Consider the following 57,671-nt stretch of genomic DNA (forward strand, 5'->3'; position numbering starts at 1 on the left):
AAATTACCAATTCACCCATTTTTACAATCAAGAACAGGTCATCTATTTGAATGAAACAAATGAGTCTCTGGAATACGCTGTATACATATTAAAATATGCACTTCACGTCACTATAAAAAAGATGTTAATCACGAATCCTCAAAAACACCAATTTCTTTCTATGGATGATGTATTTATAAACTCTTTGATGAAAAAAATTAAACCTTTATTGAATAAAGAGGAGTTGTGGAGCGAGCCATTGAACGAGATAGGTTTTGCAGTTGCGATGGATTTTTGTCCCCAAGAAAAAATGGGTGAAGCAGCAGTACAAGCTCTTTTAGCCAATTTTCATTAACTTCTATCCGTTTAGGTAAAAAAACTAGTCAATACACATATCTTGTCCACAAAAGAAACATTTTTATAAATTCATGATAAACTTCGCATCCCTTTATTTTGGATAGAATTCTATGTTTGAACTATATAAAAACAATCATTATGTTATGTACTATGAAAACCAAAACAATAGTTCTGGACCCACGCATTTACTCACAGTTAAATGCTTAGCTACAAACAAGACCACTGGAATGTGGGTGGATCCAACTAACACCAGTACTGATGCAAAACTTCTGGACAAAATTCTACGCCTTGAAGAGTTGAAAAAAACCCTTAATCAAGATTCCTATGAACATGAAGTTGCTTGTTTTATAGAAAAACTTATAGAAAATGGTGGTTATACGTGTCTTGAGATTTCAAGTTTAATGAAAGATGCATTAAAACATCATAAAGACCCACAGCATTTGTTTGAAACAATTAAAAACATAGATGTTTCATACATTCGTAATGAAGATCATCACCGGTTTCATAATATTCAAGAAATGAGAAACGCAGTAGCTGGATTTATTAGAACACTTACCGAATTCATTTGTACTGTTTTGTCTATCCCTTCGGAAAATTCCGTCACAGAAACCTTGGTAAAATTTAATATTTATCAAAATCCTGTTACCAATAAAACACTAAAAAAAGAACGAGATGAAGAACACGAACAAGAGCTAGACGAAGAATCAACTATTAAACCTTAAACGGTTTAGGAAAGGGTTAGGGTAATTAAAAGCAATATCGCTCCATTAGGTCTGATTATCAAAATAATCAGACCTAACATGGTAAGCGTAGTGGCGGATTCAATTGACGTTTAGGGCTACCATAGCGCTTACGATACTTCTTTTGTTGGTGTCTTAGGTGGTTAAACAGGTTTCCGCCGTGTTTCTTGTTTGCTAAAGTAAACTGATAAATCCATTCACCACTTAAAGGAAATAATCCCTTTCGCTTAGCATAGCCGCTGATTTGTTCAGGACTCCACTCCTGTTTTAGCTTCTCGATAATAAATGCCTTAACCTAATCATTGGCTTAACATACTTTGGTTTATCGCGCTGTCGGTCATCAGCATACTTTTGAGCATAGTTTGCTTTATAGGTCCAATAACCTAAACGCGTTCGGACAAACGTTAGATTGCGATTAAGCTCTCCACTAATCGTCGATTTATGCACGCCTATTTCATCTGCTATTTGTTGCTGTGTATAGCCTGCATGCACAAAAGCTTGAATTTTACAGCGCTTAAGATAGTCCAAATGCTTGTAACCCATTTTACAACTCCTGTGGTAAATCAGCAGAAAGTTTACTCACTTCTTTCTGCCTCTTTTATATACAAAAGTTGCACTAGTCAGTTGAATTCAAGGAGAGGTCGTTATGACCTTTCCCAAATTTTAACCTTCTAAATTGCTCTTACAAGAACAATAATTTTTAACCCAATCCATATAAGTAATAAACCCAGGAATATGAACTTGCGTCTCATTAAACCTACTACTTATATGGAAATATAAATTAAAATTAGGGGGCTGCCGAATTTATTTGCACTTGATCTTCAGTTTCTCGTACAAAAGGTTTCTTTGTAAAAAAACCAATTTTTTCTTTTGCTATTAAAAAAAACTTACGGTTTTCTAGCTCTGAAAAACCAGTGATAAAGGATAAAATACGCTCAAGTATTTCTGCTGGAATTCCTTGTTCTACTAACTGATCACCCGCCTGTTCCCACGCAAAAGCTTTGATAATATCATTAGAATTTATCTTAGACATAACTGAATAATAAGTTTCAGCCTGGTTAAAGTTTAAATCATATTTTTGCATTAATTGACTAATTTTTTCTACTATTTTCTCCACTTTTTCAAGCAATAGAGTTACATCCAAGTCTTCATTAAACGTGGCAGCATATTCTGCAAGTTTTTTGCGAAATTCTTTGTTAGAGGTTAAGCAGAGAGTTCGGGTAAGGTTTGGGCCATCTAAGTAACCAGCAAGAGCGTAATAGAATTCTAATCCTGTATAGACTTTCATTGTTGTAGGAAAAGGATTAAAAACTATACCCGAAGCCTCAATTGAAGTCATCTTTTGTAAGATATTGTCGGCTTCAGATAAACAACCTATTTCAATATAACCACTTACAATGGTAAATAATGCCAACACATTATCATTATTTACAGTGGTAAATTCATCTACCTTATCTTGGAAATGCCCTCCTTGAATAAAACCTTTTATAGCGTTATATTTTAATAAAGGATTACCAAAAGATAACTTTATATATTCTTCTGAAAATATAGTTTGATTTTTTTCCAACAATGTCTTAGATTTTCTAATACATTCTTCATAGGTATATCCTTGTCGTGAAAACCCTACAGTTAGTGAATAAAGGGTTCTCATTAATTGAAGTTCAGATAGTTTTTTCTCTGCAAAAATAGTAGCTAAAAGAGTATCAAGATGAATGGCATGATTACCATAGGTATACCCTTCAACAGCGTCAACGAAACCAATCGAAAAGGACATAAAATCTAAATTTCCAATATGATCTAATAACGAATTAACAGCAACAACATTGCCCTCTTCAGCAAGCAATTTTATTGCCTTCTTCGCAGCAATAACATTCGGTGTTAGTGACTCTTTCAAGTGTGGTGATAATAATTTATGTAGCTCTTCCTGATTGTTTTCTACAGCACATTGATAAATTCTTCGATATAAATAAGAAATATTTTCTTTTGTAACGGGGGAGCATGAATAAAACCCTTCAATTGATTTAAATAAAAACTGAGCAGAATGAAAAATGAATGGATGATATACAATACTGCAAATAGAATAGCAATCCTTTATAGCTAGAATTTGCTACTCTGATTTAAATAATTCTTTAACTTGTTTCTTCTGTTTTTAAGGTTTTTTGGCCGACTATGACTCTTCCCTATTTTTCTAAATAGAGCAATTTCCACTTTTACTCACTTCTCTTAAATACAGAAAAATAAGGTTTAGTGGAAGGGTTTTAAGTCAGATTCCATTATTTGTTAAAGGTTTTAAAGACTTAGGAGGATTCAACCCACTAATGCAACCATACTTTCTTCGTCATCTGTTTGCGGTAAAAATAACATAGTTGGTGTTTTAAAGCCTGATGTTTGTCTTGTTCTGTGATTAAGTTTATTCATAATAATTTTTAAGTATTCGTCAGTTATTGATTCAAAGCTTGCACCTTTTTTTAAATATTGGCGCACCAGTCCATTGGTATTTTCATTTAGTCCACGTTCCCAAGATGAATAAGGATGAGCGAAGAAAAAATTTGAGTTTAATTGCTCAGCTATTTTCTCATGATAAGCAAATTCGGAGCCGTTATCGGCTGTGATTGATAACACTAAATTACAATATGATTTTAGTGCCTCTATGGTGGCTTTACTCACATTATCAGCAGTCTTTTGGTTAACCTTTTTAAGGATAGTAAACTTAGTCTTTCGTTCAACGATTGAAACCACGGCATGCTTACGATTCTTGCAAATAATGGTATCGATCTCCCAATCACCAATTCGAGCCTTTTCATCCACAATTTTTGGCCTTTCGTCAATGAAGCGCCTGTTTCTAATCGGCCCTTGACGTTTAGGGCTACCATAGCGCTTACGATACTTCTTTTGTTGGTGTCTTAGGTGGTTAAACAGGTTTCTGCCGTGTTTCTTGTTTGCTAAAGTAAACTGATAAATCCATTCACCACTTAAAGGAAATATCCCTTTCGCTTAGCATAGCCGCTGATTTGTTCAGGACTCCACTCCTGTTTTAGCTTCTCGATAATAAATGCCTTAACCTAATCATTGGCTTAACATACTTTGGTTTATCGCGCTGTCGGTCATCAGCATACTTTTGAGCATAGTTTGCTTTATAGGTCCAATAACCTAAACGCGTTCGGACAAACGTTAGATTGCGATTAAGCTCTCCACTAATCGTCGATTTATGCACGCCTATTTCATCTGCTATTTGTTGCTGTGTATAGCCTGCATGCACAAAAGCTTGAATTTTACAGCGCTTAAGATAGTCCAAATGCTTGTAACCCATTTTACAACTCCTGTGGTAAATCAGCAGAAAGTTTACTCACTTCTTTCTGCCTCTTTTATATACAAAAGTTGCACTAGTCAGTTGAATTCAAGAGTTAATGTAGTCAACGTTAGATAACTGCTTTAATATCGCGCATCTAACGGGAGCTGTATTAACGATCATCTAAGCGCACGTTGGTTAAAGCAAAACATCCTGACTCAAGCCTTCCCTAATCGATTGTGCTTACCTCTAACTCTGGAGCAATGTCCTCATGCTAATGCATGTTTAACATGCACACATTTCGGAACCTCAATGAAACACCTGGAACAACATAAATGTAGAAGAAATTGAAGACACAATTAAATACTATGCACCCTATGATTATTAATATTCTGAGAATACTCGTTTAATTGAGTCTGCCTATGGCGCGATTTAAAAATGACTCCAATTTTTTAACAGTTGTTAGAGGCTTTCATTCATTAAATATTTTTCAATGATCTTAACCTGTAGTTTAGTTGAAAGCATTCCATCTACGAGTATATCCGCTTCAGCTTTAAATTTCGTATCATCAAATAGAGGTCTTGAGTGATTTAAATAAAAATCTATTTCAGAAACAAGCTCAGTTTTTGTTCTATTCGTTTCTTTGTAATTTCTAAGTAACCATCTACATAATGAAACATCGAGTGGAACGTCAAGGTGAACCCATGTATCAATATACACTCCAGTCTGCGTATGAAATCGTCCTAAAGGAGCATCAAAAATAATATATTTTGTAGGATTAAGAGTGACTTGTAATGTTGGATGAGCTATGGATTGTTTAACTTTAAGAGATTCAAGAATTTCTGCCAATTTCTGATAATTCCACTCGACATAGTTTTCTCCACGTTTATACCAGTCAACATAATCCTCCGGTCCTGTGGAAATCTCATCAAAATCATCCCAATTAATAAAAGTACTATGTAACTCTTTCGCAAGCTCCATGGTAAGTGTGGATTTTCCAGAACCCATGTTTCCACTAATACCAATAATATGAGATGCCATAGAATTTATTTTCCCTTGTTATAAAAAAGCCTTAAATTCATGATATAAAGTAAGGCATTATTTAGATCTCTCTGGTAATTTCATTACCATTAAATGCGTTTGCTCTCCTTTAAAAACACCAATATCCATTTCGAAATCACCAACCATTTTAAAGCCAGCTTTTTCATAAACATGCTTTGCTCGTGGATTATGTTCAGCTGGGTCAATGAAAAATGTATCTGCAGAAGGATCTATTTCTTTTTGAAAAAATTCTGTAAACAATTTTAATGTTGGCGCTGCTAATTTTTTACCCAAATAAGTTGGGTTACCAATCCCAAAATCAATACTGTATGTTGCCCCTGATATTGAAATATTATCTTGCCATATTGGTGGAAGACCATCGTCGTTATTAACGATGGCAGTTAGGATAAAGCAAAAAGGATTATTGTCGACCAGGCCAATCCAATAGGTAAAAATTCCATTGAAATAGTTGGATGGGTTAACACGCCCATCCATAAAGTTGATAATATCATCCTTATGTTCTTGGCTATTATCCCAAAATTCTTGCATATGCGGCTCCGCAAGCCATTGAAATATTATCTCTTGATGTGAATAATTAACTTTTTCAAAATGAATTAAATTAATAAGGTTTGTCGGTGTCATCTAAACTCTTTGATTTATTTCAGTATATTTTTGTATATCATAAATGACAAAAGGCTTCCGAAGAAGCCTTGAACGTGGCATCATCAAGGATTATCATCTCCATTTTTGTTGTGCCAGCTACAATGGGCGGACCTTTGTGTAGCCTCGAATGCCTGATGCTAAAGCAGAGCAGGAACAATGAAATTATATTAATTTCTGTAATAAATCACAAATTATTTGTTAATTTGGATAAAATTAGCACATGAAATACCCATTTATAAATTTCTCTAATTTACTCTCTTCCTCGCCTATTTTTAAAATAATCTCTTTAATCCAATAGTCCCTTTAATCTATTAATCAGACCTAATGGCAATAAGGGCTTAATTCAATTCGCCCACAACGGTATTATTTACTGTTTTTAATGCGATAAAATTTACATTCTATACCATGCCCAATTCCATCTTTATAGTAATGCATTCCACATTTTTCCATTACACGATGAGAGGCTTTGTGATCTATGGGAGCAAAAGCAATAATAAAATCGGTTTTGATATTTTTTTTACTCCAATTAAGAAGGCCTTTTAAAACCTCTGTGGCATAATTCATGCCCCAAAATTTTTTTGCTATTAAATATCCAACCTCAATTTCTCCAGTCTCTATGGGACCAAAACCACAGCGTCCGATAAATTCATTAGATTCTTTATTAAATATAACAAAACAAGGAAGCCCATATTCTTTATGAAAGCCTATAAACTGTTGAATTCTTAGCTTGGTTTGCTCCTTCGATTGCACTCCCTCAGGAAAATACTTTCTAACTTCTGGGTCTAAATTTAATTCAGCCACTAGATGTAAATCTTTTTCATCTATAAGGCGTAATTTGGTGCGTTCAGTTTCGATTTCTAGCAGCATAGTGTTTTCCTATCATTTTATTGATCACCACAACGGCTTTTTTAGTGATGTAATCCCTTGAGTTAAACTAAATGAATGATTTGTATCCAAAAATTGAGATTAACGAATTGACTACAAACTAAGGTGTTTCTTTAGGGAAGTATCTAGGAATACACATTAATTTTGTTTGCCCCCCATACTCGGAGATTCCTTCATTACCTCTGCCTCTTTTATGGATACTAACTGCTTTTTGAAAGTATCACTTTTTTGCAAAACATATCCAGCTTTTGTTTGTAGTGTTTCATAAATATCTTGAAAAACTGCGTTTTGACTTTGCGCTGAATTAATTTCTTTTGCAAATTCCAAAGGAGATTTACCGATACTTTTATCAGTCTGCTCAGGATCCACACCTGCTTCTAATAATATTTTTACAATCTCCAGATTTCCGCATCCTATCGCCTTAGTAAGAGATCCAGGATTCAAGTCAGTCTTTGCCATTTTTTCTAGAAATAATTTCACAATATCAGAATGACCATAAGCTATGGCTGTTTCTAAATAATCCAGACCATAGTTATGAATTTCAGCAATGTCAAAGCCAATATCTAAAAACTTCTTTACTGCATCAACATCTCCGTTATATAGAGCAATCTTAAGCCAATTGCTATTGAGATCCTTAGGGTTATGCATCCTCATCCAATTTTCACTATCCTCTCGTGAAAGTGTCTTGGCATGAAACTTCTCTTTATCTTCATATGAAGCAAAGCTAATCCAAGTAGCAAATTCAATAGTTGATTTAATCTCAAGCTCGCCACAAAATCCACGCTCAATGTCATCCCCAGTTTCTTCTCCACCTGGCTGGTCCATATTATTCATCTTATTTGGATTAAATAGGAGCCAACAATATTCTTCATCCTTTTCAGGGTCATATATTAAACAAATGGCATGATTTTCTGATACTAAGCGTAAAGAAACAGGATTTTTGCAATCTTTCAATTTTTGTTGCAGTAGCCCCAGATAAGTATATAGATCCCAGGTATCATAAGACCCACTAAAAACAGGAACAGAAGGCACCCCCTCCTCTATTTCAGGAGGAAGTAACAAAGAAGCCGCAGCATCAGAAATTTGGTGTTTCATTTGACCTTGAAACAATATGGAGTGAGCGTGGGGTTGCATATATAATTCAACCCCATCTAAAAACATATCAATAGTTAATCGAGCTCGATCTTCCAGAGGTAATGCATGCATTAATTTCGTGAATTTTTCATTAGCTAGATTATTAATTGCATGTTCATCTATGGGATTGAAATCACTACCTGTATTTCTCTCCTCAAGTTCATCTTTAACTTGATTTTTTGCATTTTGAAATAGAGCCCTTCTCTCCTCTTTTACTTTTTCCATTTCTTGTGGAAAGTTTTCTGTGAGAATCGCAGCCATTTGTTTAAGTCGTTCTTTAAATAGATTGTACTCACCTAATAGAACTGCTTGAGTTGCCATTTGGCAAAGTCCAAAGCACATGCCGTTGGGATTTCCTTTGTACCCTAAACTTTGCGCTCTTTCGATAAACCACTCTTGTCCCACAGGCAGTTCGTTCATAGTTTCAAAATTGTTATATCTAATATATAAAATTATAGACATGCTGTATATTTTTACCCCAGCCCAGCCCAATGAAATAAGGATTTGAGGTCTGCCAGCATGAGGGTTCAAGCACAGATGAAGTCTATGATTCAGGCAAAATTGATTTAAAGTTTGATGGCTGCTTTTATTGCATCCAAGCATTCTTCATTCACTTGGTCAGTTGGTAACTCACTACCGCCAGGAACTTTGTTTTTTACTGCAAATGCAGTTAAATATTTCAAACTTTGGGGTGTATAAGTAATTTGTTGCTTGATTTTATTAGGAAGTTTGCTGATGGCAGCTTCGTCTAAGTGCATTGATTTAACGAGTGTGGCAGTTAGTTCCGCTAAACTTGATAATCGTGGTTTGGCAAAATCTGTTCGACGTCTTAATTCCCATTCAGGATGACCTGCATGTTCTAATAAAGAATCCAATTGTTTAATACGTTCATTGGCTTCATCAATTGAGTTAGCTTCTTTTATTTTGATAACAAAAAGATCATATTTCTTCTTTAGTAACAAAAGAGTCTTGTTACCAAAAGGAACTTTAGCTTCAAATAAAAGGTATTGGAAAACAGCGGCAGACGGTCTTCGGCTATCAAGGGCTACATCTAAGACAGAATTCTTCTCTTTGTCCTCTTTCAATAAATCATTTGAGTTCCCAAATTGCAGCAAACATTTTAAAGCTTCTATGTGTCCGCAATAAGCTGCTAAATGAAAAGGTGTTGCTTGATTGTTAGGTTCGGTGCTATATAAGTCTTCAGGATGCTCTCCTAGATGCTTTCGAATGGCTTCAGCATTACCGCGTAGTGCAAGTTGGATAATGCGAGGTAGCTCAATAGTTTTTAGGTAACTTTCTTGCATGCATAACCTCCAAAATGAGGCCGCAATTCTACCATAAATTATGGTCAAAGATCGAATTTCACTCAATTCGCACTATTTTTATTTTACGGAGTATCCTTAGGTTGTACTACTGATTCAGCCCTCTGATCAGAATCCACCGCCTCTTTTTCTAAAGTCTTAAAGACCCCTTTTTTCATGGAGCGTGCTAAGGGACTCGAGCTTTTTGTTAGTGGAACTTTTTCCTCCTCGGGTAGATCACTGGAAGTTTTTGATGCAGTAGGTTCCCTATTCATTTCGTCGGAAATATCTTCTTTTTCAGCATCAGAGTCATTCCTTTTTTGGGGTTTTTTCTCTGATTTATGCTCTGATTCTTCATTTTGAGTTAAATCAGTGCCCTCAGATTCTTCAGCTAAAAATTCATAATATTCTGTACTTTTAAGCTCATCTACTTTTTCCCGTTCATCCCTTCTTTGATGAGATTCCTCTTCGTCATTAGACAGCTCAAGCTCAGCGACCTCTTCTTCAATCATTTTTAAATTAGAATTAACCAGTTGCGTAACGTCTTCTACCCGGCTTTGCTCAGCAGTTCTTGGAAAGAATTTATTATAGTCTTTTTTACTTACAGCTTCTGGAAAATCAATTTCTATTAAATTACTTCCATCAGAACCTATCACTAAATTTTCAGGCTGTCCTTCATATAAACGTATAAATCTAAAATTCCTTGCAGTAACTTCAGGTCTGCCTGCTAAAATACCGTAAGATTTTCCTTGATTCGCAAGAAAATTGTCTAGCTCCTCATCAAAAACTGGTAGTGTGTTTTCAGTAATTAGGCAAACTATTTGATTGGGTGCCTTATAAAAAGAGGATTGAGTATACGCTTCTAAACTCGGATACATTTCTTGAAATTTTATTGCTTCGGTATGGCTATGGAACAAAACACCCCGGGTTATTTCTGGCCCTTTAACTTCCTCGTCGTCTGTTACCAGCCATAATTTAACAAAAGGTGATGCTAAATCAGAAGCGGCATCTCTCTGAAACCTTTGTGTAGTTAGGTCAATTGGTTCATAAAATTCGCATTCATTATATTTGCCACTATAACCTATTCCGTTATGAACCTCTTTTAAAATATGCAAGCTAAGGTGCGTTAAGCCAATAGAATGTTCCTGTAAACCTTTACTAAATCCCGCCCCTGCTATAGTAAGTATAGGAACTGCTTTCAGCACTTTTTTTGTGCTGTCAATAAAATCGTTCTTTGTCATTTCTCTGAATTTTTGCCGTCTGGTATTATCAGTTAACCATTCATTAGTGCGATAAATTTCTAAAATTTTCATTATAACCAGCCTGCATGAAACTGCTTCTCTTCAACTTGAATGAAATTATAGCACAATTATTAAACAGATTGATCAATTGATATCAAATTAACAGAGGATATAGATTGGATAACTTTAAAAAAACAATTATTGAAAGATAATTGAAAAATTACCCTTTATTGGAATAACATAAAAGAACCGCAAGACTTTGTAGATACTCGAGTTATTCTTGATTTATAGAGACAGTACCTTGAATAACCCTATGAATAAATAGACTATGTTCAAGCAACAATTTCAAGAGCAACAAATCATTGAGCTTTTAAATGTTCATTTTGGAATTTTCATTCATTCGGCACAACTTATCCAGGGTGGGGCGGATATGAATTCCTTTGGATATAAAGCGGATTCAGAAACCAATTCTTATTTTGTGAAGCTGAAATACGGGCATTACGATGAAATTAATCTGTCGATCATCCGTCTCTTGCAGGATTCAGGAATACAAGAAATTATAGGGCCTCTGCCAACACTCGAAGCAAAACTATTTCAACAAATAGAGCATGTTAAAATAATTGTGTATCCATTTATACAAGCACCGAATGGATTTGATCAAAAGTTAACCAAAAAACAGTGGTATCAGCTGGGGAAAGTTTTAAAACAAATCCATGAAACCCCTTTGCCCCCATCTATTAAACAACATTTAAGAAAAGAAATGTATTCATCCCAATGGCGCGATATCGTCAAATCCTTTTATACTAAAATGAGCTTGGATAGTTCAGATGATACGATTACTGCTGACTTCAAATCTTTTTTTAATCTATATATTGACGCAATTAATCAATTAGTGGATTCCTCAGAAGCACTTTCTAAAAAAATTCAACGCGATATAGATGAATACGTATTGTGCCATTCTGATATCCATGCGGGTAATGTATTGGTGGTTAATGAGGAGGCAATTTATATTATTGATTGGGATGAACCTATTCTAGCTCCTAAGGAACGTGATTTAATGTTTATTGGTGGTGGCGTGGGTAATGTATGGAATGCATCTCAGGAAATTTCATATTTTTATGAAGGATATGGTCGAACTACCGTTGATAAAACAATTTTATCTTATTACAGACATGAACGCATTGTCGAAGATATAGCAGTGTATGGACTAGACTTGCTTTCACGGAATCGAAGCGATCCGTGTAGACTTGAAAGTTTTAAACATTTTAAAGAGATGTTTAATCCTGACAACGTTGTTGAAATAGCTTTTGCTACAGAGCAATAATAAGTCAATGCACAGAATAATCTACCAATCTACTCATTTTATTATTATTAAATTCAAGAGTGGATGCTCTTTTTAAATTTAAGATGTCCCATTTTCAAATGGTTGTGGGATCTTTATTTAAAAATCTTTGTATATAGAATCTCTACAACAATATGCTGTGATTTCCTTATGTGCTTAATATCAAAGCCTCTATATTATTTATATTGATCTCATTGAACAATGTACTAGCGTTTTATCATTAGAAGATAAACAGTTCTTAGTTTTTAATGCATTTAAATTTTTCTACATAAAGATGGAACTGAGTGCTTGAAAAACAAAGAGTTTAATATAAGATACAATATAACATTTTTTTTAGCTACTTGATTTTCAATCAAGTTTTTTGATTATTTAAGAGTACAGGATGTAAATAAAAAAGGTATAAAAAAGGTATGATTCAAGTAAATGTTTGGCTCTCTACAACACAGATTTTGGGCAAACGAATTAAAAATCGTTTTTTTGGCCCTTTATTAGCCTCTGAGGATAAAGGGGAGCATATTGGACATGCTAATTTTGTTATGGAACTTAATGAACACTCTCCAGGATTTGCAAAATTAGAGGATAAATCATCTATCTTATGCGCCAAGAAAAGTCTATGTTATGTTCCTGAGGCCATTGTCGGTCAATCTGGTAGGTATTATAAACGTAAAGCGCTTCGTAGCGTTCAAGTAACACATAGTTTCTGGCCAGAAGAAAGACCCTCTTCAGGAGAGTTATTTCGGGATTTTTTCAATCTCTTACATCTTGCTCCGAAAGCTAAAGGCACAAAACCAGAGATATCAGATCATGATTCGGATATGAAAAGAGAAGAAAGTAATAGCCGTACTCTTGCTATTGAACATCCTGCCTATAGAAAGAAACAAAAAAAGATCGATGATGCCAAGAGAATTAATCTTGATGCAACCGTTAAAGTTTGGAATATTGATGGGGATATAGATAATAGAAGAACTGCCCTACAAAAACTCAATCAATTAATAATCAAACAACAAACTTTGATTCTTTCATATAATCAACTTGTCGAACACTCTCAGACTGAACTGGATGCATTAAAGAAAACAAAGAATGAGATAGCCGCGCAAGTATTAAAAAATACTAAAAAAACTATTTTTCCTACTAGGCTACTAAATTATTTAAATAAAATTACTAAACCTGATGCAAAGACAATCGCTGAAATATTTCGTTTAACTCTAGAGTTAAACGATTTGCAGAAAGAGAATGAAACACTCAATCAAGATTTAGTTGTTCTTGAAAAAAATATTGAACAAACTCAAATTAATTACCAGGCACAGTTAAAAACGAATCAAGAAGAACTAGATCAAACAGCTAAGGAAATCATACTGCTTCAGAGTCAAATTCAAGAACTTAATCAAAGAATAAACGGCATGGATGAAACTGCTGTTGAATTATTAAAAGCAAACGTTCGAAATCGAGCAGATTTTCTTTCCCGAAAAGAAAATTTATTGCTAAATTCAAATAAAACAGAAGGCAAACATCCTGAGCATTCAATCCAACTCCCCACTAGTGAAAGCGGTTTACGCTATCATATTAATGAGTTAGCAGTTTTAAATGCAATGGAAAAAGAGAGTAATGAAAGTTATTGTTTCATACAAAATAACTGTGCGAAAAGTGTCAAACGTTGTCTATTGGCTGGAATACAACATTTAAGGACTGAGCTCAAAAAAAATGGAGTTTCCGACAGTTTTTTCAAACCTCAAGCTATTGAAACAACAAATGGGGTTTATAAGTGGGCTCGATCATTGGAGCGTGAACTGAACAAGTTAAATAGTCGACCAGAAGCGGAAATAGAAGTAGAAAAAACATCTCATAGAATGAGCTATAAATAAAATTTCCTGCTGAGTATATTTATTTCTTCTATCTCTTCGTCCCTCGTTCATGACCAGGAGGGACGTCGCACGATTTATATCAATATTATCCAAGGATACCACCACCTATACGAATACCCCTTTTATTGAAGCTGACACCGCCATGGGCTGCAAGGTAATAATTTTACTGACAACAGGAGCTTCTGGCATTCACACTAAAGCTACTATGGCTATATACACACCCACAATCCCATACGAAAGACTCACCGATCACTCCGTCGGCCCAGAAATACTCCACCCTTGGAACGGTTTTAAGGCCGCTGCATGCCATTGCCTTCTAAATCACCCACGAACCATATCCCTCGCTCCATTTTTAGGATATGTCAATTAATAAATTATTAGGGGAGTACCCTGGATATTGCGCACCGATTACACTGTAGAAATAACAAATACCTAACGCAAATTTGTTTGCCAAAATCGATGTGTGGAAAACGATTAGATATGCTACAAAAAATTTACTGCTTTTACATCAATTTCTTTCTTAAAATGTAACTGGTATAACCTATAAAATTATCTGGCAATGTGGCAATCACTTGATAACCAAGTTTCTCATAGAAACCTTTCGCTTGAAACTCTGCCGTATCAAGTTGGATCATAGTGCAATTATTTTCTTTCGCGAAAGTTTCTAGAGTCGCGAATAGGTCTCGCCCTAAACCTTTACGGCGATATTCTTCATGGACCCAAACTGTAAACACCCTGCACAAGGGACCGAATACATCTCCTTTAATCCCACCACAAATTTCAGACGAATCATTTTGCACATAGATAATAAATGGTTTTGCTTCGTACTTCCCAATAATTGATTCGTTATATTTTTTTAGATTTTCATTGATGATTTTAGAAATAGCTTCATTTTCTTTAAAATCAATAATAATATTTAATGAATCCTCCATGCTCTCTCCAACTTAAGACTCAATTTATCCTGCTGTTATAGATATTTAATCATATATTTAACTTGAGAACACATCAAATTGACCATCTCATGAAGTAAATCGATTTGCACTAAATGGTAATGGATCTGCGATTAAGTCCCCTTCTGTTATCATTTCTGCAAGTAAACGTCCAGTCACAGGCCCAAGCGTCAAACCGTGATGAGCATGTCCGAATGCAAACCAAAGCTTTTTATGCCGGGGAGCTTGGCAAATAATAGGAAGCATATCCGGTGTACAAGGTCTACATCCCATCCAGGGAGTTTCATCAAGTCGCGTTGTAATTGGAAAAAGAGAGCGTGCAATAGGTTCTACCAACTTGAGTTGCACTGGAGTTTTTTTTGAGTCCCGTGATGCAAACTCAGCTCCCGTAGTGAGACGAATTCCTCGACGCATTGGTGCTAACAGATAGCCATTTTCTACATCAAGTATTGGATGATTAAGTTGGACATTATGTCTCATGGAATAATGCATATGGTATCCGCGTTTGACTGCGAGGGGTAAATGATATCCCAGTCGAGAGCATAAAGTATCTGACCATGGTCCCAATGCAATGACTGCCGTGTCGGCTTTAAGCAAACCCTTCTCTGTGTTGACCGTCCACTGCTCCGCTAAAGTGAATGCGTCACCCCAAAAAAAGCGGCCACCAAGATGTTCAAAATAATGTGCATAGGCTGCAACTAAGGCAGCTGGATCATTCACCGCCTCAGAATCAATATAACGAAAACCTCCTAACAAAGATTTATCCAGATGAGGTTCTGCTTGAGATATCGAAGCTGAGTCCAAATACTCAAATCGGATTCCATATTCATTTTTGCATTGTTCAGCAAATCGCATTTCCATATCTTGTTTTTTTGCAGTTCGAAATATCTTTATCCATCCACCAGAATGGAATAAATGGCTTACGCCTGCTTGCTCAGCTATAAAATGATGTTCCGTAACGCTATGTTGAATTAAAGTTGCATAGGAACGGGCAATCTCTGCATGGCGCAATGAATGAGAATTCACCCAGTATTTCCATAGAAACGGTGCAAGCCTTATAAGCGATTTAGGATGATACCTAACCTCAGGGGAACAATTCAAAGCATACTTGAATAAGGAGGCCATATCTCTTGGAAATGGATAAGGATATACCCCTTCACGTTGGATCAATCCGGCATTTCCAAAAGAGGTTTCACTTCCGGGGGCCTTCAAATCAATTAATGCCACAGAACGCCCTCGCATTTGTAAATGAATTGCAACCGATACTCCTACAATTCCACCGCCAAGGACAACGGCATCAAATTTCATAAATAGATACTCCGCTTATGAGATAATGCAATGAATTGCCATTATTGAGTTTATTGGATGAGCTTATAACCTGTAAATAGTTAATTTTTCAATAAGGCACCCTACAAAAAAACTGGGTTCTTACAACCTTTTATGAAAGTACAATTACTAAATAGGCTAAATATAAAACTCCATTCAACAGTAATGCCTTTATTCGAATTCCACGAGTGGCAATATTAAATCTTAGCCATGCTGTAGCAATATAGGTTACAAGAATACCGGTAAGGACTATTCTAGAGGGCTCCCAAGGTGTTAGGAGTATTCCTAATGCAGGAAGTAAAGTACCCTGAAAAACCATCGCGCCGGTTATATTGCCAAAAGCTAGAGTATCTTGACCTTTTCTTACCCAAATCACACTATTCACTTTTTCGGGTAATTCCGTTGCTATAGGAATGACCAATAATGATAAAAGTAAAACGGGTATGCCTAGAGAGTTAGCCGCCTGCTGTACTCCGTGAATGAACCCTTTTGCACTCAATACTAATAAAAATAAACCCAAAGTTAATTGGATCAAAATGGTTGGAAGGTTGTTTTTTAACCCGAGTTTAGTAATCAATAAGGGTTCGTTTGTGATTACCGAATGACCATCTTCAACCAACGCCTTGGAGGCTCTGAAAGTGAGCATCAAATAAATAAAATAGAGAGTAACAAGAATAATGCAAAATAGAATACGGATGTAGTTTGGTTCTAAGGGGAGGAACATCGCTAAGGCTGCGAATGTGAAAGCGACTAAGAAAAAAGTCATATCACGTTCAAAACCAGTGCGTTCGGGTGTTATATATCCATTTAAGCCTCTTTTTTTAATAACTGAACACGTCATGATAAAAGTTGATAAAGTGGATAACATTAACGGGGCACCTAAGATTGCTCCTACACTAATTTCTTCATTTACTTGTCGATCAGCCGTTCCTGCAATGATTGCAAGAATCGGCACTGTAGTTTCAGGAAGCGCAGTCGATATAGCAGCAAATATTGAACCAGTAACCCCCGTTGAAATATCTATTTTTTCACCAAAATACTCAAGCGCATTAGAAAATAGTTGCGCGGAGATTAAAATAAGGATCAACAAAACTAATAGTTCAAACCACATATACATATTGTATCCCTCATAATGGCAGGCAATGATTCATTCATAAGTACTTTTTCAATGTATAATTTGAGAGCGTTTATTAAAAGTACAAAAATTTTAATGTTCAACATAATTCAGAATAACTAAAATACAAGGCCCTTGGGCTATTATATTGATATTATGATGTTTACAATTTTGAATGGCTAAGTCACTTTCGGCTCCAGGCTGCATCCAAATGTTTTTAATCCTTCTTTTAATCGCTTCTTCGACAATTTTCTCAGTAATAGCTGGTGGCGTTATAATGGAAATACTTTCCACCTCATCGGGTAATTCCCTTACTGAATGCACGACAGATAAGCCTTCAATTAAATCCTCTTGAGGATTTACTGGATAAACTGTTTTATTGTTCTCAAGATAACAACGTAAGACCTCATTACCATATTTTGACCGATTAGAGGAAGCCCCAATAACAGCAAAGGCTTTTGACTGGAAGAATATTTCAATTTGGTGATTTATCATTGTGGTTTCACTTGAATAGTTGGCATTCATTAAGTTTAGCAGTGAATATTAAGCCCCAGTATATTTACTAATCATAATATTTTTCCAATTTCAATGTCGCGCGGATCACTTTCATGATGGTCAGGATCATCAAATGGCATGTTAACGTATTGATGATGCAAATAAAAATTTATCGCTTCAGGAGAAGATTGTATGTTTAGTTTAATAATGCCCGTATGCTGTAACCATCTTTCAATAAGAGTTAAAAAATTACTTCCTATACCCTTATTACGATAGGCCTCATCGATCACAATTATTCGTAATGCAGCTCTTTGATTTGGCCACAATTGGATATGGGCATACCCAACTCGGTTCGTTCCTTGATAAAGAACAAAATGTATGTGGTCCTTATGATCAAATGTCCAGGTATAGGGATCTGAAATCGTTACTTTATCAAAAAAATATTTTTGACGAAAAGTACGTGCTAACTGCCATTCTAGAGGCGTTAAAGCTTTCACGATGCGAAGCTTAGTAAAGCCAGTTTTAGCCTCGATTTGAGTAATAAATTCCTCTTTCCCTAGACAATAAGCGGTAATATCATTGGGAAATTGTTTTGCTAAGTCTATTTTTAGTGTTGCATAAGTATCACGATCACTTGGATGGGATCTCATCCAATCTCGAAAATTCAAATGCCGTTCAATTTCTGAATTGTTCTCTTCAAAAACATGTACATTGTGAGTTCTTACTAATGCTCCTTTTTGAAAAAAACGACGAAATGGAATGCCATACTCACCCATAGTAGAATAACCAATGGTTTCCATTGCTTTTGAAGCTTTATCTACGAGCAAAATATCTTGAACAACAGGAAGGATATCAATAATAGGCTTTGCACTTAACCCTGGAACCGATGTTGAGCCTATATGATGGATGGCTATACAATTGTTCCCGAGTGTATGCTTTATTTGGCGTGCTTCTTTTGCAAAAAGTTCAGGCCATAATGAATTATAAGTAACAACTTCGACCGTTCTTTTCATTTTGTGTGTTGCCAGTAACAAAAAAAGTAAATCATACCTTAGACCTACCTTACACTCAATTTGAAGGATACTTTTCTTTAAAAACCAGCCAATTAAACAATAATGGCATTAAGTTGGACTTAACCTTCTATTCATTATCATTCTGTCAGCTATATCTCCTTTATGAAAGAACCAAAAAAAATTCTTATTGTGTGCATATTAATTCCTTTTGTTATATTATGATACACCTTGGTTATTTGTTATTTTTTCATAACCATGAATCCTAATCTTTTATATAACTAGTATATAAGTTTTATTATGCCTAAATTAAAAAAAGTAGATAACAGCAGTGATGGAAACTGTCTTTATTATGCCTATGGCATCTCATTAATGTATCATTTGCGTAACAATGGGAATAGAGCGAACGCAGAGAGTATATTTAACAGACTGAAATTAGGTGCTGAAGAAAAAGCAAAACTTTTTTATTTATTAGAAAATGAAAAAAATAAACCCTTTACGTTACTCCACATAAAAAGAATCATTGAACCGATACTTGGCCCTGCCTTGAGACACTATGCTGCAGAGATGACTCGAGAAAATTTTTTAGCCAATCCCAAAGGTTCATCACTCTATACAGCAGCCAATTATGGCATGATCTTTCTTTTCAAAAAATTACTTGCGGAAAAAAAACATCCTGCTCTTTTATTATTTGAAACAGATAGTTTTGATAATGAAAATTTCAATCAAGCAGAAATATTTAAAGTTGAAAATATACCCCAAGAAATGCAGCGTTTTATAGGTACAAAATTCGAAGAATTAATAAGTATCTTTAATAATGAGTGGTTTGCCGAAACAGAGGCTCCAAAATCACTTGCAGAGATTGGAAGCTACATGTTCCGTGCAAAACAGAGTTTAACGGACATAATAGGTGATATGACTGTAGCCTTTTTTTTCGAAGAAGACCACCAAAATCTTGAGGCTTATATTAATCATTTAGATACTAATTACAAATGGGGAACTGAAGAAACCCTTATGCTAATGCATTGTAAACTTCAAGGGGAAATACGAGAACCGATTGACGCAGAACATGTTGCGATACGTTATGAGACACCCATGGGTTTACAAATTTATCGCGATGGAACACCCTATTTCTCATCGGATGAACACGGTATTCCAGATATTATTTTAAATAACTCCGCTAATAGCCATTGGTACTCCTTGGTTAACTCTAAGTTTTACTCAATTAATAGCAAAGATATTCTGAGAAATGATCTATTAGATATAGTAGGATTTAATGCATATCTGCAAAAAATGTTGGAAAAAGCAGATGAGTTGTTAGAAACAGAAAGCGGTGCAAGTGCCGAATTATATAAACTTCATAAAAGTTTAACGGATGAAAAAGAAAAATTTCTAGCTCCAGAATCTAAGATCACACGAAAAGATTTCGCAGCGTCATGCACCGCTTTTTTATCTAACCCTGATGCAACAAAGGAGTTACAAAAGCAAAGCGGCTTAGTAGATATGTTAAGCAAAATAATTAATTGCCTTTATCTTATAGTTACTTTCGACTTTAGTAACCTACAGCAAGGTAACCTCAATGTGATTAACCCTTTGGGGATCCATTCAATGTTTCATCGAGTTGAATCAGTAAAGACATCACTAAAAATATCACTTAAAGACTTAGAAAACAGCAAAATGCCTGATAATAACAATCGATTAGGAGTAGTATAACCAGAATTATTTTGGAGAATTCTATTAAGACAAATAAGAGGATGTTTATTTAAACTCTAAACTCCGAGTCATAGAACAATCGGAATGATTTTCTCTTAGCTGTTTCAGGAATTCTCTGTACTCATGAATACATTCCTCGCCAGAAGATTGCATGTATTTTCCTTTATTAGCTTCAAATTCATGCTCCTCTGCAGCCCAATCTGTTTCACTTGCATGTAAACCAGCTAAAGATTCCAAACAATACTCCACTCGGTCAAAGCGCTCTTGCTGTTTTTTTTGCCAATTTTCTTCAAGATCTGTGGCAAAACCATATTTCTCTTTAAACCACTTAAACGCATGCTCCAATTGAAAGTAGGGTTTTATTAGAGTCTCTGCAAGCACATGTCCATTCCCATCATTGCCAGGGCCTTTTGCAAAATAAACCGTTGCTCTCCGATCCTTTAAATCAGCACTTAAATCTACGGCTACCCACCCTCTCCAGGGCCCCATATCCCCTGTCTTAAACGCTGTAAGCGGTTTGCCTTTGTTATCTATTTCAAGTTGGAAGCCCAAACACTCAGCTACATAGTTCAAATCGTTTTTATCAGGCACCATCTCTTTTGCCCAAGGATCCTGAGTCATACGTATTTGTGGATTAAATGCATATTGTAATTTCTCATCACACATCCAGGATTGTACAAAAAGTGCATAATCTTCAGCTGTAGTAGTTAAACTGTTTGCTGAGCATGGCCTATCACCAAAACTACTATTATTCATATGTAAAGGCTCAAATACATATTTCCTGGCAAGCACATCAAGATGGGTGTTATGGCCACGCCTGGCTAATTCTTTGAATATTTTATCAAGGTATGGGTTAAGTTCCTGAACATCAGAAAGACTTTGAAGTTCACAATTAAGAGCTTTTAAGTCAATGACACCTGATATACCTACACCATTTATATCAATAAATGTATACCTTAAACTGGGAGGGGTGAGCGAAAAATAGAGCGTGTTTTCTTCAAAAGATTCTATATGATCCAGCATTAAAGCCAATTGTGGTTCATGAAGCTTTTCAATCACTTTTTGCAAATAGAATAGTGGCAATCCTGAATACCTATAATATTCTTGGCCAGGTTCAAATTGATGGTTTGCTTCGTTTGTTCGACTTAAATCAAAACCCGTTTTATGAGAGAGAATCATGGCAGGTGTAATTGCATTAATACGTGCTATATCTTTTTCATTAATTTCTTTATCGTTCTTCCATTTAAAGCCATGTTGGTCGCAAAAGACTTTAAATGACAAAATATTATTAAGTCCTTTCATATCAAGAGTTAACTTGCCCGCCTCTACGAGCTTTAACACGAGGTAAGCAAAAACAGGTTTACTAAGAGAGGCAGCTCCGAAACGTATATTCTTATTTCTGTCACTATCTCCAAAGCTATGAATTATAGGAGAACCATTACTTTTAACTGTAGCCACATCTACTTGTGTTATATTAGCTGTCTTTCTTACATGTTCTATATTGGAAGTTGCGAGAGGCTTTTCGGTTTTAGATTGAGACATTTTAAATCATTAAATGCGATAAATTGTTCTTAAATTATACAATTTCGAGATTATCAAACTTTCTTCTTGTGAAATCTTTACCACTTTTTATCAATACACCAGTCCACAATTAGAACGTAGATTAATTATGAGTTGCTCCAAATATAGCCAACCCTTGGGTACGAAACCAGTACTTATCTCTAGCAATAACATATGTTTTGAGTTCAGGAATCGCCTGAATATCAGCGTAATCTGTAGTTAAAAAATAACTCCGTCCAATAATGTAATGCTCTTTTGTATTTCTAGAAGGAGTCACTAGGATAAACCCATCAGGAACAATTTTGACTATTTTCCGCATAAAATCCACGATGTCCTTTTCTTGTTCAATTCCATTCTCCACCCCTAAAAGATAGGGAACAAAGGCGGTATCAAAAGTCTGTTCTTGTATTTTATCTATGGTTCCCACCTGAAACTGAATGTTTTTATCCAATTCATAATTCGTTTGATTTATGGATTGAACGGCTCGTTGAACCAATACCACCATATAGTGTATATAGGCTCTCCGTAATAAATTGGGTTGAATAATCCAGAATAAAAAATTAACAAGTTTTCCCTGTGATAGATTGATCAAGGGTGGGTACCAACATGTGAGTGCGTCAAATAATTCGCCGACTGATGGTAGTGCATTTCCTTGAGTATCATATTCACGATAAAGATAGTATTTCTTAAATGCTTTCATCCATGCAATTGTTACTGGATCTTTGTCATAAGCAGTCACAGATTTAGCGCCCGCAAATGCGAATAAAAAACTGCTAGTTCCATATGCAGGAATGACTAAAACATTTTTTCCTTCAATATGGGGTCGTATATCATATCTTTTTTTTTGATTTCCGGCCAAAGCGGATGATATGTAGCGCTCTGCTCCCATTGGGTATATTTGTACTTCTTTATTGTCAGCAATTCTTGTTATACGTCTCTCTAAGATCCATTTTTTTTCTTGCTTAGTTAAAATAGTTTCATAAGCTGACATACTACTCCCAAGTTAATTTCTTGAAGATTGTAATCGCAATGACTTACCCCACTTCTTTATAAAAAAAGGGAACTTTGAGAAGTGAGAATCTAATCTTTCTGCAATTTTTTTCCCAAACGCTTGCGAAGGCCGCTCAATAATTAGATGTAGGAACCAAGATAATAGTATGGAAATAAACATAACCACACATAATGCAAGCTCAATATTAAAATTCCTATCTAACATAATGCGCAGGAGACTGTAACCCACAATGCTGTGAATAATATACAAGGGATAACTTACATCAGCTAAAAAATTAAATATGGGGTTTGCTTTAAAAAAATGAGGAAATATATAAGCGAACATGAACATTAATAAAGCCAATGCATAACTCCAAGCCAATATTAAATTTTCTGAATAAGGCCCAACCCGCCAGGCAATGCAAAACATAAAAAATAAGGTACTTATTAACAAATACCCCAAATCAGAGGATATTTTATCACTGTATAAATAATGAAAAACAACTCCGATAAACATGAAAATTATATAAGGTGATGACATCATGTAGATTTCTGCCTGGATGAAGGCAACTAAATGATTCATAGCCCACACTGGAATCATGTGCGATACATAACATGACAAAAGAAAAAAAGCTGTGGGTATAAGGAAAATCTTTAGTGAATAACTACGAAACCAGGCAATTGAGAGTGCTACTATAAGATAAAATTTCATTTCTATTTCTAAAGTCCAGACAATGGTATCTATATTTCTCGAACCAAGAAGATCGCGAAGGCCGGGAATGAAATGAATTAACACTTCGTGAATCGAGTAAGGCAAAACTGCAGAAAAATATCTCGCACATGAAAATAAAACCAATAATGTAATGCTAAACCCTAGCATGTAGGTTGGGATGATACGGAAACAACGGTTTATGCAAAATCCTATGGCACTTCTTCTATGGAGTGAAAAAGGAATAACAAAACCACTGATAATAAAAAATAACCCAACCCCAAAAGAACCCCAATCGAAAAGAGGGAAGCAATTAAACCAGGTAATAAATGTTGGTATACTATGGGTTTCAGGAGATAGAAGTGGCGCATTAATTAGATGAGCGATGGAATCCCTCTTGTACCAAAAAGTACTTAAATAATGGGATAAAACTACCGATAATGCCGCAAATCCGCGTAAGGTATTTGCAAATTCGATTTTGAAATTATCACTCATACGTAGGAACTACCCCCCTTTCGATGACTTTTAGAATAGTCGTGCTGTATTTCTTAGATTATTATCAACTAGCAAACACTGATTGTATCTCAGCCCATTTTCTTTGCCTATATCCGTTCGGGTAGTGCGTCGTCCTATAGTGAATTTACATGCCTATTCAGCAAGATATTTTTTGATACCGAGAAGATTCGTATTTTTTTGTTAAAGTCAGAGTATTTTTCACTTACTTTTAGGCTTTGATAATCTAAATTTTTTCTAACAAACAGTATCCAATTAATTTCTTCTTTTAACTTAAAAATTAAATACATGATAATAGTTTACAAGTTATCAGAATAAATTCATTATCTTTGATTCTTTAATTTAATATCAATTAAATTTTGGATAATAAAGTAAGCTTTTCCTTCATCCCCCGCGACAAGTACAAAATTGAATCGCGGCGATTTAATTAACCATTTTTATTTAAGGACAAATGTATGGCTAAAATTCTTTGCGTTCTATATGACGATCCCATTAATGGATATCCAAAATATTATGCGCGGGATATGCTTCCCCAAATAGACCACTATCCTGATGGACAAATAGTACCTACTCCTAAACATATTGATTTTAAACCTGGAACTTTACTTGGTTCGGTATCTGGTGAACTGGGGTTGCGTGAATTTCTTGAAGCTCAAGGCCATCAATTTATCGTTACCTCCGATAAAGAGGGACCAAATTCAATTTTTGAAAGAGAATTACCCGACGCTGATATAGTGATTTCTCAACCCTTTTGGCCCGCTTATTTAACTTCCGATCGCATTGCTAAAGCCAAAAAATTGAAATTAGTAATCACGGCAGGTATTGGTTCGGATCATGTAGACTTACAAGCTGCTAAAGAAAAGAACATCACCGTTGCAGAAGTGACTTATTCAAACAGTATCAGCGTTGCAGAGCATGTGGTCATGATGATTCTTTCTTTGGTGCGTAATTATTTGCCTGCTCATCAGTGGGTTATCCAAAAAGGTTGGAATATTGCGGATTGTGTCACGCGTTCCTATGATCTGGAAGGAATGACGGTGGGTTCTGTCGCCTGTGGACGTATCGGTTTGGCGGTCATGAAACGCTTAAAACCTTTTGATGTTAAATTACATTATACAGATCGCCATCGATTGTCTGAGAAAACCGAAAAAGAATTGGGATTGGTTTTTCATAATCGTATTGAATCCCTTGTTGAAACCTGTGATGTAGTGACTATTAACTGCCCTTTAACACCAGAAACTGAAAATTTATTTGATGAGCAATTGATTAATAAAATGAAACGTGGCTCTTATCTAATCAATACCGCTCGAGGAAAAATATGTAATCGCGAAGCGATTGTAAGAGCGTGTGAAAATGGGCAACTTGCAGGCTATGCAGGTGATGTATGGTTCCCACAGCCCGCTCCAAAAGACCATCCTTGGCGCACCATGCCTCATCATGGCATGACTCCTCACATTTCAGGAACTTCCTTATCCGCGCAAGCTCGTTATGCGGCCGGAACACGTGAAATTCTGGAATGTTGGTTAGAGGGTCGCCCTATCCGTGATGTTTATCTTATTGTCGATCAAGGCAGACTGGCTGGAACAGGAGCGCATTCCTATAGTATGGGTAATGCAACTGTAGGAGCTGAAGAAGCTTAGATATTTTGAACATCAAAAAAGAATGAATATCGTTTAACTATTAATTTTTTTATAGAATGAACGATATTCATGTATTACTATTTATTTGCATTATCTTCTAACACCAGAGCAGTCGGAGTTAAAATTGCGGATAATAACTTTACAATAAGAAAAGAAACAAAATTCGTTTGGGTTGCGTAGGATCATAATCAATGATGATAACCTCCTCCGCGTATTGATCTTTTGTATATTCAGAAATGGTTTTGCGCCAAAATTTATATGCTATTTGATTTTCTGGAATCACAGAAACTTCCCAGTATCCTGGATGAAGCTTAAAAACTTTTTCCACAACCGCTCTTCCTACTCCTTTTTTTTGAAATTTTCCTAGAATAAAAAACTCACCCATATTCCAATCGGTTTTAGGAAACTTTACTTCATGGTTTAAGAGAACAAATCCGGCAAGCTCCCCATCGATTAAAACTTTATAAGCTCTTCGAGTTTCATTTACAAAATACTCTTTAAAATCAAAACATTCGTACAAACCATCCGCTGGAATATTCCAATCAGTAGAATTAAATCCGCATTCTTTTGACATGTCGTATACATAGAAACGAGCCATGTTTTGGATGGTTGGGTAATCTTCAAGTGTTGCCTGTACAAGTTGTGGCTCAAAAGATTTTTTTTTCATCCTGCTCACTTAAAGTTAACAAAAATAAGTTTAGAACATCTATACTAACTTATGATTTTACCATTTAACTAAGGAAGGTACATATCATGTATAAAAAAATTATACAAACCGCTGTATTTGCATTTACACTGGTACTAAGTCCAGTTGTATTGGCACATTCTGGAGGTTGTGGAGAGGGATTTAAAAGCATGGTTGAATCACTAAAACTTGATGACGGCCAAAAGGCTAAAATAAAACCTATTTTAGACCAGCTTAAAACCTCAATGAAAAATGATGCGGAGCAAATGATGGATTTAAGTCGACAAATAAATCAACAAGCTCAATCAGCCAATATGGATCAATCTGCAGTAGACGATTTAATTGATAAGAAAACAAAACTGATTGGGGATATGATGAAAGCCAAAATCACCGCGAAAAATCAAATTTTTGGCGTACTTAATACACAACAAAAAACAGAACTGCAAAATAAAATGAAAAAGATGGAAGCAAAAATGGAAGAAAAATTTAAAAACTGCCATAAAGAATAATCAGCATGAAACAATTAATTCAGGAACAATGTTCGTTGTTCCTGAATTTCTAAAGATAAAAAGGTATTTTCATGTTATTAAAAGAATATCTTAACTGTGATGCAATTGAACTTGCAAAACGAATTAAAGCGCGTGAAATTAGTCCCGATGAGGCTATAAACTGCGCTCGCTCCCGAATAAATGAAGTAAATACCACACTCAATGCAATTGTTACTGATTGTTCTGATTTTGCAAAGAAATCTCTCGCGAATCTTAGTGGTAAGGAGCCCTTTTATGGTGTTCCTTTATTAATTAAAGATTTAGGACAACCCCTTGTAGGAACCCGTAGCACCGAAGGATCACGATTTTTTGCTAACAATATTGCTCAGTTCACTAGTGATCTAGTGAGTAAAATGATTTCATTAGGTTTTATACCCATAGCCAAAACTAACACACCTGAGTTAGGTCTTTCCTATGTTACAGAATCTGTTTTATTGGGTCCCTGTCGTAATCCCTATGACCACAATAGAACGTCTGGTGGTTCTTCGGGAGGTTCTGCAGCTGCGGTTGCTGCGGGTATTGCACCAGTTGCTACAGCAAGCGATGGTGGAGGCTCCATTAGAATTCCTGCTGCATGTTGTGGTTTGTTTGGGTTTAAGCCGACAACCGGTTTAACACCCACAGGCCCTTTGACAAATGAATTGTGGTCTGGTTTGGCGGTTAATTTTGTTTTAACGCGATCTCTTAGAGATTCGGAAGCATTATTTAATCAATTAGCAGAGCGTTCACGAATTCTTCTGCATCAACCGAATAAAAAGCCATTAAATATTCTTTATCTCGATGGTGTTTTTGCCTCAGTACCTGTTGCAGAGCCATGCCTTGAAGCAGTAAATTTAGTGGAACAAGCATTAAAAAAAATGGGACATACGGTTCAGGAAAAAAAATTAATTCTGGACCTTGATGCCATCGGTAATTGCGTACTTACTCTTATCGCTGCTAATACATATTCAGTAATTAAATTACAAGAGATTCAATTAGGAAGAAAGGCAACACATAATGAACTTGAACCCGTAACTTGGGAGTTTTACCAGCGTGGACAAGCTCTTTCAGCCTATGAGTATCTTATAGCAAAAGCGCGTTTATACCAACTTACTCAGCCACTCCATCGGTTATTAAATTACTCGGATATAATATTAACCCCTGCCCTGGCCCAACTTCCCTTACTCATCGGCGAGTTAAGAACTGATGATGAGTTCGAGAATTATTTACAAAAAAATGTTGAATTTTCTCCATTCACCTCATTATTTAATCAGGCAGGACTGCCAGCAATGACCATTCCGGTCATGATGCATCATCAACTTCCAGTATCCATACAAATTGGGGCTGCTCAGGGAAATGACTTACTCCTGTACTTTTTGGCAAAAGAATTGCAAACTGTACTGCCTGACTTTAATAAATGATTACTTAAGAATAAAAATAAGAGTTCATTCATGCAAAAAAATCAAACCACTATAGAATTTCATAACTCCCTACCCGCTGATGTAGCGAAACTTATGCAAGAAGATATGGTAGCATATGAAACCAGTAAAGGAATCGATGTTAATTATAAAACTTTTTGCCTCATTTTAAGAGATGAAAATCAACAAGTATGTGGTGTCCTCAATGCATTCACTGCATTTGCTGAGATTTACATTGATGATATGTGGGTACATCATCAACATCGTGGTAAAGGTTATGGCAAAAGATTACTGCAAGCACTTGAAGAGCAATTTCAAGGCAAAGGCTTTAATAATATAAACCTGGTCACTAGCGCATTCCAAGCTCCTGAGTTTTACAAAAAATGTGGTTTTATAGTGGAGTTCATCAGAGAAAATACTAAAAACCCCAAACTCACAAAAACATTTTTGATCAAATATTTTAAAGATGAGATTCAGAAACAAGGAATCTTAGAATAAAACAGCTTAAATAATTATATAAGAGCTCTTACTATAAGGAGAGAGCTCTTTTATTCTTAGTGATTTGGCATGGGATTACTTTTACCCATATTTTGAATGTTAAGATTACTTTTTTCAGGCAAGCTGCCTATTTTTGGCATATTTTTATCAACTGCGTTAGTGCTCTTTGGAGCATTTTTTGCCATTGCTTCTTTACCATGTAGTACGGTTGATTTTTGAGGATTACTTTTAGCTTCCTGATTTTTTGAAGCAGGAGATGCCTTACTTGTAGCTAGCTTAGTATTTTTTTTGGAACTTACTTTTTTCACTGATGATTTTTTAGCAGTAGGCGTACCCTTTTTTGCAGGCGAAGCGGAAGCCGCTTTGTTATTACCGGATACCGCTTTCTTTGCAGTTGAAGTAGCTTTTTTCATAGCAGAGGAACCCTTCTTCACAGCAGACTTAACTGCGGTAGATGCTTCTTGGGTACTTTTTTGCATAATATTAGAAGACTCACTCATCATTTTTTTAGTATTTTGATCCAAATTTCTAGAGACATTTAACCAATGACCTTCAAGAATATTAAATGTTTCTCGCATATACTCTAAAGTCATATGACTATTTTGAATAAACAATTCCATATTTTTTTCAAAAAAGTCCTCTGGTCTTTTTAGGCTCAATAAATCCACAGGTTTCATTAAAGATAAGTTCTGCATCATTTTAACATTGAGCTCCATGAGTTTTTGCATCGGAGCGTCAAAATTGTTAAATAATTTTTGCTCAAAAAATTCATTTTTCATTAGCATCTCCTTATGTTGCATTGCACAATTCAAGATTAGTTATAATTAATTAATTTGTCAAATAAAATCTATGAAGCATTGTGAGGTCCTTTTTATTGTAACCCCACTTTATATAACTCAATTCTGATTCTACTTATCTTTGGATTTTCAATCGCTCAAAAATCTCCACAATTATAACAAATAGATTTTTTATAAAAAGCAATAGCACAAATCATGTTTTTTCAGGTAGGATGAAAAGGGATTTTTATTGTAATTTTTCAAGGAGAGTATTGTGGGGACACTTACAGTTGATGGAATGACCGCTGTTGAAAAATCAAAAAAAGAGCGTGCGGACGCTTTAAAATTATTAACTTCCAAACCGTATAACTTAAACGACGAAGAACAGCAAATAGCACTTAGAAAATATATTAATGACTTTGAATACAATGCCAATCTAATGTACCTTTTCCAAGGAATGAGTACCGGACTGACGGCTTGGGGCGGCTCCTGGCTCGCAGGATTCCTTCTACCAATTCCTGAGTTTGCAAATTACTTTCTAAGTATGTTTCTTTACTGTGGAGCAGCTGGCTATATTCTCCAAAATTTTAGTCTAGCAGATTTTCATAGCCAACTTGATGAAATGAAAACTATTTACAACTGGTGTTTGAAAAAAAATCAAGCTGAATATGATGGCACTGATAATACCAGCACCCTCTCTAATCCAGATATCCAACGCATGATCAAATTAATGTCTCCATTATGCTCCAATGAGTTTATGCTAGTATGGAAAAAAGTAACTGCAACGGAGGAAACTAAAACCTCTATTTGGAGTAGTTTCTACAGTGCTTATTCTCTCTTTTCATCATCTAAGCAGCCTGATGTGGATCTCAATCGTCTTCAAGATTTAAAGGCTAGCGTAGAAAGGCGAGAACTTGATGTAGGGGTATATAAAGGAGTAGAAAGCGCCATTCGTTATTTCGCAACAGATGCCCATTTTAGAGAACTTTTAGTCGCTAAAGTAAAACAACCTGTGGACCAGATAAGAGAAATGTTGCCTTCGGCACTAACCTTTGGACACTCAAAATCGGAATAGTAAATAGTATTTTTAATTACCCCGGTATACTCTAAGTAATCGGGGTTTTTTAATTTAGATTTCTACAAAGCAAATACGCAGTGTACACCGCTGTTAACAGCTATTCTTACCCCCTTTACTACAAATGAGCACCTCTGGAACACCTTAAGCTTAGAGCTTCTGATTCGCACAAAAGAATATCCAATTCCCTATTCCAGATCATTCAAATATCACTTCTACACCAAATTAATAAAATTTTAATCCAGGTGTCTATAATATACTTATATTGATTCTATTTTGTGCCAAAATGTATTCATACCGTATGGGCTTTTTTAAGCCAGTAATTAAATATATACAAGATAAGAAATTAAATAAAGAGCAAGGTAAAGTCCTCGAAAAGTTGTTTGCGTTTATTAAAAATCATGAAATGCATATTCCAACTATACGGAATTCTCCTTCTGAAGTATCCTCTCAAGGCAGCGAAGAAGTTATAAAAATATCTTCTGAAGAAGAGAAAAAAGCTCAAGTATCAAACACCCAAACCGAAGCATCCATAACAATACAAAGAATTTGGCGAACTTACTTATTAACTAAAGAATTCTATTCTGCGGAAGGAACAAAAGCCTATTGGAAAATGCTTGATAGACAAGATCCTACCTTAGTCGATAGTGAAAGTAATCTACTTGCCAAAATGATGTATGGAAAAACAATAGCTGCCGTAAAAAATGATAGCAACTTTCCAGTAACACAACATCCTGATTGGCCAACAGAACGCTACTATCACAGAGATGACAAACTACAGGGAAAAGCAATTGATGATATTATAAAAATTTTTGTTACTGAGATCGATTATAAAAAGAATGTATACGTGCCTATAATTTTAGTAAATAATGCATCTATCGATGATCTATTAACAAATTATTTAGCTCCCGAACACTTATCTTTTATTAAAATACATAAAAAAGAAGGTGAAAATATAGGGATAGTACAAATAGATTTAAGAAAACGTGATGAAATTCTGAGTAAAATTCAATCTGCTGGATTAATTGCTTCGCCATGGGAATTAGCTAAACTTCATACAAAATATCTATCTAAAGAAGAAGAGCCTCCAGAAGAGGTCTCTCTAAATCTAGAGTCTATTGAGGAAGAGTCCCCAGAGGGAGTATCCCCCAAAGAAGAAGAGATTGATACATCCACAATGGCAAGGTTGTTGACCACAATGCCAAACACTATTAAAGACCTAAAAGAAAGCGACATAATGCTTGGTTTATTTAGAATGGCAATCAAAAAAAATAATCCAAATAGATTGTTAGCTTCTTGTTTACATAGAATGATCTCCGCGTTACCCGAAACTGAGATTGATTCAGAAGCAGTTCAACGCATAGCTCTATTTTTAAGCTTTGGAACAAAGTTTTATACTTATAATTATGAACGTTTCTCCTTTTCTGTTTATGCCATAACTCATGAAATATCTCTATTGCTTAACAAAGCCCTAGAGAACGACATCTCCGTTGTAGAATACAGTAATTTCAAAAAATCCATTGAGAAAAATGTTATTTCATCATTTGCTTTAAACAATGAGCCAGACAAATCTTATAAAATGATTGCTGCGCCTGCTATGGCAGGTACCCATGCTTTTATGGTAGCAATGGATTTGGCCAAGAAGATGAAGCTTCCAGAAGGAAAAAAACCAGTTATCAAGACTATCGGATCAAAGTATTTTGAATTTAATAAATTTTTACCCACAAAAGAGGAAAATGAAACAGATGAAATTGCAGATATCTATCATGTCTCTACGGGCCCGATTGTAAATCCAGATGGGATTCATGCAGGAATAGATTTAAATCTTTTTATAAGAAATCAATTGATGAAAGGGAAACAAGATCTTGAAAAACCTATATCAATAGTTGTTGATGTTACTACCGGATTGCATAAAAATTTAAAACTGGATGAGGATATAAAAAAATTAGTCAACAGCGGGACATTATCAATTATATGTTATGAGAGTTATCAAAAATTTGGCTTGGCACATACCGATCAAGTGCAAGGCGGCGTGGTTTATGGTGTGTGTGGCGATGGTTCTTTTTCACCAGAAATTATTGATGAGTTTGAGCAAAAAGCAAAAGATGATTTAGAAAATCATCTGGATATGGTGATTGCAAGCTTTATGCATGAACACAGTGGATACTACTTAGAAAAAATCAAAGAACAACATTTTGAAAATGGAGCTTTATTCAGAAATTTTTTTGCTAATTTGAATAATTATAAACAAAGGGAAATTTATTATAAGGATATGTTAAATGATTTAAATGAATTGTATTTTTTCGTCATCGCAGATTCTCCTGAATTGAAAAAAGCAGCAAGCTCAAATTTCCCAAATCGCGATAGTTTTGGGCATTTTGGCTCAACCTTATCCACGGTTTCATCGGTAGATCGACTTTCCCCAAATGCCTCAGATAAAGTTGATACGCTGATTCAAATTTCCCAATTATATCTTTCAAGCAGATTTACAAGAGATGAACTATTTATGTTTACGACCTCATTTCTAAATAAGAAAAATGGACAACCATTTAACAAACAAGAACAAGTTATTTTTGCAGGATTATTAATTGCATTAAAGAACTTAAGTATGAATAAGCCCCCTCTAACGAAAGCAGAAGAATTTGAAATTTCATACGGAAGCCATTACTTGTCTAAATCGGCCCAATTTATTTCAGGTAGAAATTCTTATCAAGCTTTATTAGAGAGAGTGAAATATACTTCGAAACCCGAAGTTAAAGAGACTAATTTTATTGATCAAGAGAGGGTGAATAAATTTTTAGGTTCTAATCCAAAGCATCAAGATGCGATGAGTGTTTTAGATGAGTTAAAAAAACTCTCTAAAGTTGAAAACAAAGGAGCTTCAGAACAAAACAAACACAAGGCAATAATAGCTTTACAACTCGCTTTTTTATGGAACAAACAAAATCCTGTAACAAAAGAGCCAGTCAAGAAGTTCAATTTCAGCTCTAATAAGTTAATTTGTGAAGCAATTGTAGCACTTAATAATTGTGATATTCTATCTCCTAATGTGGTGTGGAGCTTGTTGCGTGGAACTAAAAATTCAAAAAGACTGGCTGAAGAAATTGTAACATTGCATCATAATAAATCACTAAATTCTGAGTCGCTGAATAACATGATGAATGGTGCTTTAGCTCAAAAAGGTGAACCCAGCGGATCTCCATATTTACCTAAAGAAGTTCCAGATGGGTCTATAAAATCGACCACTAATGCTAAAAAAATTATTGATACACTAAGGAGAGATGACGCTAGTACAGAACATGGACCAAGTCCCACTAAATAAACACGCAGCATACAACAGGGTTATTTTGAATTAATTCCCTTTTCTCTAATAAGATCCATGGAGAAGGATAAAATTTTTGCGGTAAAACGGCTTCTTAAATAAAATCCGCGCGGTAATGTTTTGATTTTATTTCCATAAACATCATAACCATAACATAATGATTTTCCATGGGCAGCCTTGGGTCTCACCTGCAAATATTCTCCGGATTTTGCATCGACTGTCTCAATATTTCCGCTACTGATTTGAAATGATAGATAATTCCAATCCTCTGCTAAAATACGCTCCTCTGCATCATCGGGTGACCATAAAAAACCTTGTCCGATCCTTCTCTGCGAATAAGGAATATCTTTATCCCCCTCTACCGGAACCCATAAAATTCGTTTTAATTTGGCATAGCATTGAGAAGATTTCCATTGCTGTTTATGAATAGTAAGCAACGGAATGGAAGTAATGAACGTGGATTCTGTAGGTGTTCCAGAGTTATTTAAAGGAAGTGTTTTTAATTCTATGCCTAAAGCTTGAAAATCAGGTACTGATTTATTCTGGGCGTCGGTGCCCAACGCCAACTCAATAGCTTGACCAACCCACCCTTTTCGTTGATTAGGATAAGCCGGAATTAACAACTCTAAACCCAAACCTAATTGTGCAAAACTAAGGCCAGCAATAGAATGGCAACGTTCAAGCAATTCCGCTTCAGTTTTCGGCGGTCTGTTTTTTTGTACTGAGGTCAACATGGCCTTCTTTAATTTCAATAGCGAGTGGTTCAATTGGAGGTCTAATATTTGCGGCTTTGAATTGAGTCATAATAGCAAATAATACTTTAGATCGTACTTCAAACCGGGTATGAATTTGAACATTGATAAAATATCGCGCTTCAAATTCAAGCAATGCTTCATCAATTTTCTTAAGAAAAACTTGAGCCGGAGGATCACTAACAATTTCTGGGGTTGTAGCCAAGATATCCTCTATCAATTGTTTGACTATTACTGGATCATCAGAGCGACTCACTTTTATTGGTATAACTGTTCTGACAATACCATCCTGGTGGGTCCAGTTAGTAAATGGTTTATTAAATGTTTCTGCGTTAGGGATCAGAACTTCCATATTATCCCAAGAGCAAACCCTCATAGAACGAATGCCGATATGGGCAACACGCCCTTCATGCTCACCTATAGTTACCAAGTCACCCTCGCGTACAGGTCTTTCTACAAGCAACATAAGACCACCTACAATATTACTTGCAAAATCACGTAAACCAAACCCCATACCTACAGCAAGACCTCCAATAATCATGGACATACCACTAAAATCAAATCCAAGTACGTGGAGAGAAACAAAACCACCTAAAAGTATAATCGCGTACTGGGTAAAAACAGAAAGACTGTTACGTATTCCTGCATCTTTGACATTTTTATACAACCAGCGATAACAAAATTCGCGCGTCCATTTAGAAGCCCACACACACACTGCAAGTAAAATAAGAAATTCCAGGGTGGTTGTCACCGTAACGTGGATCCCTGGGATATTTACAATGGTATATTGAGCAAATTTACCTAAGTTGATCATAACTAAGGAATCAGAATTCCAACCAAATAATTGGAATAGAACATGAATGCTCGCTATTAATAGTAAAATCCGTAAAATATTATCTAAGGGCTTTAAAAAAACTTCCACCCATAACCATCCGTTACGTAATGAAGAGATCATCAATTCAGAAAATAACTCCAATGCATCGAACAACAAACCTCTAGCAATGATGTATCCTACGAGTACCAGTAATGCATAAGCAAGATATTGACTAAGGCTCCATGCTAAACCGATAAATCCATATAACCCTATTACGCCCGTAGTTAGTAATGTAAGCGGTACTAGAATAACCAATAATGAAATAGCGTTACTAACATATCTTTTCTGACTCTTGAATAAAGGTCGCAGAAGATAGGGAATAACATCTTTACTTTTCCATATAACCAGAGAGACGGTTAAAATAAAGAGCATAAATAAACGATTAAATATATCTTGAAGCAATATAGATAAGGGTAATAAATGGCCGATAGTCATTAATGCGGTGGTCCAACCACCGAATAGTAATAACCATTTCAAACGATAATAAAGTTTAACATCCTTACCTGAGGAGTCTGTAATTCGTTCCAATAACACCAAACGTGCTATTAAAATTAATATCTTAAAAGTGAACCACACCGCAATTAATTTAAACAGCAATTGGTAATTTGAAAAAGAAATATGGGTTATGTAAAGTAATGCCCAGAGCATTGAAACGATACAAAAATAAGGAAGATTTCTTTGTATGAGAACTAAAACGCCATCATATAGGTAACCTGTTAGACGGGACCGTTCTTTGTCTCTTCGAATAATCTTTAAAATACGGCTTATCAAAAAGAAAAACCCAGCAATCAGCGCAAATCCACCCCACAAGATAACCATGGATACAGTACTTAACCACAAATAACTGTCATAAACTTTTACGCTTAATGTTTTTAGGTATTTATAAAACAAACCTGGAATAGCTACTATTTTCTTTAGAATAATGGGCCAACTGCTAAAACTATAGTCAGCAAGTGTTTGGCGTGAAGATATGAGGGTTTTAAGCTGAGCTTGATAATCAGACAAGCTCTTAAGTAAAAATTGTTTTTGTATATTGGCTTCATTAACTTGTTGCGCTAGAGTATTTTGTAAAGTGCTTATTGATTTCTTTAACGTTGGGGCTACTACAAGTTTTGTTTCTTTATTCAGAAAATTTTGGATGTGCTGTATCGACTTTTCGATTTTAGCGTATTGATTTAAGGCATCTTTATAAATCTCTGTGATAAGCTGCAAATTTTTGGTATCTGGATTTTTAAGATAAACCATATCCCCTTTAACCACTGTCTTTTGTATATTTAAAGCATTTAACTGGTTTTGAATTGCTGCAATATTTTGATTATTAATCAACAACATTGCTTCATAGTCTGCTGCTAGAAGCTTTGGTGATGTCTTAGATCGTTTATCGGGTTGATTATTTACATTAACGTTGCTGTCATAAAGCGTACTTAAACGTTTATTAAGTTGCTCTTTGAGGGACTTAATCCGTACTAGTTTTTGTTCTAGCACAAAATTCGAATGCCAAGACTCCAAATGTTTTATCTCATCATCTAAAGCGGATTGATATTCTTTAGCAAGTTTTAAATTTTCAGTAATAAGTTCGGTTGTTTGTTTGTTAATATTGATTAAATTTTCTACTCTCTCTACACGTTCAGGTATGGTCGTATTCTCTTTATCCAGAGGCATCTGTTGAAGCTGCTTTAAACGTTGATTAAGATAGTTTTGTTCTTTATTTTGATGTTCTAAGAAACTTTCTAGGCTTTCAATTTTAACTTGAGTCATTGAATGTATCGCCGAGACCAACTTCATCTTAGCGCTAAACTCTTTCTCGCTTTTTAGCTGTATGGTTTGTTTTGCATCTTGAATAGCAGTTATTAAATGTATTTTTTCTTGAGTTAAATATTCAGAAAAAGTAGCCTGCTTTTTCATTGGTGCAGGCGTAGCAAAGGAAGCCGAAAAAAGTAAACAAAATAAAAAGCCCAAAGAGATACGACTTATCATTGATGAGTTGACTTTTCTTAAGAAAAAATTACCCCGAAGAGTACAAAGATTTTCTTCCAAGTTAGCTTTTGTACCCATAGAAGAATAGATCCCTGATTTTGCAGGGATAATCATATTTTTTACGAGTTTAGCTAAGTTTTTAACTCGTTTTAGTCTGCGTAGTTGGAGCAAGTCTTATTCCTAATTCATTTAATTGTGCATTACCCGTAGGTGATGGCGCACTCGTTAAAAGACACGATGCTGTTTGAGTTTTAGGAAAAGCAATAACATCTCTAATTGATGTTGAGTCTGTAAGTAACATTGCAAGGCGATCGATACCAAGAGCAATACCACCATGTGGTGGCGCACCATATTGCAAGGCATCCAGTAAAAAGCCAAACTTTTCCTGAGCTTCTTGCTCATTAATTCCAAGCAATTCAAAAACTGCCTTTTGTAAATCCGATTGATGAATGCGTATGGAGCCCCCACCGATCTCATAACCATTAATTACTATATCATAAGCTTTTGCTAATGTGTGGGTTGGATTAGCACGTAGGTTTTCAGGTGATAGATCCTTAGGGGAAGTAAATGGATGATGCATAGGATTCAATTTGTTATTTTCATAGTCTCTTTCAAACATGGGCCAATCAACAATCCATAATAATTCCCAACCCTCTCTGAGTAGCTTTCTATCATGGCCTAATTTAATTCTTAGTGCTCCCATAGATTCATTAACGATATGACTTTTATCCGAACCAAAGAAAATAACATCGCCCGTTTTAGCTTCTGTGCGTTTCAATATGGATTGTACAGATTCATCAGATAGAAACTTTAAAATAGGCGATTGTAGTCCGGCCATGCCTTCGTCAAGATTATTTACCTTTATGTAAGCAAGGCCCTTAGCACCATAAATTCCTACAAAACGACCATAATCATCGAGATCTTTTCTACTTAGGTCACATCCACCAGGCAATCGTAAAGCAATCACTCGTGATTCTGAATCATTAGCGGCAGCAGAAAACACTTTAAAATCACAGTCTTTTACTAAATCCGCAACATCAATTAACTCTAAAGGATTGCGTAAATCTGGCTTATCACTACCGAAACGTCGCATCGCTTCAGCATAAGACATTCTACGTAACTTTTCGGGTAGCTCTACATTAAGAACTTGCTTAAATACAGTTTTTAATAACCCTTCAATGAGATTTAAAATGCTTTCCTCATCTATGAAAGCCATTTCAATATCAAGCTGTGTAAACTCAGGTTGTCTATCAGCGCGTAAATCTTCATCACGAAAACAACGAACGATCTGATAATACTTATCAAACCCCGAAATCATTAATAACTGCTTAAAGAGCTGTGGAGATTGAGGTAACGCATAAAAAGATCCAGGGTGTACTCTAGAAGGAACAAGATAATCACGAGCCCCTTCTGGAGTAGCTTTTGTAAGCATTGGTGTTTCAATATCAAGGAAACCATACTGATTGAGATAATTTCGAATACAGCTGTTTAACTGATGACGTATCAATAATTTATGTTTCATTGAAGGGCGACGCAAATCAATGTAGCGATACTTATAACGTAAATCTTCATTCACAATTTGGAAATCATCAGGTAAGAATGGTGGTGTCGGTGACTGATTAAGTATTTCCAGCTTTGTGCCAACCACCTCTACCTTACCAGTGGCCATTGCATCATTAATCATTCCTTCTGGTCTTTTACGTACAATTCCTGTGATACGAACCACAAATTCAGAACGTAATTTTTCTGCGTCAGAAAAAGATATTTTATTTTCTGGTTCATACACTACTTGCAATAAACCTGAGCTATCGCGAACATCAAGAAATATCACACCACCATGATCTCGACGATGATGTACCCAGCCACATACGACAACCTCTTTACCTAAACTTGACTCATCGACGCCCAAACAGTAGTGTGTACGCATATAAAACCGCCTATTTAAATTTTTACAAATTGTTTGCTAACGCTGCCTCAGATGCAGGCGGCATTACTCCTAAAGAAATTATAAATTTCAGTGCTTCATCAATACTCATATCTAACTCAATTACATCACTTCTAGGAGTCATTATGAGGAAGCCTGAAGTAGGGTTAGGAGTAGTAGGTATAAATACAGATATCATTTCATCTTTTGTTTTATTATTTATCGAAGTATTTCCTGCACCTGTTTGAAAGGCAATACTCCATAATCCTTTACGTGGATACTCAATTAAAACTACTTTACGGAAGGCCTCGCTATTTGTAGATAATACCGCATTAATTACTTGTTTTACTGCTTTATAAATTGAGCGGACTAAAGGAATTTTGATAAGAATGGATTCCCCCCATTCTACTAATCGTTGTCCAAAATAATTAGTGGCAACAACCCCTGTGATCAATAAAATGAGCAGCGATAAGATCACTCCAAAACCTGGAATATAATGCCCAATGAGCTGCTCAGGCTGATAGGCTTTAGGAATTAAAGCTAGGGTATTGTCAAGTAAGTCAATAATAAAGCGCAATACTCCTATGGTAATGAGTATGGGTAACCATACCACCAATCCAGCGAGTAAATAGCTTCTTAATGACTTTGTTTTCACTTTTTGTCACCATCTTGAGTAGTTTTAGACGAAGAAGTCTCTTTCGTCTTCTCCGTAGAAGCAGTGCTCTCATCTTTAGCGGTAGTCTCTGGAGGTTTACTGTTTTTATTTTTAAAATCAGTAGCGTACCAACCAGTACCTTTAAGTTGAAAGCCTGCAGCTGAAATAAGCTTAATTACAGTATCTTTATAACATACAGGACACTGTTTAACTGGCTCATCACTAATTTTTTGCATCAAATCAAAATGATGATTACAACTTGAACATTGGTATTCATAAATTGGCATCGAAAACCACTCCATTAACTTCAGACAGTTTAATCTAACCTGTTATTATAGCTAACTCACAAAGGATGAACAATATGTAATAGCTACGCTAGAGCGAGCAAAGTCGTTGAATCTCCCATGAAATTGTTTAAATTTTAACAAATATTTTTCGACTATATAAAAAAGAGGCGACTAAAAAATTAAAGAAAAGAAAAAGTAAGGCGTAAAATAACCCTGCGCATTGTGGACCCAAACCACCAAACAAATATTCTGAAATTGCAACTCGTAATACGTCGTGTGCCCCATTAGGCAGTGTAACAACAAACATGGATTGAATTTTTAACAAAAGCACATGAAATATAAAAATAAATAATGCATTCATGCCAAAGATCTTAAAAGGCAAGGACCATTTTGTATACCCTAAAACATCGATTATAAAAAAACATAAACCAAAAACAATAAGTGAAAAACCACTACTCCATAAAACAAAGCTGCTGGTCCATAAATTTTTATTAATGGGGATGTTGTAACTCCATATCCAAGCTAATAAAAGAGATAATATGCCTGTTGCAATTATTATCATACTTTTCTTTTGCTTATTAATTGGAGTTAACAAAAAATGTCCTACCAAGACTCCCGACAGTGTCGTGGCAATTGCGGGGATAGTGCTTAGAAGCCCCTCTGGATCAAAGGTTTTCGATAATAGATGCACAGGTGAAAATAATAATGAATCTATATAGCTTACCCAGTTATTTGTCATGCTTAATTGATCCATACCAGTACCAGGGATAGGAATTTGGGTCAGAAAATACCAATATCCTATAAGAATGCCAAAAAAAATAAAAAACTGAGTCTTAACAGAAGTATTAAGATAAAGAAGAGCACAAATGAAGTAACAAAAAGCGATGCGTTGTAAAATTCCATAAACACGCACAGTCGCTAAGTCAAAATGAGAGGGAAAAGCATTTAGGAACATGCCAAATAAAAATAAAAGGACCGTACGAGTAAGAATGCTTCTATAGAGTAATGTTTTACTCTCCACTTTGAGATGTCTTTTCAGACTAATAACAGTAGTAATTCCCACTATAAATAAAAAAGCTGGAAACACAAAATCAGCTAATGTAAATCCATTCCATTCAGCGTGCTCTAGTATAGGGAAGGTCATTCGCGTTCCCTGGCTATTGACTAAAACCATTAATGCCATAGTCAGCCCACGAAAAACATCTAAAGATAAAATACGACCGACTTCAGTTGAATTACTGCTCATAGAAAATTCATTTAAAATGATTATAATAACAGCATACTAAGTTGTCTTCAAACCACGCACAGGAACATCCATGTTATATACATAGTGTTTGATAATTTGTTCGGCTTGTTCACAGGTTAAAGGTTTGCTAATTGCCCCTTCCATAAAATAATGCTGGCAATCGTATTTGACTACATCTGCTTCAAAACCAGTTAGGGCAATTATAGGAACATGGTATTGTGTATTCTTCTCTTTTTGGCGTAATTGTTTTGCGACAACATAGCCAGACGAATCTTCTAATCCAATATCCATTAACACCAAATCATATTTTCCGGGCTGAAATAATTTTATTGCGCTATCAGCAGAATCAGCGATATCAACCCGACAATGTAACGCAGTGAGCAGTGCTTTTTCAACGTTTTGTGCAATAATATTATCTTCTACCATTAGCACAGTGGGTAAATAATTTTCCTTTAATGAAGGCTTAATCATTTGGGTGTCTTCTGGTAAAACCTCAACATGTTTTTCAGCTTCTTTAGTTGAAGTAATATCATTTAAAATAACGATCAATCCAATTACTTTTTTATTGCGATTATGCATTAGTACACGAGAAGAGAGAAAGTAATAAGGTTTACCTGTAGTGTCTTCAATCGCTTTTTCTTCTACGTTATGTTGAGGAATACCTGAAAATATCACTCTCATATCTTCTAATTTTAATTCTTCTACTCGTTCCTTATTCCAATGGGCAAATTCCTCCATTTTTTGATAAGGAGATCCTTTGAGTTCTTTAAGAGTATTTAGCCCGAGTAATTTGACAAAGTTATTATTACACCCCTTCAAATTACATTCGGTATCTACCCAATACACGATGTTAGGCATGGAATTGATAATTTCCATATAATATTCATGTATAGAATCAATATCGTCAACAGTCCTATTTTTAGCGTGGGATGACATGCAAATACTCCAAGAATTTATAATTTGCATGTAAATTATAGTACAGATTAATCCTTTTGATTTTTGAAGTTGGAGACTGGAAGAGTCTTATTAAAAAAGTATTTGGTTTAAAAAATCAATCTCTCAATAACTACTATCTGATTATCCATTCAATTTGGTGTTTTAAGTCAATTGGAATTTCTGAAAGTTCCTCAAGCTCATAATCCAGATACGGGTTATCGATGGAACTATTATTTGCTTGATGATGCATAATTTTTTTATCACGCTCTTGATGCAACCATAAAATTTGTGGCTTAAACAAATGAATCATCCCTTCAACCCAGCGGTCTAACACTTGCCAATAAGGATCATCACTTAACGTCATTTTATAGTATTTAAGTAGACGCGCACTGTACTCCGCATTATACCAAATTTCCGAAGTAACCCAGCGATTCACCGTGAATAAGCGTATTGGTTGCCCAAGTTGATTCATGCCAATTGCTATCAAATGGGTCATAGGATTATCAATATATTTATCCCAATCTGCTAAAGGAGCGGGTTTGATACTTTTGGGTATGTGTTTATAACGTAAAAAGCAATGAAAATGACCATGCTCCGTACTCTCATAATTTTCTCTATGACAATGATAAAAATATTGAGCCCCAGTTTTACGATCAATACGATCCCCGCGAGGATAATGACTCATCCGTTCAAAACGCCGTTTCTTTTGTAAGGTATAATGCAGGATGCTTTTACCCTTTCTTGCTGTCATTAATTGTTGGGCTTCTAAAACTTGTTTGGCGTAATTCAAATAAATATTTTTGTGCCAATTGCTAAGTTTGGGTAACGTGAATTCAGCATGAGTAATCATATTTCTTACTTCATATAGGGGGGAAAAAGAAGAGGTAGTGAGAACTACCTCTTGATAGAACCCAAGCTACAGATTAGTCGCCTGAGCAACCACTGCAGCCGTTACAACCCTTGCAACCCTTGCAACCTTTGCAGCCAGTACAACCCTTGCAACCTTTGCAACCTTTGCAACCTTTGCAACCTTTGCAACCATTACAAGTACTTGTAGTAGTAGATGCATCATCTGCATAAGCAACAGATACTACAGGAGCTGCTAGTACAGTTAATAGAGCAGCTACAGCTATTGTTGATTTTTTCATATTTTACTTCCTTGATAGTTAATGATTTTAACCCATTTAGATATTAGCAAAGAAATTGGAGTTTTTCTTCCTTTTTTTAAAAAGTTTATTATTTCATCCCCTTTTTATCTCGGTTGGTTAGTGCAATTAGGAGAGTTCTTTTTTGGAAACCTGCAAAAAGAATTTATCTAACATTTTAACGCTTAAAATCCATTTTAAAAAAATCATGAGATGGGCGGGAAATGTTACCGGATATCGGGCTTTAGGCTTTTTAGATTCAATTGCATGGATCAAACTATCAATCACCGCCTCTGTTTTGCGAGTAAAAAAAGAATCAGTTTTCTTTTGCTTAAATGAAGTCAACATCCGTTCATACTGTTTACTGAAATAACTATGTTGCATATCAATGTTGTTTAATGAGTTATCCACAGAATTATCTCTAAAACGACTTTCTATAGGGCCAGGTTCTATCGTAATAACATCAATACCTGAAGATTTTAATTCCAATCTTAGTGTATCGCTTATACCCTCTACGGCATATTTAGATGCATTATAAGCTCCCCGAAAAGGCATACTGACAATACCTAAAATTGAACTTATATTTATAATACGACCATATCCTTGCTTACGCATGATTGGGATCGCTTGATTAGTAAGTTCAAGTAGCCCAAAAACGTTCGTTTCGAATTGGGCCCTCATCACATCACGTCTGATATCTTCCAGAGCCCCTGCTTGACCATACCCAGCGTTATTAATTAAAACATCTAAGCGCCCTGCTGTTTTAACCAATACCTCCGCAAACCCATTTTGAATTGAGGTGGAGTCCGATACATCCAGTTGAACGGCCTCTACTCCCCTATCTAATAGTTTTTGCACATCCTCTTTTTTTCTACATGATCCAATAACTCGATACCCTCTTTTCTTTAAAGTAAAAACAGCATCAAAACCAATTCCACTAGAACATCCAGTAATTAGAATTATTTTTTCCTTCATAAATTGTATCCAAAAATTGCTCAGGGAAATCATTTATAATCTATAATTCCTAATGTAACAACAAAATATGGAGTTGCAACATGGAAAAAGTTATCATTCGAAACTGTAGGATTTTTCGGCTCCTTGTTCTATCTTTCACAATACTTATAGGTTTCCTTTACAGTAATATAGCTAAGGCAGAAGCGACCTCCGCCCTACCTGCTCAACAGCTTGCATATTTTGTGGGATACCATTCTGGATACTATGGGCCGTCTTCATATTATGGCCCGCAACCTTATCGCCACTACCGCCATCACCGTCACCATAGAAAATTTTACTGGACAGACTGGAGATACATAGGCCATGGCTGTAGTCGAAGCTGTCTCATTGACCGCTGGAGTGGACGTGTGATTCGCTGTAAAAGAAGTTGTCGTTAAAATTCATACTTCTAATCAATAAAGTAATGCTTAGGCAAAATAATCGACCAAACCTTTAATTACCCTCTTATTTTTTAAGGGGGTTACCTCATCTTCACCTCCTTGAGGAAATTGTTCTGGGTCTCGAGTATTCTGTTGTGAAAATTGATGTGAATGGGTTTCCGAATCAATGTGCACTTCTGATAAATTTAAACCTTGTTCCGCCATCATCACCTGTAGTTTCGGTAATGATTGATCAATAATATCACGTACATGAGAATTATGTGTTGTTATATTTATTGAAGCGGTGTCGTTTATTATCTTAAGGCTGATTTCCAACGGTCCTAAGTGTTCAGGATTTATTTTAATTATTGCACCTTTAAACTCTTGCTGCCCAAGCCAGATAATATGCTGTGAAAATTGGTCTGACCATTCCGGATTATTTATTTCCATAGGGATAGTTAGGGTTTGAGATATATCGAGAGTACGAGTCGGGGTATTAATTTCCACAGTAGCCAGTACATTTACCATGGATGCTAAGTTTATTTCATTAACATGCTCGATTAGATGGGTGAGCTTTGAGTCAGTAGGTAACATAATTTCATTTTGAATTTCTATTTGATTTAAAGGCTGAAATATAATCTGGTTCTCCAAATTTTCCACTTCCAAGAAATTAGCGTTAGGACCCAAGGGAATTAGTGAGCTCATTGATTTTGTATGTTCTTCACGCGATGCTAGAATATTCCTTGAAGTTAGATTGGACACAGTGGATTCTATAAGATTTGAAGCATCCGGTGTTATCATTGGGTACGAATGAGAATTGGGTAATAAACCATATACTTCTGTAATTTCAATTAAAGCCGGTGCATTGGTTTGTTGTTCTTCTTGGGTTTTAATATTTTCATTCACATTTTGAAATTTTTGAACTGGGTTTAGAGTTTCTTGGGTTTTTATTGTTACATTCAGCTCGCCATTTGCCCCTATACTTATATTTTTATCCTCAACTGAATCGGTTGCCTGATCATTACTTATCCAGTTTGCATCAGCTTCCTGCTTCACTTCAGATAAAAAAGATTCATTTTGAATAACCCAATCTTCTACCACCTGTTGAGTTAAACTGTTTTGAATTTGAGCGTCGCTATTTTCTCCGAAAGTTGGAACGTCCTCTTCTGTCTCAAGCATTATTGGGGTTCTATTTTCAATTGCCTTGGCATCTTGTAGGTCCATATTTAATTTTGTCATTTCGATTACATTCTGGTAATACGGAGAATTTATCCATGAAACAGCAACATTATCTTCCATAACATGTGCGGATTGTTCTTCATTCGTTTCTTCTGATATGGGGTTTTCTAACACTTCTTCAGAATCAATTACTGAAGCACCAGTTATGGAACTCAATGATGCTATTACTTCTGAAACTGGAATCGAATTTTGTTTAGCTTCTTGATGATTGGATATAGGGGTCGCAATATGAGTTAATAAAAATAGAAACTCATCTACGTCCTTAGGATCATTATTTGACAAAGGATTTTGCATCTCTGAGTTTTCTACCGTTTTCGTCAAAATTTCGCCATCTAAAGTGTTATTCGACAAATTATTTGAGAAAAGGTCAATAGCGGGTAGATTTGATATTGCTTTACTCAAGTCAGTCATTCCAATTCTCCTAAATTTGTAGATTTAGGTAGCAATATCCATACCAATTAATAAAAAACACATAACTATTAATTTTTTGTTAAAAAATATTTCTTGAGTGTAAATTAATCTAAAAGAGCCATTTTAAATCAAATCAAACAATGTTAATCTGCGCACTCAAAATATAGAAGAGTAAATATCATGTACGGTAAAAATTCATTTTATAAGCCAAAATATACGCACGAATCAGTTTCGGATATGATTAATGAAGCGTTGAAATTACTAATTGAAGGAAATACAAAAAACGCTTTTCTTGATTTACTGGCCTTGAGAAGGCAGGAGTTTGAGACTGCCCTGAAGCAAAACCCAGATCCTTTTGAAACCCAACGAATATTAGCTCAATATTATGTTTTTGCTAAAACCTTATCAAAGTGTATATCTGACTCACCTAAAACTAGTACCTATGTAGATTCTTATCTTAACCATAAAAATTATTATCCAGTGGGAGTTACTAAGGTAATCGAAGAGCCCTTTCGGCATAATATCTCACTAGCTGCGACCATCTTAGGTGCAGCGCTTATCTTAGCTTCCTTTGCTGCGTTATTCTTTAATCCATTGATAACTGCAATTTTACTTCCAATTGGTATTTCGCTGTTGGCTCCTGGTGTTGCCTCTTTATTAACCCCTGGGCCTCTTGATACCTCAGAGGTAAAAGGTTTAGAAAAACTTATTTTTGAAGCTGCTGCTAAAGTCAATAATCCAGAATTAGATTTTGACGATGTTCCAGGGCTTACTAAGAATGCTACTGTATTCTAAAAAGTTCTGACCTAATTTCATAAGAACTCATGGAATTTTCTGAAAATTGAGCTATCATTCGGTTTTTGATTTCAGGAGCTCCTTATGAAAGTAGGTCATGACAGCTTATCAACAAAATCTCAATTACATGTAGATGGAAAAACTTATCATTATTACAGCCTTAAAGAAGCGGAACAGAAACATTTAAATGGGATCCATCGTCTTCCTTATTCGCTTAAAGTGCTGCTTGAAAATCTATTGCGTTTCGAAGATGACAATACAGTTACCACTAAAGATATTAAAGCTGTTGCCAACTGGCTGAACGATAAAACCTCACAACATGAAATTGCATTTAGGCCTGCTCGTGTATTAATGCAAGACTTCACTGGAGTTCCCGCTGTAGTTGATTTAGCCGCAATGCGAGATGCTATTGTTAAAATGGGTGGTAATCCCGATAAAATCTCCCCATTATCTCCAGTTGACTTAGTCATTGATCATTCAGTTATGGTTGATAAGTTTGGCAGTAAAGACGCTTTAACTGTAAATACTGAAATCGAAATGAAGCGAAACAATGAGCGTTATGAATTTTTACGCTGGGGACAAAAAGCTTTTAATAATTTCCAAGTCGTACCACCTGGAACCGGGATTTGCCATCAAGTAAATCTTGAATATTTAGGAAAAACGGTATGGAGTAGTATTGAAGACGGCACTTTATATGCCTATCCAGATACTTTAGTAGGTACAGATTCTCATACAACCATGATTAATGGCTTGGGTGTTCTCGGTTGGGGGGTTGGAGGTATTGAAGCAGAAGCTGCCATGCTAGGACAGCCTGTATCCATGTTGATCCCAGAGGTTATCGGATTTAAATTACATGGAAAAATGAAGGAAGGAATCACTGCAACCGACCTCGTACTCACTGTAACCCAAATGCTTAGAAAAAAAGGTGTGGTTGGCAAATTTGTTGAATTTTATGGCCCTGGGTTAAGTGATTTGCCCCTTGCTGATCGCGCTACAATTTCTAATATGGCTCCGGAATACGGCGCTACATGTGGTTTTTTCCCAGTAGACAAAGAAACCATTCGTTATTTAGAGTTGACCGGCCGTGATAAACATACTATTGCATTGGTCGAAGCGTACGCTAAAGCCCAAGGTATGTGGTATGAAAATGACAGCGAAGATCCTGTATTTACTGACACCCTAGAACTTGATTTGAGTTCTGTTGTCCCATCCTTAGCTGGCCCGAAACGCCCACAAGACAAAGTAACTTTAAATACGCTACCTGTGGAATTCGATAAGTTTCTTAAGGAAGCTGGGAAAGAACAGGAAACAAATTCTTCGTTCTCAGTTAAAAATCATGATTTCCAAATGAAACACGGCCATGTGGTTATTGCCGCCATTACCAGTTGCACCAATACATCAAACCCAAGTGTACTCATGGCAGCAGGTTTAGTAGCCAAAAAAGCTATTGAAAAAGGCCTCCAACGCAAACCTTGGGTTAAGTCTTCTTTAGCTCCTGGATCTAAAGTAGTTACAGATTATCTCAAACAAGCAGGGTTACAACCTTATTTGGATCAATTAGGTTTTAATTTAGTTGGCTATGGCTGTACTACATGTATCGGTAACTCGGGTCCACTTCCGGATGCTATTTCTCACTGCGTCAGTGATAACGATCTCGTCGTTTCAGCTGTTTTATCAGGGAACCGAAACTTTGAAGGCCGTGTACATCCACAAGTCAGAGCAAACTGGTTAGCATCTCCGCCTTTAGTAGTTGCTTATGCTTTATGCGGAACGACCACAATCGATCTAAGTAAAGATCCTATTGGCAAAGATGATAAAGGGAATGATGTGTATCTCAAAGATATTTGGCCATCTAATGCTGAAATTGCTGCTGAGGTATCTAAAGTTACTGGTGGCATGTTCCGTAAAGAATATGCGGAAGTTTTTCTCGGTGACGAACACTGGCAATCAATTAAAACAAGCACTGGAAAAACCTATGAATGGGACGCAAATTCAACATACATTCAACACCCACCGTTTTTTGACCATCTAAAAGCAAAACCTGATTCAATTAAATCAATCAAACAGGCTTATATTTTGGCTTTATTTGGTGATTCAATTACAACCGATCACATCTCTCCAGCAGGCTCAATCAAAGCGAACTCTCCAGCAGGTTTGTATTTAAAATCCAAAGGGGTTGATGAAAAGGAGTTTAACTCCTATGGCTCTCGTCGTGGTAACCATGAAGTGATGATGCGAGGTACTTTTGCTAACATTCGCATCCGCAATGAAATGACTCCGGGACAAGAAGGTGGCATTACCCGGTATATTCCATCTGGGGAAGTTATGCCCATTTACGATGCAGCAATGCTTTATCAAAAAGATCATCATGATCTCGTAGTGATTGCTGGGAAAGAATACGGTACTGGCTCTTCAAGGGATTGGGCAGCAAAAGGCACCAATTTACTTGGAGTCAAAGCCGTTCTTACTGAAAGCTTTGAACGCATTCACCGGTCAAATTTAATCGGCATGGGTGTTTTACCTCTACAATTTTGTGAAGGTATAACTCGTAAAACTCTGGATTTGAAAGGAGATGAGCGTGTTAGCATCGACGTAACTGATTCATTAAAGCCTGGTTCAATGGTTCCTGTCACCATTGAGCGTTCCAATGGTCAAGTTGAGAAGATCAAAGCATTATGCCGTATCGATACTGCTGATGAATTAGAATATTATAAAAATGGTGGGATTCTTCAATACGTTCTCAGGAACCTGTGTAATTGAGATGATTAGGTTAACGTCTGGGTTGGGCCTGAGGCCCAACCGCTCTGAGATTCAGTTCACCCAAATATCTAATGCTCACTTTTTTATGATTCTAAAAATCAAACTACTTTTTAGTTTTAATTTCATTAATGATAATGGCATTGCGCATTCAAAGTTTTGCTTGTACCGCATTTGTTAAGGACAAATCATGAATCACCCTAAAAAGGTTCTAAGTGTTTTTTCATTAGTAATGATTAACGTTATTGCTGTTGATAGCTTACGTACTTTGCCTATTAGTGCCAAACTTGGACTTACATTAGTCTCTTATTACGTTGTAGCTGCATTTGCCTTTTTTATTCCTGTATCTTTAGTGGCGGCAGAATTAGCAACAACCTATCCCGAAACTGGTGGAATATACGTATGGGTTCGCGAAGCATTCGGTAAACGAGCAGCTTTTATTACTATTTGGCTACAGTGGATATATAATGTGGTATGGTATCCAACGATACTGGCTTTTATCGCGGCAACCCTATCCTATTTAATAGTCCCAGAATTAGGGAGCAACAAGTATTACTTGTTGGGTACCGTGCTGGGTCTGTTTTGGTTGTTTACGCTTCTCAATTGCTTTGGAATGAAAGTATCAAGCATAGTAAGCACTATTGGAGCAACAATAGGGACTATATTTCCCATGCTGTTTATTATTTTTTTAGCAATATTATGGGCAGTTCAAGGAAAACCTATGGTTGTCGGCTATCCAACGACATGGTTACCTGACTTCAGTTCATTTGGTAATTTATCCTTATTTGCAGTAGTATTATTTGGTCTTCTTGGTATGGAGATGTCAGCAGTTCATGCTGAAGAAGTAAAAAATCCTCAACGGGATTATCCAAAAGCACTTTTATATTCAACTATTTTAGTCATTTCTACACTTTCATTAGGCTCAATAGCTATTATGGTCGTGGTCCCCAATGAAAGTTTAAGTGTGGTATCTGGGCTAATCGATGCTTATGCTGTTTTTTTTAATGCATATAATATGCCCTGGATGACCTCAATTATTGCCATTTTAATTATTTTAGGTGGACTCAGTGGAGTTTCGGCTTGGATTATCGGTCCCACAAAAGGATTAATGGTTTCAGCGAGGGATGGCTCTTTACCTGCACTATTCGCCCATACAAATAAATACGGTGCTCCAACAAAAATTCTCTTTGCACAAGCTATTATTTTTACCCTTCTTAGTACAGCTTTTATTTTGTTAGATTCAATTAATGCGGCCTACTGGATGTTAAGTGATCTGTGTGCGCAAATGGCCTTATTGGTCTATGTGTTTATGTTTGCTGCTGCTATTAAACTACGATATAGTAAACCCAACCTGAATCGAGGGTACACCGTTCCAGGTGGTAATATGGTGATGTGGTTATTATGTATCATTGGGATTCTCTGTTGCCTAACAGCAATTGTTATCGGATTCGTACCGCCCACACAAATACCGGTTGGTAATGTTTTTATCTTTGAATCTTTTTTAATCGGTGGATTACTTTTATTTGTATTAATCCCCTGGTTTCTTGCTAAAAGACATTAGCATATCTAAAGCCGCCATCTTAAACTAGACATGGGATGACGGCTGGATCTTCAAGTTTCTCCGGGCAATAACACCTTACTACTATTCAAACATATCCATTATTGCTTGATTCCATTGTTGGGGTTGTTCTAAATTAGATAAATGCCCTGTATTAGGCAAAACAATTAATTGACTATTTTTGGCAAGTGAATGCATATCGATACTTTGTTGTGGAGGAATCACTTTATCCATCTCACCTGTAATAATTAAAATAGGCACCCTTGTTGCTGCCAGGACAGATGAGGTGTTATCACGGAGTGCCATTCCACGCAAGGCAGATGCAGCAGCAGTTGACTTTTGCAAGCTTAGAATATGACGAAGATAAGTTTTTAGTTCCCATGAGACATTAGATGCAAGTGCCTTGATCATAAAACCCTCTATCAAATTTTCCATTCCATTTTCAAGAACATCAAGTGCAGTTTTTTCCCGAGTTACTTTTGTTTCAGGACTATCTGCCACAGCTTGGGTATTAGAAAGCACTAATCCTAGCGTTTTATGCGGATATTTATCTAAAAATGCTAGCGCAATGTAACCTCCCATAGACTCTCCAGCAATAATTGCTTTATCTATTTTTAGGTAATCTAATAACTGTTTTACTTCGTCGGCATATTCAGTCATAGGAATGGCATTTCCATCCACAGATGAGGACTCACCAAATCCCCATAGATCCAAAGTAATCACTCGAAAGCGCTCTTTAAGTCCTTCTTGTTGGGCCTGCCATAATCGTTGATCTGTAGGGAATGCGTGGATTAATACGATTGGTTTACCTTCACCTACGTCATTATAAGAAATAAATTGATTCGACTGAGGAGGAGCAAAAGTCATTGCGAGCAACGTATTGCTAACACAACAAATGAGCATAGAAATTAAAGCCTGGGTTACATAGAATATCTTATCCATTAATAACTCCACTGAATGAGAAATGGCAACATCCTGTTGCGCCAGCAATATAGGCGTAACTCAATCAAAATACTGAATTACGCCCCAGATATAAACTAATCAGGTAAGGACATTAAACTTGCATTACCTCCTGCAGCAGTAGTGTCAACTGTGTAAGTGCGTTCATGGCAAAGTCGAATCAAATAGTTTGGACCGCCTGCTTTAGGACCGGTACCAGACAATCCCTCTCCACCAAAAGGTTGTAATCCAACAACAGCACCTATCATATTACGGTTTACATAACAGTTACCCGCATGAATATTTTGTCTGATATATTCTACTGTTTCATTAATTCGACTATGGATACCCAAGGTTAAACCATAACCTGTTGCATTAATTTGTTTAATAACTTGATCGAGATCTTTTCGTTTGAATTGGATTACATGTAATACCGGACCAAAGACTTCCTTTTCCAATGCATTAATATGATCAATAGCAATCGCAGTGGGTGGCATGAAGTATCCCGACTCCAAAGATTCATCCAAAGGACATTGGTAAATAATTTCAAAACGCTTTTTCATATGCTCCACATGATTTTTTAATGTGGATAAAGCAGCCTTATCAATCACAGGCCCAACATCAGTTACCAGCCAACGAGGATCGCCTACTACCAATTCAGCCATAGCTCCTTTTAAGAGAGCAATGGTTCGTGGATATACTTCTTCTTGAACGAATAATACGCGGAGCGCAGAACATCTTTGGCCAGCGCTACCGAAGGCAGAGTTAACTGCATCCACTACTACCTGTTCCAATAGTGCAGACGAGTCTACAATCATCGCATTTTGGCCGCCTGTCTCAGCAATTAAAGGAATCAGTTCACCACCACGCGTTGCTAAGGTACGATTAATTAGATTTGCTGTGTCCGTAGAACCTGTAAACAATACTGCTTTAATTCTTTTGTCGGAAACTAATGCAGCCCCAATGGTTTCACCAGGTCCAGGAAGTAATTGTACAACGGCCGCTGGAATTCCTGCTCGATGCATTAATTTAACTGTATAGGCAGCAATTAATGGGGTTTGTTCTGCTGGTTTTGCAATAACACAATTTCCTGTAACCAAGGCGGCAGCAACCTGACCTGTAAAAATTGCTAAGGGAAAATTCCAGGGACTGATACAAAGTGCGACCCCACGTGGATGCAAACTAAGCTCATTGAGCTCCCCTGTATAACCAGTTAAACGCAGAGGAGCAGCTAAAATTTGCTGCGCCTGCATCGCATAGTAACGACAAAAATCTATTGCTTCTCGCACTTCTGAAATGCAGTCATTCATGGTCTTACCGGCTTCTAGACATGCGATGGTCATAAGTTCTGCGGAATGTTCCTGTAATAAATCAGCAAAACGGTTAAGACAGGCGGCTCTTTCTTTTACAGGAGTATTCGACCATCCTGGAAATGCCTGCACAGCTTGTACCAATGCTTGCTCCACATCTTCTAGGGATGAATTTTGAACGGTTCCAATAATATTTTCAGTTAGTTGCGGTGACTCAACGCGTTGCTTTTCACCTTTAAGTGATGCAGTTCCTGAGATCATGGGGCCTGAAGTCCAGTGTTGCAATTTAAGTTGGGTCATTTTTTGTTGTAAAAGAGCTCGCTCAGTACGATCAGAAAAATCAAACCCTTTAGAATTTTTTCTGCTGGGTTGAAAGATATCCTCCGGTAGTGGAATATTTTGATTCATCTTATGCAATAAAGATCTGGCTTTTTCTACAGGATCCTCAACCAACGTACTAATCGGTGCGTTATCATCAACGATTCGGTTTACAAATGATGAATTTGCTCCGTTTTCTAACAAACGACGTACCAAATAGGGAAGTAAATCTTCATGACTTCCCACTGGCGCATAAATACGACATGGGATTCCATAACGTTCGGCTGGTACTATTTGTTGATAGAGCTCAGTACCCATTCCATGCAAACACTGAAATTCGAAGTCTCGATAATCACCAGTAATATCTAAAATCATCGCCACCGAATAGGCATTATGGGTTGCAAATTGAGGATAAATGGCATCCGTCATGGTCAATATTTTTTTAGCACAAGCCTGGAAAGAAACATCTGTAAAAACTTTGCGGGTAAACACAGGATATTCTTTAAAACCCTGCATTTGTGTCTTTTTTATCTCACTATCCCAATAAGCTCCTTTTATCAATCGCACCATGATTCGACGTTGCTTGCTTCTTGCAAGAGCGGCAACCCAATCTAATACATAAAAGGCTCTTTTTTGATAGGACTGAACTGCTAAACCAAAACCATTCCAACCATCCAAACTTGCATCATTAAAAACACGCTCCATCACATCCAGTGATAAATCCAAACGCTCAGACTCTTCTGCATCAACCGTAAGGGCAATTCCGTAACTTTTTGCCAATCGAGCCAGAGCGAGTAGTTTAACGGGTAACTCCTCCATAACGCGATCATGCTGACTTTCGTTATAACGTGGGTGCAATGCAGAAAGTTTTATAGATATACCTGCACGTTTATATACATCAGAGTCTTTATCAGCCTGCTTTCCTATGGTTTCAATTGCTTCCTTATAGGCTTCAAAGTAACGCAATGCATCTATTGATGTAAGAGCAGCTTCGCCCAACATATCATATGAATAACGGTATCCTTGCGCCTCTTTCTTTTTGGCTCGGCTTAATGCTTCACTAATAGTGCGCCCCATAACAAATTGTTTGCTCATAATGCGCATGGCTTTATCAACTGCTTTTCTTACAACCGCTTCGCTGCTGCGATTAACAAGCTTCATTAAAGATTTAGTTAATGTGGTTTCGGCTTTTTCCGGAGTGAGTATTTTCCCTGTGAGCATTAATGCCCAAGTTGTTGCGTTAACAAAGAATGAATCACTTTGGCCTATATGTGATTTCCAATCTCCACCCGACAATTTATCTTTAATTAAATTATCTACTGTAGCACTATCAGGAACACGTAATAGTGCTTCAGCCAAACACATCAGAGCAATACCTTCATCACTGGATAAAGCATACTCAGTCAAAAATGAATCAATTCCCGTGCTTTTTTTTCGTTCCATGCGCACTGACTCAACTAATTTTGTAGCTCTATCCTTAATGTTAATTAGTTGCTGTTGCCCTAACGCCGCTTTTTCACAAAGTTCGGTTATTAAAGGCAACTCATCAATACGATAGGCATGGTTAATAGCAGCACGTAGGTCTTCTGGTAATTGTATGATCTGCTTTTCCAGCATAGTATTCTCCGCAATCAAATATAACTAATCTTTTTCCCGTTCACTCTTGAAACACAAAGAAGTACAAGTCAATGCTGGGTTTAAAAGAGTTTAAAAACTAACAGCCAAGTATAATTTAGCGCCATCTAAAATGGAATGCATTACCGGTTATTTTGCCTAGGAACAAAGAATAAATCGGCGGTAAATCGAGTTATTATACCTAAAATTCGCTCTTTTTTCTGGTATTTATTTATTTTTTTTGAATTTTTTTTTATCGATTTGTACTCCATTTGACAACTCAAATTGGTCTTTTTTGCATCATATAGGCCATTGTTTAATCTATATATTTTTTCAATACAGGGTTAAGCATATGAATTGAGTAATATTTTTCCCTGATGGACAAATAAAGGGCTCATGATTTTACAATTACGTGAATTGTTAATATAATCACCATTTTTTCGAAGAAACTATAACGGCGATTTATAGAAGAAAGGAGCAGTATGAATACTCTATTAACTCTTATCTCAACCGTAATTTTAACTAGTAATATAACCTCAAGCACACCTTCGTTTGCAGCAAGGTCAGATTCAGATATTAATAGCAAATTGCAACATTTGAGCCATAAAGCACCCCAATTGAATAAAAATGTTTTAAGACTTGCATTAACTGCGTACCAAAACGCAAGTAAAAGAGGCTCTGTTAAAAAGCCTGTACTTACAGTAATAGATTATTCCTTACCCTCAAACAAACAACGAATGTGGGTATTCGATATTCGTAAAGAACGTCTTTTATATAACACTTATGTGGCACACGGAAAAAATTCGGGTGTGAATAAGGCCAGTCATTTTTCCAATATTCCTTCAAGCAAACAATCAAGCTTAGGTACCTACATTACAAAAGACACCTATATAGGGCATAAAGGATATTCGCTTAATTTACAGGGCTTAGATAAAGGATTTAATGACAATGCATTAAGTCGACGTGTAGTAATACATGGAGCTTGGTATGTAGAACCTGATTTCATAAAGCGAGCAGGTCGCGCTGGGTTATCCTGGGGGTGTCCTGCGATCGCTCAAACTTTAGCAAAACCCGTAATTAATACAATTAAAAATGGGTCTGTGATTTTCGCCTATTTTCCTGATAAAAAGTTTTTATCTCGATCAGGCTATTTAGTAGCATAAAAAAAAGCCAGGGCATAAACCCTGGCTTTCGCAGTCATCCGTATAAGAACGTTTAAGTTCTTATTATCATCCATGATAAATCATATCCATATGATTACAATTCCATTTGTGTGACTTATATCCATACAAGTCATGTTTAAAATTTAGCATAGATAATGAGAAGCGCAAGCAGACCTCAGTGTCTTTCCCTAACAAATTTTAAGTGGCTCAAAAAGCATATTCGAAAAATTTTGGTTAAAAAAC

General features: G+C 36.1%; 47 protein-coding genes (1 of these 47 only partly in view). 15 read left to right on the forward strand and 32 right to left on the reverse strand.

Features of this window, described 5'->3' with window-relative positions:
* Both HBNCFIEN_RS08365 and HBNCFIEN_RS08370 read left to right on the forward strand, forming a co-directional pair.
* Positions 1 to 334: the 3' portion of a hypothetical protein gene (locus HBNCFIEN_RS08365; RefSeq protein WP_182390662.1), read on the forward strand. Its footprint begins 188 nt before the window's first position; 334 of the gene's 522 nt are visible here — the last part of the coding sequence; its start codon lies off the left edge, out of view; the stop codon is at positions 332 to 334.
* Positions 335 to 446: 112 nt separating this feature from the next.
* On the forward strand, positions 447 to 1,058 hold the full coding sequence (locus tag HBNCFIEN_RS08370) for a hypothetical protein (RefSeq protein ID WP_182390663.1): 612 nt from the start codon (positions 447 to 449) through the stop codon (positions 1,056 to 1,058).
* A 285-nt stretch (positions 1,059 to 1,343) separates the two neighbouring features.
* On the opposite strand, the gene HBNCFIEN_RS08375 is transcribed toward HBNCFIEN_RS08370, so the two are convergent.
* From HBNCFIEN_RS08375 to HBNCFIEN_RS08420, 10 genes are all read right to left on the reverse strand, one after another.
* A complete protein-coding gene (locus HBNCFIEN_RS08375; protein ID WP_182390664.1) occupies positions 1,344 to 1,619 on the reverse strand; it encodes a helix-turn-helix domain-containing protein in 276 nt (91 codons plus the stop codon).
* Between the two features lie 244 nt (positions 1,620 to 1,863).
* A complete protein-coding gene (locus HBNCFIEN_RS08380) occupies positions 1,864 to 2,919 on the reverse strand; it encodes a hypothetical protein (RefSeq protein WP_182390665.1) in 1,056 nt (351 codons plus the stop codon).
* A 464-nt stretch (positions 2,920 to 3,383) separates the two neighbouring features.
* Entirely contained in the window at positions 3,384 to 4,061 is a 678-nt protein-coding gene (locus tag HBNCFIEN_RS08385) for an IS30 family transposase (protein ID WP_182393652.1), read from the reverse strand.
* Positions 4,062 to 4,110: 49 nt separating this feature from the next.
* Positions 4,111 to 4,386 carry a helix-turn-helix domain-containing protein gene (locus HBNCFIEN_RS08390; protein WP_182390664.1) on the reverse strand — a complete coding sequence of 92 codons (276 nt, stop codon included), beginning with the start codon at positions 4,384 to 4,386 and terminating at the stop codon, positions 4,111 to 4,113.
* Between the two features lie 441 nt (positions 4,387 to 4,827).
* Positions 4,828 to 5,406 carry an AAA family ATPase gene (locus HBNCFIEN_RS08395; protein ID WP_182390666.1) on the reverse strand — a complete coding sequence of 193 codons (579 nt, stop codon included), beginning with the start codon at positions 5,404 to 5,406 and terminating at the stop codon, positions 4,828 to 4,830.
* A gap of 57 nt (positions 5,407 to 5,463) precedes the next feature.
* Positions 5,464 to 5,955: a GNAT family N-acetyltransferase gene (locus HBNCFIEN_RS08400; RefSeq protein ID WP_255464163.1), complete on the reverse strand. Its 492-nt coding sequence runs from the start codon at positions 5,953 to 5,955 to the stop codon at positions 5,464 to 5,466.
* A gap of 477 nt (positions 5,956 to 6,432) precedes the next feature.
* Positions 6,433 to 6,870, reverse strand: a complete 438-nt coding sequence (locus tag HBNCFIEN_RS08405; RefSeq protein ID WP_255464164.1) for a GNAT family N-acetyltransferase — start codon at positions 6,868 to 6,870, stop codon at positions 6,433 to 6,435.
* Positions 6,871 to 7,092: 222 nt separating this feature from the next.
* A complete protein-coding gene (locus tag HBNCFIEN_RS08410; RefSeq protein WP_220470994.1) occupies positions 7,093 to 8,691 on the reverse strand; it encodes an ankyrin repeat domain-containing protein in 1,599 nt (532 codons plus the stop codon).
* Positions 8,655 to 9,392 (reverse strand): ankyrin repeat domain-containing protein, encoded by a 738-nt coding sequence (locus tag HBNCFIEN_RS08415; RefSeq protein ID WP_182390670.1) that lies wholly within the window; start codon positions 9,390 to 9,392, stop codon positions 8,655 to 8,657. The genes HBNCFIEN_RS08410 and HBNCFIEN_RS08415 overlap by 37 nt, the downstream gene beginning before the upstream one ends.
* An 83-nt stretch (positions 9,393 to 9,475) precedes the next feature.
* Positions 9,476 to 10,702 (reverse strand): hypothetical protein, encoded by a 1,227-nt coding sequence (locus tag HBNCFIEN_RS08420; RefSeq protein WP_182390671.1) that lies wholly within the window; start codon positions 10,700 to 10,702, stop codon positions 9,476 to 9,478.
* Between the two features lie 256 nt (positions 10,703 to 10,958).
* Between HBNCFIEN_RS08420 and HBNCFIEN_RS08425 the strand changes: the two genes are divergently transcribed.
* Positions 10,959 to 11,954: a phosphotransferase gene (locus HBNCFIEN_RS08425; RefSeq protein WP_182390672.1), complete on the forward strand. Its 996-nt coding sequence runs from the start codon at positions 10,959 to 10,961 to the stop codon at positions 11,952 to 11,954.
* Positions 11,955 to 12,382: 428 nt separating this feature from the next.
* Positions 12,383 to 13,834 carry a hypothetical protein gene (locus tag HBNCFIEN_RS08430; protein WP_182390673.1) on the forward strand — a complete coding sequence of 484 codons (1,452 nt, stop codon included), beginning with the start codon at positions 12,383 to 12,385 and terminating at the stop codon, positions 13,832 to 13,834.
* A 503-nt stretch (positions 13,835 to 14,337) separates the two neighbouring features.
* On the opposite strand, the gene HBNCFIEN_RS08435 is transcribed toward HBNCFIEN_RS08430, so the two are convergent.
* The 5 genes from HBNCFIEN_RS08435 to HBNCFIEN_RS08455 all read right to left on the reverse strand — a co-directional run bounded on the left by HBNCFIEN_RS08435 (position 14,338) and on the right by HBNCFIEN_RS08455 (position 18,732).
* Entirely contained in the window at positions 14,338 to 14,766 is a 429-nt protein-coding gene (locus tag HBNCFIEN_RS08435) for an N-acetyltransferase (RefSeq protein WP_182390674.1), read from the reverse strand.
* An 87-nt stretch (positions 14,767 to 14,853) separates the two neighbouring features.
* The gene (locus HBNCFIEN_RS08440) at positions 14,854 to 16,092 is read right to left on the reverse strand and encodes an FAD-binding oxidoreductase (protein WP_182390675.1); all 1,239 of its coding nucleotides are present in this window, start codon (positions 16,090 to 16,092) and stop codon (positions 14,854 to 14,856) included.
* 130 nt (positions 16,093 to 16,222) lie between these two features.
* Entirely contained in the window at positions 16,223 to 17,227 is a 1,005-nt protein-coding gene (locus tag HBNCFIEN_RS08445) for a sodium:calcium antiporter (RefSeq protein ID WP_182390676.1), read from the reverse strand.
* 90 nt (positions 17,228 to 17,317) lie between these two features.
* Positions 17,318 to 17,719, reverse strand: a complete 402-nt coding sequence (locus HBNCFIEN_RS08450; protein ID WP_182390677.1) for a CoA-binding protein — start codon at positions 17,717 to 17,719, stop codon at positions 17,318 to 17,320.
* 71 nt (positions 17,720 to 17,790) lie between these two features.
* The gene (locus HBNCFIEN_RS08455; protein ID WP_182390678.1) at positions 17,791 to 18,732 is read right to left on the reverse strand and encodes a bifunctional GrpB family protein/GNAT family N-acetyltransferase; all 942 of its coding nucleotides are present in this window, start codon (positions 18,730 to 18,732) and stop codon (positions 17,791 to 17,793) included.
* A 297-nt stretch (positions 18,733 to 19,029) separates the two neighbouring features.
* Between HBNCFIEN_RS08455 and HBNCFIEN_RS08460 the strand changes: the two genes are divergently transcribed.
* Entirely contained in the window at positions 19,030 to 20,442 is a 1,413-nt protein-coding gene (locus HBNCFIEN_RS08460; RefSeq protein ID WP_182390679.1) for a hypothetical protein, read from the forward strand.
* 45 nt (positions 20,443 to 20,487) lie between these two features.
* Here HBNCFIEN_RS08460 and HBNCFIEN_RS08465 read toward each other — a convergent pair whose 3' ends face one another.
* The 3 genes from HBNCFIEN_RS08465 to HBNCFIEN_RS08475 form a co-directional block, all read right to left on the reverse strand.
* On the reverse strand, positions 20,488 to 21,984 hold the full coding sequence (locus HBNCFIEN_RS08465) for a serine hydrolase (RefSeq protein ID WP_182390680.1): 1,497 nt from the start codon (positions 21,982 to 21,984) through the stop codon (positions 20,488 to 20,490).
* 121 nt (positions 21,985 to 22,105) lie between these two features.
* Positions 22,106 to 22,993: an ABC transporter permease gene (locus tag HBNCFIEN_RS08470; protein WP_182390681.1), complete on the reverse strand. Its 888-nt coding sequence runs from the start codon at positions 22,991 to 22,993 to the stop codon at positions 22,106 to 22,108.
* 12 nt (positions 22,994 to 23,005) lie between these two features.
* Complete coding sequence (locus HBNCFIEN_RS08475; RefSeq protein WP_182390682.1) at positions 23,006 to 24,196, reverse strand: acyltransferase; 1,191 nt, start codon at positions 24,194 to 24,196, stop codon at positions 23,006 to 23,008.
* A gap of 473 nt (positions 24,197 to 24,669) precedes the next feature.
* Here HBNCFIEN_RS08475 and HBNCFIEN_RS08480 point away from each other — a divergent pair, with 473 nt between their 5' ends.
* Positions 24,670 to 25,854 (forward strand): NAD-dependent formate dehydrogenase, encoded by a 1,185-nt coding sequence (locus HBNCFIEN_RS08480; RefSeq protein WP_182390683.1) that lies wholly within the window; start codon positions 24,670 to 24,672, stop codon positions 25,852 to 25,854.
* A 139-nt stretch (positions 25,855 to 25,993) separates the two neighbouring features.
* On the opposite strand, the gene HBNCFIEN_RS08485 is transcribed toward HBNCFIEN_RS08480, so the two are convergent.
* Positions 25,994 to 26,521: a GNAT family N-acetyltransferase gene (locus HBNCFIEN_RS08485; protein WP_182390684.1), complete on the reverse strand. Its 528-nt coding sequence runs from the start codon at positions 26,519 to 26,521 to the stop codon at positions 25,994 to 25,996.
* Between the two features lie 86 nt (positions 26,522 to 26,607).
* Here HBNCFIEN_RS08485 and HBNCFIEN_RS08490 point away from each other — a divergent pair, with 86 nt between their 5' ends.
* The 3 genes from HBNCFIEN_RS08490 (at position 26,608) to HBNCFIEN_RS08500 (ending at position 28,982) form a co-directional block, all read left to right on the forward strand.
* Positions 26,608 to 27,048, forward strand: a complete 441-nt coding sequence (locus HBNCFIEN_RS08490; RefSeq protein ID WP_182390685.1) for a Spy/CpxP family protein refolding chaperone — start codon at positions 26,608 to 26,610, stop codon at positions 27,046 to 27,048.
* Between the two features lie 71 nt (positions 27,049 to 27,119).
* Positions 27,120 to 28,487, forward strand: a complete 1,368-nt coding sequence (locus HBNCFIEN_RS08495; protein ID WP_182390686.1) for an amidase — start codon at positions 27,120 to 27,122, stop codon at positions 28,485 to 28,487.
* A gap of 30 nt (positions 28,488 to 28,517) precedes the next feature.
* On the forward strand, positions 28,518 to 28,982 hold the full coding sequence (locus HBNCFIEN_RS08500; RefSeq protein ID WP_182390687.1) for a GNAT family N-acetyltransferase: 465 nt from the start codon (positions 28,518 to 28,520) through the stop codon (positions 28,980 to 28,982).
* Positions 28,983 to 29,038: 56 nt separating this feature from the next.
* Here the strand turns inward: HBNCFIEN_RS08500 and HBNCFIEN_RS08505 are convergent, their stop codons facing one another.
* The gene (locus tag HBNCFIEN_RS08505) at positions 29,039 to 29,761 is read right to left on the reverse strand and encodes a hypothetical protein (RefSeq protein ID WP_182390688.1); all 723 of its coding nucleotides are present in this window, start codon (positions 29,759 to 29,761) and stop codon (positions 29,039 to 29,041) included.
* A gap of 271 nt (positions 29,762 to 30,032) precedes the next feature.
* Between HBNCFIEN_RS08505 and HBNCFIEN_RS08510 the strand changes: the two genes are divergently transcribed.
* Together HBNCFIEN_RS08510 and HBNCFIEN_RS08515 are read left to right on the forward strand one after the other, a co-directional pair.
* The gene (locus HBNCFIEN_RS08510) at positions 30,033 to 30,833 is read left to right on the forward strand and encodes a hypothetical protein (protein WP_182390689.1); all 801 of its coding nucleotides are present in this window, start codon (positions 30,033 to 30,035) and stop codon (positions 30,831 to 30,833) included.
* 301 nt (positions 30,834 to 31,134) lie between these two features.
* A complete protein-coding gene (locus tag HBNCFIEN_RS08515; RefSeq protein ID WP_182390690.1) occupies positions 31,135 to 34,155 on the forward strand; it encodes a hypothetical protein in 3,021 nt (1,006 codons plus the stop codon).
* Between the two features lie 20 nt (positions 34,156 to 34,175).
* Here the strand turns inward: HBNCFIEN_RS08515 and mutH are convergent, their stop codons facing one another.
* From mutH to HBNCFIEN_RS08565, 10 genes are all read right to left on the reverse strand, one after another.
* Entirely contained in the window at positions 34,176 to 34,889 is a 714-nt protein-coding gene (gene mutH, locus HBNCFIEN_RS08520) for a DNA mismatch repair endonuclease MutH (RefSeq protein WP_182390691.1), read from the reverse strand.
* Positions 34,849 to 37,758, reverse strand: coding sequence for a mechanosensitive ion channel domain-containing protein (locus HBNCFIEN_RS08525; protein ID WP_255464411.1), 2,910 nt, complete (start codon positions 37,756 to 37,758; stop codon positions 34,849 to 34,851). Before HBNCFIEN_RS08525 ends, mutH begins: the two co-directional genes overlap by 41 nt.
* 139 nt (positions 37,759 to 37,897) lie before the next feature.
* Positions 37,898 to 39,685 (reverse strand): aspartate--tRNA ligase, encoded by a 1,788-nt coding sequence (gene aspS / locus HBNCFIEN_RS08530; protein ID WP_182390692.1) that lies wholly within the window; start codon positions 39,683 to 39,685, stop codon positions 37,898 to 37,900.
* A 22-nt stretch (positions 39,686 to 39,707) separates the two neighbouring features.
* Positions 39,708 to 40,337, reverse strand: coding sequence for a DUF502 domain-containing protein (locus tag HBNCFIEN_RS08535; RefSeq protein ID WP_182390693.1), 630 nt, complete (start codon positions 40,335 to 40,337; stop codon positions 39,708 to 39,710).
* A complete protein-coding gene (locus tag HBNCFIEN_RS08540) occupies positions 40,334 to 40,624 on the reverse strand; it encodes an FmdB family zinc ribbon protein (RefSeq protein ID WP_182390694.1) in 291 nt (96 codons plus the stop codon). The genes HBNCFIEN_RS08535 and HBNCFIEN_RS08540 overlap by 4 nt, the downstream gene beginning before the upstream one ends.
* 127 nt (positions 40,625 to 40,751) lie before the next feature.
* On the reverse strand, positions 40,752 to 41,870 hold the full coding sequence (locus HBNCFIEN_RS08545; RefSeq protein ID WP_182390695.1) for an acyltransferase family protein: 1,119 nt from the start codon (positions 41,868 to 41,870) through the stop codon (positions 40,752 to 40,754).
* A 36-nt stretch (positions 41,871 to 41,906) separates the two neighbouring features.
* The gene (locus HBNCFIEN_RS08550) at positions 41,907 to 42,806 is read right to left on the reverse strand and encodes a response regulator (protein WP_182390696.1); all 900 of its coding nucleotides are present in this window, start codon (positions 42,804 to 42,806) and stop codon (positions 41,907 to 41,909) included.
* A gap of 133 nt (positions 42,807 to 42,939) precedes the next feature.
* Positions 42,940 to 43,656: a hypothetical protein gene (locus HBNCFIEN_RS08555; RefSeq protein WP_182390697.1), complete on the reverse strand. Its 717-nt coding sequence runs from the start codon at positions 43,654 to 43,656 to the stop codon at positions 42,940 to 42,942.
* A gap of 424 nt (positions 43,657 to 44,080) precedes the next feature.
* A complete protein-coding gene (locus tag HBNCFIEN_RS08560) occupies positions 44,081 to 44,926 on the reverse strand; it encodes an SDR family NAD(P)-dependent oxidoreductase (RefSeq protein ID WP_182390698.1) in 846 nt (281 codons plus the stop codon).
* 446 nt (positions 44,927 to 45,372) lie between these two features.
* A complete protein-coding gene (locus HBNCFIEN_RS08565) occupies positions 45,373 to 46,974 on the reverse strand; it encodes a flagellar hook-length control protein FliK (RefSeq protein WP_255464167.1) in 1,602 nt (533 codons plus the stop codon).
* Positions 46,975 to 47,154: 180 nt separating this feature from the next.
* Between HBNCFIEN_RS08565 and HBNCFIEN_RS08570 the strand changes: the two genes are divergently transcribed.
* The 3 genes from HBNCFIEN_RS08570 to HBNCFIEN_RS08580 all read left to right on the forward strand — a co-directional run bounded on the left by HBNCFIEN_RS08570 (position 47,155) and on the right by HBNCFIEN_RS08580 (position 52,087).
* Positions 47,155 to 47,769, forward strand: coding sequence for a hypothetical protein (locus tag HBNCFIEN_RS08570; RefSeq protein WP_182390699.1), 615 nt, complete (start codon positions 47,155 to 47,157; stop codon positions 47,767 to 47,769).
* Positions 47,770 to 47,853: 84 nt separating this feature from the next.
* A complete protein-coding gene (gene acnA, locus HBNCFIEN_RS08575) occupies positions 47,854 to 50,529 on the forward strand; it encodes an aconitate hydratase AcnA (protein WP_182390700.1) in 2,676 nt (891 codons plus the stop codon).
* A gap of 187 nt (positions 50,530 to 50,716) precedes the next feature.
* On the forward strand, positions 50,717 to 52,087 hold the full coding sequence (locus HBNCFIEN_RS08580; RefSeq protein WP_182390701.1) for an APC family permease: 1,371 nt from the start codon (positions 50,717 to 50,719) through the stop codon (positions 52,085 to 52,087).
* Between the two features lie 81 nt (positions 52,088 to 52,168).
* Here the strand turns inward: HBNCFIEN_RS08580 and HBNCFIEN_RS08585 are convergent, their stop codons facing one another.
* Together HBNCFIEN_RS08585 and putA are read right to left on the reverse strand one after the other, a co-directional pair.
* The gene (locus HBNCFIEN_RS08585; RefSeq protein ID WP_182390702.1) at positions 52,169 to 53,026 is read right to left on the reverse strand and encodes an alpha/beta fold hydrolase; all 858 of its coding nucleotides are present in this window, start codon (positions 53,024 to 53,026) and stop codon (positions 52,169 to 52,171) included.
* Positions 53,027 to 53,121: 95 nt separating this feature from the next.
* Positions 53,122 to 56,268 carry a bifunctional proline dehydrogenase/L-glutamate gamma-semialdehyde dehydrogenase PutA gene (gene putA, locus HBNCFIEN_RS08590; protein ID WP_182390703.1) on the reverse strand — a complete coding sequence of 1,049 codons (3,147 nt, stop codon included), beginning with the start codon at positions 56,266 to 56,268 and terminating at the stop codon, positions 53,122 to 53,124.
* Between the two features lie 479 nt (positions 56,269 to 56,747).
* Between putA and HBNCFIEN_RS08595 the strand changes: the two genes are divergently transcribed.
* Positions 56,748 to 57,428 carry a murein L,D-transpeptidase catalytic domain family protein gene (locus HBNCFIEN_RS08595; RefSeq protein WP_182390704.1) on the forward strand — a complete coding sequence of 227 codons (681 nt, stop codon included), beginning with the start codon at positions 56,748 to 56,750 and terminating at the stop codon, positions 57,426 to 57,428.
* Positions 57,429 to 57,671: the final 243 nt, after the last annotated feature.

It is taken from the genome of Legionella sp. PC997, assembly GCF_014109825.1.
Classification (GTDB): domain Bacteria; phylum Pseudomonadota; class Gammaproteobacteria; order Legionellales; family Legionellaceae; genus Legionella.

Coding starts and splice junctions, on each gene's coding strand:
- HBNCFIEN_RS08420 (WP_182390671.1), bottom strand. CDS start 10,702: ATGAAAATTTTAGAAATTTATCGCACTAATGAATGGTTAACTGATAAT.
- HBNCFIEN_RS08475 (WP_182390682.1), bottom strand. CDS start 24,196: ATGAGTGATAATTTCAAAATCGAATTTGCAAATACCTTACGCGGATTT.
- HBNCFIEN_RS08560 (WP_182390698.1), bottom strand. CDS start 44,926: ATGAAGGAAAAAATAATTCTAATTACTGGATGTTCTAGTGGAATTGGT.
- putA (WP_182390703.1), bottom strand. CDS start 56,268: ATGCTGGAAAAGCAGATCATACAATTACCAGAAGACCTACGTGCTGCT.
- HBNCFIEN_RS08565 (WP_255464167.1), bottom strand. CDS start 46,974: ATGACTGACTTGAGTAAAGCAATATCAAATCTACCCGCTATTGACCTT.
- HBNCFIEN_RS08445 (WP_182390676.1), bottom strand. CDS start 17,227: ATGTATATGTGGTTTGAACTATTAGTTTTGTTGATCCTTATTTTAATC.
- HBNCFIEN_RS08555 (WP_182390697.1), bottom strand. CDS start 43,656: ATGATTACTCATGCTGAATTCACGTTACCCAAACTTAGCAATTGGCAC.
- HBNCFIEN_RS08540 (WP_182390694.1), bottom strand. CDS start 40,624: ATGCCAATTTATGAATACCAATGTTCAAGTTGTAATCATCATTTTGAT.
- HBNCFIEN_RS08390 (WP_182390664.1), bottom strand. CDS start 4,386: ATGGGTTACAAGCATTTGGACTATCTTAAGCGCTGTAAAATTCAAGCT.
- acnA (WP_182390700.1), top strand. CDS start 47,854: ATGAAAGTAGGTCATGACAGCTTATCAACAAAATCTCAATTACATGTA.
- HBNCFIEN_RS08485 (WP_182390684.1), bottom strand. CDS start 26,521: ATGAAAAAAAAATCTTTTGAGCCACAACTTGTACAGGCAACACTTGAA.
- HBNCFIEN_RS08580 (WP_182390701.1), top strand. CDS start 50,717: ATGAATCACCCTAAAAAGGTTCTAAGTGTTTTTTCATTAGTAATGATT.
- HBNCFIEN_RS08375 (WP_182390664.1), bottom strand. CDS start 1,619: ATGGGTTACAAGCATTTGGACTATCTTAAGCGCTGTAAAATTCAAGCT.
- HBNCFIEN_RS08370 (WP_182390663.1), top strand. CDS start 447: ATGTTTGAACTATATAAAAACAATCATTATGTTATGTACTATGAAAAC.
- HBNCFIEN_RS08480 (WP_182390683.1), top strand. CDS start 24,670: ATGGCTAAAATTCTTTGCGTTCTATATGACGATCCCATTAATGGATAT.
- HBNCFIEN_RS08595 (WP_182390704.1), top strand. CDS start 56,748: ATGAATACTCTATTAACTCTTATCTCAACCGTAATTTTAACTAGTAAT.
- HBNCFIEN_RS08515 (WP_182390690.1), top strand. CDS start 31,135: ATGGGCTTTTTTAAGCCAGTAATTAAATATATACAAGATAAGAAATTA.
- HBNCFIEN_RS08585 (WP_182390702.1), bottom strand. CDS start 53,026: ATGGATAAGATATTCTATGTAACCCAGGCTTTAATTTCTATGCTCATT.
- HBNCFIEN_RS08410 (WP_220470994.1), bottom strand. CDS start 8,691: ATGCTTGGATGCAATAAAAGCAGCCATCAAACTTTAAATCAATTTTGC.
- HBNCFIEN_RS08415 (WP_182390670.1), bottom strand. CDS start 9,392: ATGCAAGAAAGTTACCTAAAAACTATTGAGCTACCTCGCATTATCCAA.
- HBNCFIEN_RS08490 (WP_182390685.1), top strand. CDS start 26,608: ATGTATAAAAAAATTATACAAACCGCTGTATTTGCATTTACACTGGTA.
- HBNCFIEN_RS08495 (WP_182390686.1), top strand. CDS start 27,120: ATGTTATTAAAAGAATATCTTAACTGTGATGCAATTGAACTTGCAAAA.
- HBNCFIEN_RS08525 (WP_255464411.1), bottom strand. CDS start 37,758: ATGATAAGTCGTATCTCTTTGGGCTTTTTATTTTGTTTACTTTTTTCG.
- HBNCFIEN_RS08430 (WP_182390673.1), top strand. CDS start 12,383: ATGATTCAAGTAAATGTTTGGCTCTCTACAACACAGATTTTGGGCAAA.
- HBNCFIEN_RS08465 (WP_182390680.1), bottom strand. CDS start 21,984: ATGTCTCAATCTAAAACCGAAAAGCCTCTCGCAACTTCCAATATAGAA.
- HBNCFIEN_RS08570 (WP_182390699.1), top strand. CDS start 47,155: ATGTACGGTAAAAATTCATTTTATAAGCCAAAATATACGCACGAATCA.
- HBNCFIEN_RS08460 (WP_182390679.1), top strand. CDS start 19,030: ATGCCTAAATTAAAAAAAGTAGATAACAGCAGTGATGGAAACTGTCTT.
- HBNCFIEN_RS08505 (WP_182390688.1), bottom strand. CDS start 29,761: ATGAAAAATGAATTTTTTGAGCAAAAATTATTTAACAATTTTGACGCT.
- HBNCFIEN_RS08395 (WP_182390666.1), bottom strand. CDS start 5,406: ATGGCATCTCATATTATTGGTATTAGTGGAAACATGGGTTCTGGAAAA.
- HBNCFIEN_RS08425 (WP_182390672.1), top strand. CDS start 10,959: ATGTTCAAGCAACAATTTCAAGAGCAACAAATCATTGAGCTTTTAAAT.
- HBNCFIEN_RS08550 (WP_182390696.1), bottom strand. CDS start 42,806: ATGTCATCCCACGCTAAAAATAGGACTGTTGACGATATTGATTCTATA.
- HBNCFIEN_RS08470 (WP_182390681.1), bottom strand. CDS start 22,993: ATGTCAGCTTATGAAACTATTTTAACTAAGCAAGAAAAAAAATGGATC.
- HBNCFIEN_RS08440 (WP_182390675.1), bottom strand. CDS start 16,092: ATGAAATTTGATGCCGTTGTCCTTGGCGGTGGAATTGTAGGAGTATCG.
- HBNCFIEN_RS08455 (WP_182390678.1), bottom strand. CDS start 18,732: ATGAAAAGAACGGTCGAAGTTGTTACTTATAATTCATTATGGCCTGAA.
- HBNCFIEN_RS08450 (WP_182390677.1), bottom strand. CDS start 17,719: ATGATAAATCACCAAATTGAAATATTCTTCCAGTCAAAAGCCTTTGCT.
- HBNCFIEN_RS08400 (WP_255464163.1), bottom strand. CDS start 5,955: ATGCAAGAATTTTGGGATAATAGCCAAGAACATAAGGATGATATTATC.
- HBNCFIEN_RS08435 (WP_182390674.1), bottom strand. CDS start 14,766: ATGGAGGATTCATTAAATATTATTATTGATTTTAAAGAAAATGAAGCT.
- HBNCFIEN_RS08545 (WP_182390695.1), bottom strand. CDS start 41,870: ATGAGCAGTAATTCAACTGAAGTCGGTCGTATTTTATCTTTAGATGTT.
- mutH (WP_182390691.1), bottom strand. CDS start 34,889: ATGTTGACCTCAGTACAAAAAAACAGACCGCCGAAAACTGAAGCGGAA.
- aspS (WP_182390692.1), bottom strand. CDS start 39,685: ATGCGTACACACTACTGTTTGGGCGTCGATGAGTCAAGTTTAGGTAAA.
- HBNCFIEN_RS08500 (WP_182390687.1), top strand. CDS start 28,518: ATGCAAAAAAATCAAACCACTATAGAATTTCATAACTCCCTACCCGCT.